This window comes from Shewanella pneumatophori, from assembly GCF_023283895.1.
GTDB classification, from domain to species: domain Bacteria; phylum Pseudomonadota; class Gammaproteobacteria; order Enterobacterales; family Shewanellaceae; genus Shewanella; species Shewanella pneumatophori.
Genome location: NZ_JAKILB010000003.1, coordinates 346,028 through 402,981 on the forward strand (window position 1 = coordinate 346,028; position 56,954 = coordinate 402,981).

Genomic DNA, 56,954 nt, shown 5'->3' on the forward strand with positions numbered 1-56,954 from the left:
AACACAGATCTTGCGGTTTATGAACGCAACGGGTGGTTAACTGTTGCTTGAACAGTTTCTTTTCGCTTGGCTTGTTGCGGTGGTTTCTGTTACCACAGTAGTTGACTGTTAGCTTGTGCTACATACACAAAACCCGACGTAACAGTCGGGTTTTATATAAATAGTTAATGAGTAGCTACATACTAAACTCGTTACAGTTTAATTTTTACTAGCTCTTTCCTTTTTTTGAGCGCCGTTATAAATGCACATTGCTGAGTTATAATCGTTATAAGCAATTGCATAATTAAAATCGCAAAAATAGGCCGGATGCTTAGTTGCCACTGCGTCACCTGCTTTACAAATATCCTGCATTCCCTCAACTAACGAATCATTGTTAGTACCAAGACATGCCATCCCTGAAGTCTTATCCCCACAACCAGATAAAACACTAAGAGTTGCAGCTAAAATCAGTACATTCTTAATTCTAAGTTTCATTTTGATTTCCTATCGTCTTAAAACAATGAGTTAAACTCGTTAACGGTGGCAAAATAATGCCCCATAAAAAGGCTGAAATCCATCAGATTTTCAAATATAAATTATGTACATCAATACATTATGTCAGGATATAAATTGGGTACTTAATTAGATATGTGTATTCAACACAACCCTATAGAGCACCATTTTAACCCAAATGGGGAAACGCAGATATTACGCTCTATGAATGCAACAGGCGGTTGAGTTAACTGGCGCTTGAACAGTTATTTGTCGCTTAGTTTGCTACGGTGGCTTCTGCAGCCACAGAGTTTGACTGTTAGCTTGTACTACATACATAAAACCCGACGCAAATGTCGGGTTTTGTTTTTACTCTTTAAGCAAATTTAGATATGACATAACGCTTAATATCATAGTGATATATTTTACTTCAATGAACTAGAGTCGATTAATTTTTGAAGCTGCACAGTTGCCAGTTTAGTTAGAGAACCCTGCGCAACTTTCCATACAGTTTCAATAGAGTTTTCTTTAAAATCTCCCTTTAAAGCATTCCAAATATCTTTTTGTTTTAAAGCTGATAAAAAGTCATAACCCTGCGATGTTAGCCTAACATGACAATCAAACCATGAAATAGCATCTGCATCATCCAAATCAGGTTCAAATGGTGAGCTACCGGTTCTAGTCAAATATTGAATGAAATTCTGATCTAAGAGTAATCCCATGTGAAAAGCAAATTCACTATTTATTGGAAAGTCATCACTTTCGAGCTGCGTGATAAGAGGGAAAGGCTTATCTATCACTTCAAATTGTTCAAGCAATTTTCTTAAATACTCAAAATTTACTTTCATACTCATCCATACCTAAAAAATATATCACAATCTAGTAAATTGCAGTTTGGATACGTTTACTATTCATACTGCTCTAGCTCTAGCTATATCAATTAATATTGATTAGCCCATCCCACCGAATATAAACCATTGTTTTAAATATTTATATTAAATGACCCATGAAATTTCATTCAAATTAAAGTGTATTAAAAAAAGCAATGAAAGCAGCTTAGCTATCAAAATTGATACCTCTCATACACTAGCTTCTCGCTGCTAACATCTTGTGCAACTAATTGCCTGCGGCAGGCGTATGTGCAGATACTTCTGAGGCTCGCTTGTCGTCATCCTTGACCGCTCAACGAAAACATCCATGTTTTCGACGGCCTCAGCCGCATCTACACTGGGTTTGAAAAGCACAACCTTTCAACTTCTGCGTTAGACCTATTAAAAGAAAAAGACAAAACAAAGACACAGCAAGACCAACAACGACTCAAAGGTTACAGAAAACACCAATTTCCCCATCGAAGTTGCCGAAATACGGAAATGAAAATGCTGTGGAACCATCATGGATGATGGTTCAGGCTCAGCGGGACATGGATGTCCCATCTGAGCCGTTAGGCGATTTTTATTGGAGTATGAGGATCAACAACTTCGTCGGGGGCGGCAGGGGTGATCCAAGAGGGGATTGCTGTTGATCCCCTCTTGGCCGGGTGTGGGATGGAATCCCACGACTTTAATTGTTAGACGAAGTCTAACTTAAAGGTCAAGCGCAGCTTGATTGCCTAAAGTCAGGCGTAGCCTGATTAGAACTAATTGTTAGACAACGTCTAACCCACCACCCCAAGCGGTAGCTTGAAACCAACCATTTGTGGTTAAACCAACTTGAAGATACACTTATAAAACAACCATCCACATAACAATTACCCAAACAATGGCACTCTCCCGCAAAAAGTGGAACAGCATCATAATCATGGCATCAGTACTGATGATCTCCGTGTTGACTGTAATTGAAAAAAACAGTCAACAAATACCACTGCAAACCCAAGCTCTATTTGATAAAGCCGCGCCATTATCACAACTGCAATACGGCGAGTTCTGGTTACAGAAACGCCAATCCGGTTGGCGTTGCAGCAGCGAAGTGCTCAACTGCTTAGAATGGGCTAACGCTTGGCAACAAGTGCATATTTCAGCACTCACTGAAAAACCTGAAACCGCCGAAGAAGCAATTGAACTGGTGATCCAAGTGGATGATCTCGATGATGCGCAGCTATGGGTGCTGTTTCAACAACAAGGCTTATTAAAATCCCCAGCAGGCAACTGGTATCAAGTGCCACCTAGCCTACGCGAAGCACTCAAGCCAATTATTCGAGCCCAAGTAAACTAATACCCAAATAAAAGCGTATTCGTTACTCTAGAACATCGCTGTTATGGGCAGCTGGTGCGACACATTATGCTAAACACGCAATAAGAAAAAGAGAGAGAATAAATGCCGGAACTCCCCGAAGTTGAAGTAACTCGCCAAGGTGTATCGCCTTTCCTTATTGATAACCAAGTCACCGACTTAATTGTGCGTAACCCGTCACTGCGCTGGCCGGTACCCGATATCGCCAAGCAGATTGTTGGCCAAACCATACGCAATGTACGTCGCCGTGCTAAGTACCTATTAATCGACACCGATGCTGGCACCACTATCGTGCATTTGGGCATGTCTGGCAGCTTACGGATTTTGCCGGCTTCCACCCCGGTTGAAAAACACGACCATATCGATTTAGTGCTCGCTAGCGGTAAAGCGCTGCGCTACAACGACCCAAGACGCTTTGGCGCTTGGCTATGGTGTGAACTGCCGGAACAAGCCCATCCATTATTAGCCAAATTAGGCCCTGAGCCGCTGACTGACGCGTTTAATGCCCCTTACCTATTAGAGAGCTTGGCCAATAAGAAAAAGGCCATCAAGCTATGCTTGATGGACAATCATATTGTGGTTGGCGTAGGCAATATTTACGCTAATGAAGCATTGTTTGCCGCTGGTATTCACCCACAAGCAGAAGCGGGTAAAGTCGATGCTGAGCGAATTGAGGTGTTAGTAGCTGAAGTGAAGCAGATCCTTGCTGGTGCAATCAAGCAAGGCGGCACCACCTTAAAAGATTTTACCAATGCAGATGGTAAGCCTGGTTATTTTGCGCAGAAGCTGCATGTATATGGTCGCGGCGGTGAAACTTGTACTCAATGTGGCCACCTGCTTAGTGAAATCAAACTTGGCCAGCGGGCAACGGTTTTCTGTAGTTTGTGCCAGCAAAAATAACTAGCCAGCACATATCAACAACACTGAGTAAGCGAGATTACTTTTCTTCAATGATCTCGCTGATCTGCTCTCTTAAGCGGGTTTTGTATAGGTAAAATGCGATGATTGAGGCGCAGACAAATAACCCGCCGCTAATCAGCAAACTAGTATTATCCGATAGCCCCAGCCCTGCTCCCGCAAAGCTAAACACCATCATTTGCGGAATAAAGCCAATACCACTGCCAATGAAAAAGCGCCAAGCACTAATATGAGTTGAACCCGCTGCCAGATTAGTCAAAAAGTTACTGCTTAGTGGCAAGATGCGGATCATAATCATCTTTAAAATCGTACGATGCACAATCAAGTTTTCTAGACTCGTGAGCTTAGATTGAAAGCGTTTTTTTAAGCTATCTCTAAACACAAATCGGGCAAAATAAAAGGTGATTACACAGCCTAGTAGTGCCGATAAGCTACCGATTAGCGCGCCTTTGATACCGCCGAGCGCAAAACCAAAGGCAAATGCCATAAACTGCCTTGGTCCACCAACACTGGTATACGCAGCGCCGACTAAAAACAGCACCAGCAAGCCTTTATTACCTTGTTCAGCTAAGTAATCTGCCAGCCAATTGGTATCAGTAAATGAGCTAAAGATACCCTGTTTGAACGCGTAGATAGCCAGCGACACCACGGTAATAATTAATAATATTTTGCCAAAACGCTGCATAGCCAATCCGCAATTATTGTTTAAATGCCTAAGCTGCTTGAGTCTTTATAGCAATCAGTAGCAGCAAAAAAGCCAACGTATTAACGTTGGCTTTTTTATAGTTAAAGCGAGTTAAAACTTATATTCGTACGTGCCAAATACCGTAGCATTGGTATCATTGTCTTGTACCTCAAACTCCGACTGAGATACGCTGCCACCAACGCTCATCATGCCGTACCAAATCGGCATCCGGTAGCTAAGCTCTAGCATCAACAAGTCCTCTTTTAGAGGTTGCGGTGCCCAGCCATGAGTAGGACTCTTACCATCTTTGTTCAACTGCGCATAACGCAGCAGTGAGGTAAAACCTTTGCTATTGGCGAACTGGCCAATTAAACCTAATACATACACATTAGCATCGCTGTCATAGGTGCTACCTAATGCACGACCATAGTAACGTGAACCGCTTCTATAAGTTGAGTGCTCGTAGAAGCAGTTGAACGCGTTTTCGTCTTCGCCACAAAATACCATGGTATCTGTATATTCGAGGAACAACTTATATTGCTGACCTTCTAAGTTGAAACGCGTGTCGGCACCAAATAACTTGCCGCAATCTGCGATATCCCAAGGTGCAGAGCCATTAGAATCTTCACAGGTTCTTTGGTAGTACACACCGAACGGTACATCGTACCAAGTGTCGCTAAAACGAATATCGTAACCAGCTATCTGATTACCGTAGTTAGTACAGCCCACTTCATCTGAATTGTCTGCACGGCAATCTTTTTGTCCAGTAATCGACTTGATTGCGCTATCCCAACTACATTCTTGGCCATCACCACAAAACTGCGTGGTCCAAGATACGCCCATTTCTAATTGTTCAAACGGACGAATTGAGCCGCGAAAGTTCCACAAAAGCGCATTGGGAGCATAACGCTCCTCTTCAAACATGCTTACCCCTGCGGTAAACGTCCACGGACCGAGCCAAGATAACCAAGGCGTTTCAAAGGCTGCAGCGTTATTACGGCTAAGCATTAATGATGGCATAGGTCGCGCGTTATTCGATTTATGCAGTGATGAGTCAAAGCTTGGCCCCCACCATTGCTCAATAGCGCCAAAAGTGAACATCCAATTACCTAGCGCCATTGCTAGATAAGAGTCATCAAAACGAAACTCTTCATCATCTTCAGGGTCGTAATTGGCCGATGCTGAAACTTTATAGGCAAAGCGCTCACCTAAGTATTCATACGATGCACTAGCTTCACCTTGTTCGCGGTAATCAGAACCAAAGTGTTGAAAACGTGCGGCATCACTACCAGCTGCGAGTTTGACGCTAACATTACCGCGATTATCGACCGCATTACGGTAGTAATAGTTCACACGTGAAAAGGCTTCAATCAAAGCTGGACTTAGCTGTGATGGCTCTGCTTTTGCTAAATCAGCGCCAATACCTGACCACATTAAAGGGTAAGTATTTACCGGTACCGTGATAACCCCAGCATCTGCTAACGCTTGGATATCCGCTCTTAGGTAAATATCAGAAGTATCAACCCAAGGCGCTGCAGTTGCTAGGCTTGAGCATGCTACTGAAAGGACAGATAAACACTTAAAAGTTTTGCTTTGAATACGCTTCAACATAGATAACTACTTAGCCTTAGTCGTTAATGCATTGGCCACTTCAATGTGGACAAACTGAGTCACATCGCCGCCATGCAGCGCAACCTCTTTCACTAAGGTTGAGGAGATAAATGAATTTTCTTCAGCTGGCGTTAGAAATACGCTTTCAAGATCTGGGCTTAATCGGCGGTTCATATTGGCGAGTTGGAACTCGTATTCGAAATCAGATACCGCGCGCAGCCCGCGCACTAACACACTGGCATTTTGCTGTTTTGCAAAGTCCACCAACAAACCACTAAAACCAACTACCTCGACATTATCAAGGTGAGCAGTAACGGTTTTGAGTAGTTCGACGCGCTTTTCTAAACTAAATCTTGGCTGCTTAGAAGGGTTAGCCGCAATACCAATAATCACCTGCTCAAATAAATTTGCCGCACGCTCAATGAGATCTGTATGACCATTGGTCACAGGATCGAATGTTCCAGGATATATTGCTCGCTTATGCACGGTATGATCTGCCCTTATGATTTAGTAATTAGCGATAACTAAACTCAGCGCCCTGTTACAGGGCTTTTTAAGGGCTATATCCTACTCGTTATAGGCAGATTTGTGAATGAAAAAGCAGATTTACAGTAGATATCGTCGCGAATATTAACTTCTGTATAGAGCTTGCAGAACATAGGTTAAACATTCTGTCTATCTGTGGTGAGTGGCTAACTTTTCTTAAGACTTGGCCAAGTTAGCGCATTGGGTTGGTGCCAAACGCCCAGTTGTGCAGCCACTTCAGGCAGTGCAAATACCTCACCTGAATTGGGTACCACTGTATAACTATAGCTTTGCTCTAAATAGTTAAAGTGCAAACTATAGGCGTGCAAATAACCTCTGTCAGCTGCTGCGCCGCCATACAAAGTATCGCCTAAAATCGGCGTGCCAATGCTAGCGAGAGCAACTCGCAATTGATGAGTCTTACCGCTGTGAGGCTTGAGTAAATATAAGCGTTCGCCTTTCCCAACCGAGTGCGAGAAGAACTGAGTTATCGCTGGGTTATCAGTAGTACGTAACAGCTTATGCATGCTACGGCGAGACTTGGCCATATCGCCAATCACCCAGCCTTGCTTCTTTTTAGGCTTGCCTTTAGCCAGCGCCAAATAATACTTCTGCACTAAGTGCGCTGCAAACATCCGCGTAAACTCGGCGGCGGCTTGGCTTGATTTAGCAAGAATAATTAACCCAGAGGTTAAAGTATCGAGTCTATGCACTGAATAAAGCTTAATGCCTAAGTCGGCTTCAGCCTGCGCCACCACACCAGCTGTGCCATCTTGGCTATGAAAGTGAACATCGGCGGCTTTATTTATCACGATAAAGTCGTGTTCATCGGCAATGACTTGGTACATTGAGATCCTAAATTAACGGGTTCGGCTTAACTGCTGATCTTGAGGCTAAAACGTGATGGTCACTCTTAGCCCGGGGTAACTACTGCTCAGGGCTATTTTAGCATTATGCCGCGACAGAATTGCTTTCACCATCGACAAACCTAAACCTGTGCCTTTATGGTGGCGGCTTGGATCGAGTCTAACCAAACGCTCGAACACTTTCTCCCGCGACGGCTCAGGGATCCCAGGGCCATTATCTTGAATTGAAATCACATTACGATTCTGCGAGATACGGATCTCTGCGCCCTCGCCTGAATATTTAATCGCATTATCGACTAAATTAAACAGTGCTTGGAATAACAGATACTTATCACCACTTACTTGGAACTCTTCACCCGTTGTAAGCGTTAATGATTGACCGTTAAATTCAGCCATCGCCTCAGCCATTTCAAACAGATCTTGGCTAATCGCCACCAGGCTAACATCTTGTAGCTCAAGGGTTTGCTGGCCCTCTTCAATACGAGTGAGCGACAACATCGCATCGAACGTCGCTAAGCAATGATCCAACTCTTCGGTAATAATCGCGCAGCTTTCGCTAAGCTCCTCTTTCGGCTTACTCGGCAATTGCTCTAGCCCTATGCGCAAATGCGATAGCGGCGTACGCAGGTCATGGGCAATATTGTCGGTAACACCGCGCACCGCTGCCAAATTTTGCTCAAGCGCATCCAGCACACCGTTAAACTGCTTGGCCAGCATATCAAACTCATCTTGGCGCCAACTGACTGGCAAACGAGTAGAGTATTGCCCTTGTTCGATTTTCTTACTTAAGCGGTTGTACTGTACTAGACGACGTAAAATCGCTTTAGAAAACAGATAACCCAGCGCCAGCGTTAACACCACGGTAAGCATTAATGCCGTAATCGCCGCATTGGTAAATTTATCGATTAAGGTACCGAGCTGATCGACTCGGGTTGCAATCAGCATTGGCCCGTAACGGGTCATCACCATGCCCCCGGTTAAGATATGTAGCTTTTCAGGCCCGCCAGTAAACACCGGAAACTCACGTTTTTCCGGTAGCATAGGCATATCTTTGGGGATCATGCTCAGTGAGCCGACTAAATCAAGGGAGTTACGCCAAACAATTAACGCCACCTTAGGGTCGGCACTTTTCACCTGAGTCGCAAAGCTGCGTCTATCAAGGGTCAGCGCCATCTGTTGGTAGCGGGTCATTTCAGCGTCTAGATGCAAGTCCAGCTGATACTCTTGTTCGTTGATCAGCTGGCGGTACATCCCCAGTAACAAGGTGCCAATAATGACAGTTACTAGGGCTGAGAAAATGATGGTAATGCGCCAGGCACTACTCTGATAGGGCTTAATGCCCTTGGCGTAACCGATATCCAGCACCTCGTACAGTTTCGATTAATTCACCATGGCCAAGCTCTTCAAACTTACGTCTAAGCTTAGCTATGTGTACGTCAATAACATTGGTACGAGGATCGAAATGGTAATCCCACACTGCTTCAAACAGCAATGTACGACTAATCACTTGGTTAACGTGTTCCATTAGGTACTTAAGCAACTGAAACTCTTTTGGTTGCAATAAGATCTCTTGTCCATCTAGCGTGACTTTACGAGTCAGCAGCTCAATGGTCAACGGCCCAACATTAAGATCGGTAATCGTTGGTTGTGACTCACCACGCTGCATTAGCTTTTCAGCGCGTACAAGCAGCTCAGAGAAAGCAAATGGCTTAGTCATGTAGTCATCGCCACCCGCGCGCAAGCCTTTAACTCGCTCGTCTACATGGCTTAGCGCCGATAAAATCAATACCGGCGTTTGGCTACCTGTTGCTCGTAGCGCAGCAAGTAATTTCAGCCCATCGAGCTGTGGCAACATACGGTCCAATATGATCAAGTCGTATTTCATACTGGTCGCAAGCAATAGCCCTTGATGGCCATCGGTTGCCGTTTCAATATTGTGCCCTTGCTCAACAAATCCTTTTACGACGTATTCGATGGTAGTCGTGTCATCTTCAACCATGAGTATTTTCATGTTTTAATCCCATTTGAGCAGTGGTAGTAATTGTTTGTTTTCGATATCAAAAGCCAGCTTACGCTTGCCATCAATATCAAGGATCTCTAGTTCTATATAGCTGATCCCTAAGTCGTTGTCGACTTCCGCTTTGACGATATAACCGTCGCTTTCTTGGCTAACTAAGGTCAACATATCTGACAGCGATAAACCATTTTGTTGCAGCATTAATACGCCAGCTAGTTCGTCATTGTCGTCTTTTTTAAGACGACCGACTTCACGTTCGATTAAGCTGCCATCTATCGCTCGATATTCATATTCGGTAATGGTTTTTGCTTGTGGATCGATCATTTTGAATTCATAGACTAATTCGCCATTTTCGATTTCCGCTTCAAATTCAGAGATCACGCCTTCGTGCGCAGATTCAAGCTGTAACATGGTTGTCGTTGGTAATGGATAGTTACCAGCTGAAATCATTGAATACAAGCCTTGTCCGGCAAACGAGCTACCAGAAACTAACAATAAACCAATTAGCCAGCGAGCCATGGCTCCTCCGAAAATAAAACGCTAAACCACTTTAAATAAAGGATTATTCAGAAATTAGACGTATGCTGTCAATTTCTATTTCAATCCCTTGCCACTCATCGTCTACTTCACCAACAAGTGTGACTTTTGAATCGCTTGAAACTTCAATATTGCGCCATAACGCATTGTCAATTTCAACTTCAACATCACCGCTGTCATCGCGGAAAAGATACTTTTCATCGCCCAAGCTTTGGACTAAATAACCAGTTAGCTCAACTGGGGTATCGTCTTGTGCTTTTGCCGCTTCTGCTGCAGTTTTCACATGACTTGCTGGGCCTGGACCATTATATGCAGCCATTGCAGGTAGCGTTAATACCGCAGACAACATAATTAAACCGCTTAATTTCTTAGACATAAAATAAAACTCCTCACTAATGTAGGAGTACATAGTATGACATTCTATGTAATATCTAGATGGAGCAAAGATTAAACTTTGATCATACGAAAGGGTAAGCGAATTAAGCTAACCTCATTCGCTTATTTATACTGCTCACTATAGAAGTTAGCTCAAGCTTCTGCGCTGCTAATCTAAAATATGGATCAATTCAGATTTCAGCGCCACTGTGGTCTCTGTTCCTACTGCTAATTCTAGCTGCTGCGCTAGATGCAGTGGCACTTCAGCATGGATCTTATGCTCAACCCCAACTACGCTGGCTAATACTCTTACGCTCTCACCCATCACCAACATCGAATCAATGGTGATATCGAGCTTGTTAAAGCTGCGGCACAATCTACCCTTTTTAATCGAATTAAAGCGCACCCCTTGGTTTGGAATAACCCAGCGCACTTTAGTGCCGATATCTAGACTGTCAAAATAGGTGCTGGCAATAAGGTGCTCACCAAACTTAAGCCAAGTGATCTGGCGCTCTTCTTCCTGCGCAATCACTTCAGCATCAAAAATATTACGTAGCCCCATCTGTTTAGCTACGGCTTCATCACGTGGACGCGTTAGCACTTCACGCGGACGTCCTTGCTGTAGCATCTTGCCTTGGCTAATTAAAATCATGCTATCAGCCAGCAATAAAGCCTCATTCAAGTCATGAGTCACCATAATAACCGGAATGGCTAACTGCTCTTTTAGTCTCGCAAGCTCGAGATATAAACGCTCACGGGTTTCTCTATCCACCGCAGAAAACGGTTCATCAAGCAGTAAGACTGAAGGCTCGCGAGCAAGCGCCCGCGCTAATGCCACTCGCTGTCGCTGTCCACCAGATAATTGCGCAGGCAGTCTATCTGGCAAGCCATGTAAATTAACCCGCTCAAGCCAATCTTTGGCGCGCGCTTCGCGCTCAGCTTTAGGAATATGATCTAGCGCGGCAACCACGTTTTCCAGCGCGGTTAGATTCGGGAATAGACCAAAATGCTGCGGCACATAACCTAAGTGACGTTGCTGTGGTGACAGCTGAACTTTATCGTCAGCGTTAAACCAAGGCTTGTCACCATAGCGGATCTCACCACTTTCAGGCTGAGATAAACCGGCAATCATCCTTAATAGGGTTGATTTACCACCGCCAGATGGGCCGACAACCGCTAAGACTTCACCGGCTTTACAAACAAATTCAGCATCAAGTTTAATCGGTTTGGCTTGCTGAATACGGCAATATAGATCAGCGACGGTTTGCGACATGCTGGCCTCCAACACGGCGAGACAAGCTAGTCGTCAAGGCAAGCACAGTAACTGCAAACAGTAATAACACCAGTGACATATTACCTGCACTAGCAAAGTCGAATGCCTGCACGCTATCATAAATAGAGATGGCGATGGTTTTAGTTTCTCCAGCGATATTACCCCCCATCATGAGGACCACACCAAACTCACCAAGTACATGGGAGAAACACAGCACCATAGCCGTCAGTACACCCGGCCACACCATAGGCAGCTCGATTTTAAATAGCACTTTTAAGCGACTCATGCCGCAACAAGCGGCTGCATCACGCACGTCTTCAGGCACAGCTTCAAAAGCGCGTTGGATAGGCTGAATAGCAAAAGGAATATTAACTAAGATTGACGCGACCACCAGCCCAGAGAAATGAAACACCAATTGGTGACCAAGCAGTTGCTCTAGCGTACGCCCAAGCCAAGACTCACTGCCCAAACCCACCAGCAAATAGTAACCAATAACGGTAGGTGGCAGCACTAATGGCACCATAACTAGGGCTTCAACCCACGACTTACCGGGAAAATGACGGTAAGCTAAAAAACGTCCGGCAATAATTGCCAAGGGGATCAAGATAAGCACTGTAACTGTGCTGAGTTTTATTGATAGCAGTAAGGCTTGCCAATCCATTAATTAGTCGCTCTCGCAAAGCCGTAATCGGCAAACACAGACTGAGCAGTGTCAGACTGCAAATAGCTATAAAACAGTTTAGCGGTTTCGCCCGCTTTTAAGGTCAATACCATACGCTGATCCAGCGGCGTATAATACTCTTGTGGGATCAGCACGTAATTCGCGCGCGCTTTGAAAGGCTTCGCAACCGCTAAAGATAACGCCACTAAACCACCTTGCGTGGCACCACTTACCGCAAACTGCGCCGCTTGCGAGACGTTTTCACCAAACACCAAATTCGGCTGAATATCTTGCCAAAGCCCTACTTTTTGCAGCACTTCTTTGGCGCGCTCACCGTACGGCGCATGATCTGGGTTAGCAATGGCAAAACGCTTTAATTGCTGGGATTGCAGTAGTTGTTTAACTCCAGCTAAATCGCCATCTAAAGGTAAAGGTGACGACTTAGGTGCCGCTATGGCTAGCTGGCCAACTGCATAAATAACGCCGTCATCCGGGGTTTCTTTAGCTTGGCTTAATTGCTGGGTATAACGTTCGTCAGCAGACAGAAACAACTCAAATGGCGCACCGTTTCTAATTTGCGCCACAAAGTTGCCAGAAGAGCCGTAGGAGATCCGCACTTTACGCCCGGTCTCTTGGGTAAATTGCTTAGCAATATCATCAAGTGCAAACTTAATGCTCGATGCCGCAGCAATAGCTGGAACATCTTGCGCCGCGAACACACCTTTACTGAGAACCAGTAACGGCAACAACAGCGCTAACATCACTACCCTAAACTTCATTAAGCTCTTCTCCTAGCAATACAAGGCTAATTTAAGCTTTGTTATCCCACATCTTGGCTGCTTGCTCATCGGCGTCGCGGGCTTCAACCCAGTTTGCGCCCTTATCACCGGCTTCTAGTTTCCAAAACGGTGCTTTGGTCTTTAGAAAATCGATTAAGAACTCACAGGCAGCAAATGCTGCTTTTCGATGTGCGCTGGTAACACCAATAAATACAATCTGCTCGCCTAACGCCATGGCGCCAACACGGTGAATAATGGTGACGTTATTTAATGGCCAGCGCTCACGCGCCTCGGCTTCAATCTGATTCAGTACCGCTTCGGTCATGCCAGGGTAATGCTCTAGTGTCAGATCGGTAACCGCACTACCATCATTAAAGTCACGCACTTTACCCACAAAAGTCACGACTGCGCCGTCACTGTTATCTTGGCTAATTAGCTGATATTCATCAGGTACGCTGAAATCTGCAGTTTGTACACGGATCATCTTAACCTCCAGTTACTGGTGGGAAAAATGCCACTTCATCACCATCAACAATTGGGGTATCCCACTGGCTGATCGTTTGGTTTACCGCAACTAATAGCTTGTCAGATGTAAGCACTTTAGCCCATTTGTCATCAGTTGCCGCTAAGGTTGCACGTAAGCCTTCAGCTGTTTGGGTGTTTTCGCCTGCTTCAACTTTTACGCCTGCAGTGCCTAGAAGCTCTCTAACTTGTGCAAAAAATAATACGTTAATCATAATCTTCTCTATACCTTAAAGTGCCCAGACTTACCGCCACGTTTCTCAGTTAAGCGAACTTGAGAAATCACCATATCTTTTTGCACGGCTTTACACATATCGTAAATGGTCAATGCGGCTGTAGATGCCGCCGTTAACGCTTCCATTTCAACACCCGTTTTACCAGAAAGCTTACATAAACTGCGGATCCACACGCGGTTATGTTCAGGTTGTGCTTCAAGCTCAACTTCAACTTTGGTAAGCATTAACGGGTGACAAAGTGGGATTAAATCAGAAGTCTTTTTAGCTGCTTGAATACCTGCGATACGCGCGGTAGCAAATACATCACCTTTATGGTGGCTGCCGCTCATAATCATTTCTAGGGTTTCGCTCGCCATCTCAATGTAAGCTTCTGCACGCGCTTCACGCTCAGTTACAGACTTATCGGTCACATCTACCATGTGAGCATTGCCATCTGCATTAATATGGGTAAAAGCATTGGTCATTAGAGTTACGCCTTTTTCTAAAAATATGGTCAAAGTACCGCAATATAGAGCTCTTACGAGATCTATTCGGTGATTTTTTTCACGTGCATCACAAAGTTACAAGGGCGATGTGTTGCATCAAGTTGTTCTTTAATCAGCTTATTCCAACCGGTTTTACACGCGCCGGTTGAGCCTGGTAAGCAGAAAATTGCCGTTTTATTGGCAAAACCACCAAGTGCGCGAGACTGCACTGTTGAAGTGCCAAGCTCGGTATAAGTGATATGCCTAAACAGCTCACCAAAGCCTTCAATCTCACGATCAAATAACGGCTTAACCGCTTCAGGGGTGTTGTCTCTGTCGGTAAAACCTGTACCACCTGTGGTAATAATTACCTGCACATCATCGGATGCAATCCACTGAGAAAGCACTGAGCGAATTTGATACTTATCGTCTTTAATGATCTGTCGATCAGCAAGCGTATGCCCAGCCTCAAGTAATGCTGTGGCGAGGAAAGCACCTGAAGTATCAGAAGTAAAATCTCGGGTGTCAGATAAGGTTAAAACAGCAATATTAAGCGCCGTAAACTGGCTTTGAGTGCAGTGTCCCATTATGGTCTCTTATTTATCCGAATCATTGCTTACTGAGTGTTTGTGACAATTATACCCAGCTTCTGACGCAACTAAGTTGCGTCAGATCAGAATTTAATTAGCCGCCAATTGAGGCTAAGTGCTGTGTCACACCCGTAATGCCATCATGTAGGAAGTGGGTTTCTTTTTTCTGTGCTAACTGGCCGTGCAAGCGTTCTATTAATTCCGCTTGTTGATCAGTCGACTGCAGCAAATCACGCAGATCGACGCCATTTTCAGTGAATAAGCAAAGGTGTAACTTACCTTTGGCCGATACACGAAGACGGTTACAGCTGGCACAGAAATTTTTAGCGTATGGCATGATAAGGCCAATACGACCTTGATAGTCTTCATGGCTGAAGTTTTGCGCTGGGCCGTCATCCGGCGCTGGCGTATCAAATTGCCAACCCGCTTGCTCTAGCTGCAGCTTAATATCATTACCCGCTAAATGGTGAGCTTTGAAGTAGTCGTGGCCTAAACCGGTTTCCATTAATTCGATAAAGCGCAGATCTATCGGCGTGCTCTTAATCCAATGTAAAAAACGCGGTAGGTCTTTGTCGTTAAGACCTTTTAGCAGTACGGCATTGATTTTAACTCGCTCAAAGCCTGCCTCTAATGCCGCATCAACCCCACGCATGACTTCATCAAACTTATTCTCACCAGTGATCTGGTAGAACATCTTAGGATCTAAACTATCAACCGAGATATTGATGCGTCTTAGCCCTGCGTCATACCACTCTTGAGCATGCTTAGCTAAACGATAACCGTTAGTTGTCGTGGCAATGGTGTTGATTTTATCGTTGTCGTTAACGATGCGAATAATGTCGGTAAAGTCTTTACGCAGCGAGGGCTCACCGCCAGTAATGCGGATTTTTTGCGTGCCCACTTGCGAGAAAGCCGAAACCAAGTTCTCAATTTCATTGAGATCGAGAAACTTAGGCTTACCGTCTGGGCGGTAGCCATCAGGGAGGCAATACGTGCATTTAAAGTTACATACATCAGTCACTGACATACGTAAATAATGAAACCGTCGACCAAAATTGTCTTGTAGTTGGGACATGATCACCTTTCCAAGTAAGGGGAGGTGAGATCATTTCTTTTCCCACCCCGGTGGCGTTATTGCCACGGCTAAAAACCCGTATCTGTCTCGACGTAGGGTAAGAAGCTCGGAGAACCGTCAACCTTGATTATAGGCGTATTTCTGTGACAAACCATACCCTAGAGGCCACATTTGCCGTCAAAAAGCTGCACATATAAAGTTTTTGTGACAGTAATCACGCCACAAATCGATTAAAATATCTGCATCACAAGTGTGGAAACGCTGTGACCTTAAGCGATTTTCAGGTAAGGTGAAGCAAACATTAAAACACCCGTTTATAGTGTGGTTGATTCAATTTGCACTATTGTCAGCGGGGGAATAAGAAGGAAAGGTGATCTGATGGAACGCGAATCGATGGAATTCGATGTAGTAATCGTGGGTGCAGGCCCCTCTGGGTTAGCCGCTGCATGTCGTTTAATGCAAATATCTAAAGACAGTGGCCAAGAGCTAACTGTTTGCGTGGTAGAAAAAGGCTCCGAAGTGGGTGCGCACATTTTATCTGGCGCAGTGTTCGAGCCAAAAGTGCTTGATGAACTTTTTGATGATTGGCGTGATAAAGGCGCCCCGCTCAATACTGCGGTCACTCATGATGAAATCCATATGCTCAGCTCTGCAACTGACGCCAGAGCCATGCCTAATGCCCTTGTCCCTAAAACTATGCATAACCACGGCAACTACATTATCAGTGTCGGCAATTTATGCCGCTGGTTAGCTGAACGCGCCGAAGAGTTAGGTGTAGAGGTATTCCCCGGTTTCCCTGCAAGTGAATTGCTATTCAACGAAGATGGTAGTGTTAAAGGCATTCAAATTGGCGACATGGGCGTTGGCGAAGATGGCCAACCTAAAGACGGTTATGAGCCTGGCATGGAGCTACACGCTAAGTACACAGTATTTGGCGAAGGTTGCCGCGGTCATCTAGGCAAACAGCTTATCGAGAAGTTCCATCTTGATAATGGTAAAACCGCGCAACACTATGGTTTAGGTTTTAAAGAGATCTGGACGGTACCAAGCGAGCAACATGAACTGGGTAAAGTTGTACACACTGGTGGCTGGCCGTTAGTAGACGGTGCATCCGGCGGTGGTTTTATGTATCACCTTGAAGATAATCAAATCGCCGTGGGTTTAATTGTCGATCTTAACTACAAAAATCCACACCTTAGCCCGTTTGATGAGTTCCAACGTTTCAAAACTCACCCGGTTATTGCTAAAACTCTTACTGGTGGTGAACGTATTGCCTATGGCGCACGCGCAATCACTAAAGGCGGCCTAAACTCTTTACCTAAGCTGACTTTCCCTGGCGGTATGATTATTGGCTGTGATGCCGGCACCTTGAACTTTGCTAAAATCAAAGGCACTCATACTGCAATGAAGAGTGGCATTTTAGCCGCAGAAACTCTCGCGCAGGCTATGATGGCCGGTGTTGAGTCGGGTAAAGATCTTGATTGTCTACAAGATCGCTTTGATCAAAGTTGGCTGAAAGAGGAGCTTTACGCTTCACGTAACTTTGGCCCTGCGATGCATAAATTTGGTACTTACTTAGGTGGTGCGTTTAACTTTATCGACCAAAACTGGTTTGGCGGTAAGCTGCCTGTCACTTTACGCGATGATCAGCCTGATTATGCTCAGATGGCAGAAGCCAGTGCCTACAGTAAAATTGATTATCCAAAACCAGATGGCAAACTCAGCTTCGATAAGCTGTCGTCAGTTTACCTTTCAAATACTTATCATGAAGAAGATCAATTGTGTCATCTGCGCTTAAAAGACGCCCGTATTCCAATTGATGTCAACTTAGTTAAGTTTGATGAACCAGCACAGCGCTACTGCCCTGCTGGTGTTTATGAAGTCGTTGAAGAGGCTGGCGAGAAGAAGTTTGTTATCAATGGCCAAAACTGTATTCACTGTAAAACCTGCGACATTAAAGACCCAAGTCAAAATATTACTTGGGTGACCCCAGAAGGCGGCGGTGGCCCTAACTACCCAAATATGTAGTTAGCTATACAGTAATAATGTAAACGCACACCGAAAGGTGTGCGTTTTCAGTTGCGCCCAGCACAGAACATCGCCATAATCCGCAACCATAATAAAGCGTACAAATTTCAGACTGAAATTCAGATACCTACCTATATCCCCTACAAGCTACATCCTTATATATCATCTAGCAAAAAACCATTTTGCTGATGCTATATCGACTCTGCACTCCATTAATTCGGTCATCGTTTTGGCTGTATAGGCAATCTAATTTTTATGAAATTGAATATGCTCACCATCAAACAAAAAATTCTTCTCTGTGTCACCACCGCAGTATTGCTATCAACCGCTCTGGTAGGAATTCTTAGTCAACAAAGTGCTAAGCAAGTCGTTGAGCAGCGTATGCTTAGCTCTGAAATGCCAAATATGCTGGCGCAGATCCGCAATAAAATCGATCTGAATATTTCGACCTTGATGCATGCCGCTGAGCAGCTAGCCAGCAATCGAATGTTATTGCAGTGGCTTGAAGATGGTCGCCCTGCTAGCCATGAAGATCTGGTGGTTGATTTATTAGGTGACGTATCGCGCCAATACCAATTAGCTCAGGCGTCTTTTGCCGATAGAGACACTGGCGCTTATTACACTCAAGATGGATTTTTACGTCTGCTGTCGCCAACGCAAGACGCATGGTTTTTCGATTATAAAAACAGTGGCCAAGAGAAAATGCTCAACGTGTTCACCGAACAAAATGGTGACGTTAAGCTGTTTATCAATTATCAGCAGCCAAATGGCCGCGGGTTAGTTGGCCTAGCCAAATCTCTCGATGATATGGTGCAACTGTTGCGTTCGTTCAAAATCGAGCAATCAGGCTTTGTTTATTTAGTTGATAGCAAGGGACAGGTGCAATTGCACCAAGATCCGCAGCAAATGGGCCGCGCCAGCTTATCCAGTTTATACCGCGGCGTAGATACCTCAGGCTTAATGCAAACAAGCGATTTTAATTTGCTTAAAGCCGATGTCGACGGCCAAGCAATGCTGATTGCCAGTAGCTATATCCCGTCAATGGATTGGTACTTAGTTGCCCAAGTTCCTGAAAGTGAAATTTTCGCCTTATTAGAAGAATCTGCTTATAAAATCTTAATTTGGACCGCAGTCATTGCGACCATTTTTATTGCACTCGCTAGCCTAGTCGCTAGTTCAGTTAGCCGCCCTATTGCCCACGTTGCTGACATGCTGCAAAACATAGGTGAAGGCGAAGGCGATTTACGCCAGCGCTTGCCCGTTGAAGGCGATGATGAATTAGCCCAACTGGCTAAAGGTTTTAATAGCTTTATCAGCAAGATCCAAGCATCTGTTATTGAAGTCGGTGAAGCCAGTGCTCTACTAACTGCATCGGCAAATGATGTATTACATCAAGCACAGCGCACACTTGAAGATAGCCAATTGCAAAAAGACCAAACCATCATGGTTGTGGCAGCCATCAACGAAATGGGCGCTACTGTTAATGAGATTGCAAGTAACGCAGCTCAAGCCGCCGACACGGCAAGAGCCGCTGATACAGACTCAAGTAATGGACAAGTGGTAGTAACTCGCGCTCGCGAAACCATTAACCAGCTTTCTGACGATGTTGAGCAAGTCGGTGAAGTGGTTGAGTCATTGGCTATTCATACCAAATCTATTGAATCTATATTAGATGTGATCCGCGCAGTGTCAGAGCAAACCAATTTGCTAGCATTAAACGCAGCGATTGAAGCGGCTCGTGCTGGAGAAGCCGGACGTGGGTTTGCCGTTGTTGCCGATGAAGTGCGTAATCTTGCTTCTCGCACCGCCACCTCAACTAACGAAGTGCAGGTGATGATTGATAAGCTACAAGCTGAAGCGGCTCGCGCAGTAGAAGCTATGCAGCAAAGCCGCACGCGCTCGGTTGCCGGCGTTACTGCCGTTGATGAAGCTAGCTTGTCACTCACAGGTATTAGTGAGCGCATCGGTTCAATTAGCGATATGAATATTCAGGTTGCGGCGGCGACTGAAGAGCAATCAACCGTAGTTGAAGATATTAATCGTAACGTCAGCGACATTAATGATATTACCTTACGTACCGCTGATACTGCAGAAGATGCAGCCAAAGCCAGTCAAAGTCTGATCCAATTAGCCCACAGACTCGACTCACTGGTCGCCAGCTTTAAGGTTTAATCCTAATATCTAGCCTAGCGAATTTATCGCTAGGCTGGTTTTGCTGCTCTATTAAACTAAATCTGCTTCAGTTCTTGGCTTAATAAAGTTAATCGTCAGCGGATACTGATAACTTTTGCCTTCACTGGCCTTAATGGCTGCAATAATGGTAAACACGATATCGGCGATTGCCAGCAGTGCTAAAAGGATAAAGCCAATTCCGATAAACATTAAAATGGCGCTAATGCTCACGTAGATAAATAGGCTGATTTTAAAATTTAGGCAGTTACGCCCACAGCTATCTACAAACGGAAATTCATCACGCTTCATCAGCCAAACAATCAACGGCCCTAAAATACTACCAAAGGGAATTAGGTAACCAGAAAAGCTCGCTACCTGAACTATTATCCCCATGTTTTTTTCATCTTGGGTCATCACTTCTACTCCTTGAATGTGTAAACTCGCACGTTATTTTTGCGGTCCGTATAACCGCATTTGCCAATCTTCAATCGCCTGGTTTTCGATGCGGCGCTGTAAGCTTTTCACCCAAGATCCCGCTAGTCCTTCACAGTCTGCTAAACGTTGATATTGCTCGGCATCAAACTCAGGTAAAAAATAGATATGCATGGCTTCGGCAACACTAATATCTGTTATGCGCTTAACTAGCACTACCGAGTCCTTAGCTGAAATAGTGCCAGGGGTTAATACGCGATAAAACCAACCACAGCGGCCACTTTGCTGCATAGCTAAGGCAAACTCCTGGTGGCCAAATTGCAGATTCAATTTAAAACACGGCGAACGTGGTTGAGTAACTTGTAGCTCAACTTCACCAATTCTAATGATATCGCCGATATGCACTTGGGTTTCATCTAGGCCTACAGTGCTGATGTTCTCGCCCATTGCTGGGGCATCTTTCAAGCCGGTCATCATATCCCAGCGACGATATTGGCCATAATGTTCACGTGGAAAGTGATGTAATACGCGATCTACTCCGCCGTGATGCTTAGGATCTGCCTGTGCGTCCCCTACTACAGCTTGAGTACCAACCTGTAATGTGCTGGCAGCGCTTTTGTGATTAATACCTGAAGTCACCCCGCCTAACGCGACGATTGCTTCACCATGATATAAACCTGAGATCTGTTCAACGAGTACTTGCCCTGCCATCACTATATTCCTAGCTAAAAACTTAGCCTATCCTAACATTAGCTTGCAGCATAAAGGCAGTAACAAAAGCAACTTGTGTGAAAATTAGCGATAGTCAGGCTAGCATGATAGTGGCAAAAAAATGCCCTGCTAGAATGCAGGGCAAGAGTATGTATCTTGGAAGTATTACAGTCAGAGAATTGCTGCCGAACATACTAGATAGCTATGATGTCAGTTACATGACTTCGCGGTGACAAATCTAAGACAGCAATATTTATACACTTTTATCTGCCAAATACTGCTTAAGCGCCTTCCCCGGAATAGAACTATCACTTGCGACAGCAAATCCTGACCAAATAGCAGCTTCGCCCATGGCATCAAGAATTGACTGATGGTTCACAAGACCATGAATTAGTCCAGCAGCGTAAGCATCGCCCGCGCCGGTAGTATCAACAACAGTGCTTGGTACCACAGCAACATGCCGTGTTTCTGAGCCGCTATATAAGGTCGCGCCATTCTCGCCGTCCGTTACAATAAAGTACTTCAGTCCATCGCCAGCAATAGATTTAGCAAACTGCCACTTATCTTCACTGCAGCGACCTTGCATATCACATAGTGAGGCTATCAGCACATGGCAAGGACGTGCGCGTTGATCTTTAGCCAGTTGTGCCACCACCCAGCAATGACTCATTGCAGTTTTTGCCCAACTCGCTGCGCCCTCTGTAGAGGAGTTGATGTAAAGCGCATCGACATCTTGCCAGTTAGGTGGCAGAGGTAATTCAAACTTAGGTCGTTCAGGACGAATAATGGTGCGCTCACCATCTGGCGTCATCATCAATAACATCTCACAGGTGTTACCCGGACGTCGTTGAATCAAGCTACAGTTAATCCCTTGGGTACTGGCTTCAGCCAATAACCAATCACCAACATCATCACGGCCAACCTGACTCACCAATGATACTTGATGCCCGGCCCACACTAAGCCAATACCTGTGTTTGCCCCACCGCCGCCAAGGCGATGACCACCGTCTTGATAATGAAAACGTCCACCCGCTTTGAGGGTTTGATTGAGATTAAAAATACGATCGCAATTGAGGTTTGCTACCAGCAATATATTCGCCATGAAAGCTCGATATGAAGAACGATTGCTTCGATAGTAAGAGATTTTCTAGCTTGTTCCAAGTGACCTGAGTTAGATCCATTTGTTTGCTACCCATTTAAACTGCCAGCATGTAAGCATTCTCTCAAGCTAATGTGAGCCCATCACTGCAGCCGTTTTCGCTAGACTTATACTGTTTAATGGTAAGTTATTGAAAATAATCTCGAGTAAGCAGAGCAATTCGCTAAACATCTACTATCCTTAGCTTTAACAAGCTAATACAGCGCTACGCAAATTTAAATTTGCGAATATGATATTGGCAATATCACTAGAAGCAGTAGTGAGACAGCAAGAGGAATAGTTGAATGGACTCAATTATTGGTATGCATGAACAAATGGAATTTGGCTCAACTCCTGAGGGGCAACTTGCACGCTATCGCGCATGTTTAAAGGCATTTGAGCAAATGCAGTACACAGACAATTATGTGTTACAGATAAAAGAAGATATTAAAAAGCTTGAGCTATTGATAGCGTCAAACAGCGAGTCTGCTACTGTAGACAGTTAACTTACACCGCTGAACAACAAGGCTACTGCCTGATAGCAGTAGCCCAGCTTTGGATTACATATCGCAAGCTTTTAATGGCTTACGCAATTGAGCGCGAACGTTGTCCATGCCAGAGTAAAACTCTTTCATCATCAACAATCCCATCATCTTACCGTTATCGGTAATAATCAGGTTATCAGGATCAGTTGGATCGTTCTTAATCGCACCAATCGCTTTCATCGAAGTCATCTCTTTAAACAGCGCAGTGTCTAAGTTAACGCCAAAAGTTTCACGGAAGTATTTACGTGATAAACGACCAGAGAACATGCCCAGTAAGAAACGATACTGCATCACTTCTTTACGGCCGTATTGCTTCTGTTGATCGACACCCATTAGACCATTGGCGATACGCTCTTGGTACTTACGTAGTGAGAAGGTATTCACGTACAGCGTGTCATCTAGGAAGCTAAATGAACCTGAACCAACACCTAAGTACTCATCAAAGTCGATAACGTATTCGTCAAAACCTTCGTCATTAGCTTTACCAAAAGCCCATGCCGATAGCTGGTTATATTGACCATTTAAGCTATTCAAAATTTGACGATATTGGCGCGCCATATCCCCTTGAGGAGCCGCTAGCTTACCTTTAACACTCTTACGAGTCTGGTGGGTAATCATCAACGGATAAGTGGTGATCTGGCGAGGATCAAGCTTAGATGCCATATCTAAGTCATGTTGAATAACTTCGTCAGTTTGACCACGGAAACCGAAAATCAAATCAACGTTAATAATTGGGAATAGCTCTTTAGCTGCCATGATCTTGTCGAAAGTTTGCTGGCCATTACCAAACTTTTCAATACGATCTGTCATTGCCAAAATGTCATCATTGAAGCTTTGTACGCCAATCGACATACGATCAACTAAGCCCTCAAGCTGCTTAAAGCCTGGGCTATCAAGATGCTGTGGATCTGACTCACATGAGACTTCTTTAATGCTTGGGAACAGCTTTTTAGCATGCTCAATAGTTCGAGCTAGTTCATCTTCCAATACCGTTGTAGTACCGCCACCAATGTACATAGACTCAAAGTCGTAACCTAAAGCTTTAACCATCTCCATCTCTTTACGCAAAGAGATGAAGTAAGCACGAGCTTTATCTTCTTTAAATAGGAAGCGATGGAAGGTACAGTAGGAACACAAGGTATGACAAAAAGGCACATGCGCGTACAACATGTACTTCTTACCTTCGACTGGGTTTGGCATCATCTCTGCCGAAACCGTATCGAGTCGTAAGTTACGATCCACATAAAACTGCATGACTTTTTCCATACCGCTAATCATCCAGTCAGGTGTGGTGATATTAGCGTTATAAGGTTGAGCAGTATCAGGCAGAATAATTGACGACATATAAGTTCCTATAAAATAATGCTAATCACAAAAGAATCGGAAACATTGGAATGCAATAGCAGTGTGCAAAATTAGCACTTTAAATAAGCATAAAACGTGATTAGGTTATAACTTAGCGTTTCCTATCAAAGAAATGTATGCTTTTTTGTTAAGTAAGTCATACTTTAGCTATTGCTCATAAAACATACAATTTATCAGTATTGTGTTCTTCTCATGTAGGCCATCCCCTTGCCCCACAAAAGCCAGATAAAAAAACACCCCAGCTACGAATAGCTGAGGTGCTTAGGCATTAAGCGAAAAGAGGCTTACTCTTTGTACTTAAGGGTACCGTTAGCTTTGATTTCATCGAACCAAAGGTTGTGGTGCTGGCTAGCCCATGTTTCATCACAGTAACCAGAAACCATACACTCCATACCACCTTCAGACATAACCGTTGCCATGAAGATATGCACGATTGAGAAAGCAGTAATAATGATGGCACTTACTGAGTGAAGTACTAGTGCGATTAAGCTAAGTGTGCGGCTAGGCTCGAACAAGTTCGGGAATAGCAACAACATACCAGATGCAGAGATTACTAGACCAAAGGCAGCGAATGCCCAGAACCATAATTTCTCACCGGCGTTAGCGAAACCTGCGTCAGGGTGCTTACCTTTGAATGGACCGAAGTTGATGTAACCACCAACAACCATCATCCACTTAAGGTCATACATCTTAGGCATTTGGTTCTTAGCCCATAACGTTACCATCAGCGCCCAGCCCAACATGAACGGAATCGCCATGATGTCGTGGATCTGCTTAGAAGCGTTAACTAGACTAGCCCATAGGCCTTCACCGATATATGGCTGAACGAAGTAACGACCAGCAATTAGCATTAAGCCTGTTAAGATCAACAACAGACAAGGAATAGCACCTAGCCAGTGAATTGATACATCAAACTTAGACCAACGGTAAACCAGCTTGCCTGAGTAACCACCGTGAAGCTTAGAAATGCCATTCACTTTGATAAACAGAACAAAAATAATGATCATCCCGAAAAGGGCAGCCATTAATGCTGGAGCAAGAATATCACTACGCAATTCAAGTACACGTAGGTCATACGTGTTGATTGCTTGCGTGTGGAATTCACTTGTTGAAGTTGTACGACCTTCTTCGCCAGCTTTTAGCTGAGCCCAGATTTGGCCGTTGTTCACTTCAATGGTGTCACCCACTTTGTCAGTCGCATTAGCGAAAACAGACACACTGAAAAACAGTGCGATTGCAACGCCTATGTGTTTTAACCATTTGTTCATAATACGTCCTCTTTTACCACTGGACGGCTCACGTTAATGAGCCATTCAGGGTACGCTGGAAATTAGTCAACCTAAGTTGATTAACCCCAAGCTGCGTTTTTAGAACCACGGTATGCAACACGCTCACGGAAGATTGAAGAAACAATCTCAGCATCACCCGCTAATAGCGCTTTAGTTGCACACAGCTCAGCACACATAGGTAGCTTGCCTTCAGCGATACGGTTTGCACCGTACTTCTGATGCTCTGCCTCAGAGAAGTTCTCTTCTGGGCCACCCGCACAGAAAGTACACTTGTCCATCTTACCGCGAGCACCGAAAGCACCTGATTTAGGGAACTGTGGCGCGCCAAATGGGCAAGCGTATAGGCAGTAGCCACAACCGATACAAGTATCTTTGTCGTGAAGTACGATGCCATCTTCTGTCTTGTAGAAACAGTTTGCCGGGCAAACCGCCATACAAGGTGCATCATCACAGTGCATACAAGCAACAGAGATAGAGGCTTCGCCTTTCTCACCGTCATTGATAGTCACAACGCGACGACGTTGAATACCCCACTCTAGAGCAGAGTCGTTTTCGTTCTTACATGCAGTGACACAACCGTTACACTCGATGCAGCGCTTGGTATCACATAAAAATTTCATTGTAGCCATTCTGGCAATTCTCCTAGCTAATACTGCAATTAAGCTTTAGCAATCTGACAAAGTGTGGCTTTAGTTTCTTGCATCTGAGTCACAGGGTCATAACCGTAAGTCATTACCGTGTTACAAGATTCACCAACTACGTAAGGTTTAGTGCTAATTCCACCAGATTCTGGATATTGCAGATCTTCACCGTGCATTACACCCGCGAAGTGATAAGGCATCCAAGTTACACCAGCGCCAACACGTGGAGTTACCATCGCCTTGATCTTGATGCGTCCGCCTTCAGCACCTTCAACCCAAACGTCATCACCGTCACGAATGCCGCGATCTGCCGCATCAGCTGGGTTAATTTCGATGAACATTTCTTGTTGAAGTTCAGCCAACCATGGGCAAGAACGAGACTCTTCACCACCACCTTCGTACTCAACCAAACGGCCAGAAGTAGAAATTAGTGGGTACTTCTTATCTAGATCATCGCTAATAACCTTGTCTTGTAACGTCTTGTACAAGGTTGGTAGACGGTGAACTTGCATGTCGTTATGAGTTGGGTATTTCTCAATTAGATCACGACGTGCAGTGTAGATTGGCTCACGGTGTACAGGCACTTCGTCTGGGAAAGTCCAAACGCGACAACGTGCTTTAGCATTACCGTATGGCACCATGTTGTGTGCTAGCGCAACACGTACGATACCGCCACCTAAGTCAGTCGCCCAAGTACGGTTTTCAGCTAGTGCTTTCTCTTCAGCAGTTAGCTCATCCCACCAGCCAAGTTGCTTCAGCATCTTGTCATCAAATTGTGGGTAACCGTCTTGAATGTCAGCATCAACAGAAGCTGAATCTTCAGCTAGGATGCTCACGCCTTCGTGTTCAACACCAAAACGAGCACGGAAGTTACCACCACCTTGGTTCACGTTCATACCTGTGCGGTATAGAATCTGTGTACCTGGGTGCTTCTGCTCTGGAGTACCCCAACATGGCCAAGGTAGACCGTAAGTCTCGCCCTTGTTTACGCCACCTGCAGCTTCTAGCGTTTCAGAAGAGAAATCGCCCCAGTTCATAGTGTGAGCACGGATACGCTCTGGGCTCCAACCTGTGTAACCCACTGAACGCATACCTTTAGCGTATTCGCGCATGATGTCATCAGAGTCAGGCATGTTGCCATTAACCTTGATGTGCTTAGTCCATGCGTCAGCAATGCCTACATGCTTAGCGATACGGTACATGATCTCTAGGTCATTCTTAGAGTCGAATAACGGCTCAACAACCTGTTGACGCCACTGTGCACTACGACCAGAGTTGTTTACTGAACCTTCACACTCGTACTGAGTTGCTGCAGGTAGTAAGTAAACGCCATCTTTACGACGGTGCATAACACCCGCCATTGTTGGGTACGGATCCACAACAACAACAGTTTCTAGCTTGTCCAATGCGTCACGTACTTCCATCTGACGCGTTTCAGTGTTAACTGATTGACCCCAGAAGAATGCTAGACGTAGGTTATCTTTTTGAGCAAGTTTGTCTTTAGCTTCTAACACACCATCTTGCCAGCGAGAACATGGCATACCTGGAGTAGTCATTGGGCTACGACCTAAGTAAGGCTTTTGGTCGAAACGTGCTTTAACTGATTCGAATGGTAGATCCCATACGCGAGACCAGTGGTGCCATGCGCCTTCACCAACGCCGTAGTAGCCTGGTAAGTTGTCGAATAGCAGACCCATGTCCGTTGCGCCCTGAACGTTGTCGTGACCACGGAAAATGTTAGTACCACCACCAGACACACCCATGTTACCTAGCACTAGCTGCAGGATAGAGTACATACGCGTGTTAGCGTTACCAACGTGATGCTGAGTACCACCCATACACCAAATTACAGTACCTGGACGGTTAGTCGCCATTTGTTTAGCAGCAGCATAAACAGCTTCGCGAGATACGCCAGTTACGTTTTCAACTTCTTCAGGAGTCCAACGCGCAGCTTCTTCACGGATCTTGTCCATGCCGTAAGCACGTGTGCGGATAAACTCTTTATCTTCCCAACCATTTTCAAAAATGTGCCACATTAGACCGTAAACCAAAGGAATATCGGTACCTGGACGTAATGGTAGGTGGATATCAGAATGCGCCATAGTGCGAGAGAAACGTGGGTCAGCAACAGTCATTGTCGCGCCGCGCTCTTTGGCGATTAAAATGTGCTGCATCGCTACTGGATGCGCCTCTGCTGGGTTTGCCCCAATCAGGAAGATATTTTTTGCGTTACGAATATCGTTGAAAGAGTTGGTTTGTGCACCGTAACCCCAAGTGTTCGCAACACCGGCAACTGTCGTTGAGTGACAAATACGCGCTGAATGGTCAACGTTGTTTGTCCCCCACATTGCCGCTAACTTACGGTACATGTATGCACCTTCGTTAGAGAATTTCGCACTACCCATGAAGTAAACTGAGTCAGGGCCTGATGTTTGATTGATCTCAAGCATCTTATCGCCGATTTCAGATACAGCTTGTTCCCATGAAAGCTTCTTCCACTTACCGCCTTCAAGCTTCATTGGGTACTTAACACGCTTATTTGAATGCGTGTGGTAACGTAAGCTCGCGCCTTTAGCACAGTGGCCGCCAGAGTTGAATGGGTGGTCAAACGCAGGCTCTTGACCTGTCCACACACCATTTTGAACTTCTGCGTATAGACCACAACCTACCGCACAAGCACTACATACAGTACGCTTGATTTCAGTTGGTGCGTCATGAGCAACAGTTTGCACTTTAGCTTCTGCTTTACGCATCATGCCTGTGCCTAATAAAGAAGCGGCTGCGATACCACCAGATGTGATACCTGCTTGCTTCATAAACTGACGACGGCTAATACCTAGAGTCTTTTTCTCTACAGTAGGTGCCGCGTTGGATTGGCGAGTTAACTTCATCGCTGTACTTCTCCTAGACTAGCCGCGTAAGCTATTGTAATAACTGCGAATGTGCGCAGTTTCATGATAGCCATCTACATTTTTGGTGCTGACTTTCGTTTCACTTGCTTGAGCAACACTTACGCCAGTTGCGGCGATAGCAACACTTGCAGTGCCGCCGATAGTTAGTGCTTTCAGCAAAGATCTGCGGTTCAGATCAGGCTGTTGCTTTTTCATTTTCACTCCTAGTAGGAAGGAATAGTTTTGTTTATAAACACTTAAGATAGAACCAATAACGCTACAACTTGCAACACAGGTTAACTGCATGTTAATTAAGCACTTAACATTGTAAAAAGTGTATATTCATTAGAGCTATCCCCAATATAGCCGGCGTAATATAAAGAATTTCAATCCTCTAAAAGTTGATCTAAATCCGATTAAAGTTCCGATTTTGGCGCAATTCAAATAAAAGTGTTAACTAGCGCATGTTTTACAAACCAAACTAACGCACAACACCAAATAACTGCACTGCAAACCCAAAAAGTGAAAAACAAAATAAACGTATACTCAGTAACTTATACAACTTTAGATCAATAACACCAACATTTAACACATGTACCAACCAAGCCCCCCATTATTGACCAACAACAGCCAATATAGACACTTTATGGTGTAAGTTTGTTGTTTTTTAGTGACAAATAAACGGGTGAATTTGTAGAGGACATTTGAGCTAAGCATACTCTTAACAGCATTTAACGTTAGCGCACAGAAGACGCTTGCCGAGCAGCTGAAACCTAGCATTGAAGGCTATTATCCAAGGGGATTTAACTGAACTATTACATATATAGAGTGACGGCTATTGAATAGCGCCTAGGTGAACACGGCTTTTAGCTGTTATGCAGCGTAATTAGTGGCGCAGAAGGCTTAACGAGTTTGCGCTATCGCGAGCAAGAATACCTATGACTCACGCTTTGATGATTGCAAGTGGCATAGATCGTATGCGAATAGATTTTAAACGGCATAAATAAATTACAGCTCAGTAGCACCATAACAGCGCAAAGCAGCATTAGAGAGGCTTTGAGAGCCATACAAACTAAATCGACTTATCTCGCCGTCATAGAGCGCTCTGAGCTCCCTAGAGCTTGAATAGCTCTGCGGGCAAATAGCTGAAAGAATGGTGGCTTATGAAGTTTTTTAGCCCAGAATTGGACAAGCAAAAACGCTGCTAAATGGCGAGTTTTAGCTAAAAAAATGCCCCGACATAGTCGAGGCATTTCAAATCAGTTAGCAAACATTACTCTTTGTATTTAAGGGTACCGTTTGCTTTGATTTCATCAAACCAAAGGTTATGGTGCTGACTGGCCCATGTTTCGTCACAGTAACCAGAAACCATACACTCCATACCACCTTCAGACATAACCGTTGCCATGAAGATATGCACGATTGAGAAAGCAGTAATAATGATGGCACTTACTGAGTGAAGTACTAGTGCGATTAAGCTAAGTGTGCGGCTAGGCTCGAACAAGTTCGGGAATAGTAGCAACATGCCAGAAGCAGAAATTAATAGGCCAAAAGCAGCGAATGCCCAGAACCATAATTTCTCACCCGCGTTAGCAAAACCAGCGTCAGGGTGTTTACCTTTGAATGGACCGAAGTTGATGTAACCACCAACAACCATCATCCACTTAAGGTCATACATCTTAGGCATTTGGTTCTTAGCCCATAACGTCACCATTAACGCCCAACCTAACATGAACGGAATTGCCATGATGTCGTGAACCTGCTTAGCACCGTTCACCATTGCCGCCCATACACCTTCACCTATGTATGGCTGGAAGAAGAAACGTCCAGCAAGCAGGGTTAAGCCAGTTAAGATCAACAACAGACAAGGAATAGCACCTAGCCAGTGAATTGATACATCAAACTTAGACCAACGATAAACCAGCTTGCCCGAGTATCCACCGTGCAGCTTAGAAATGCCGTTCACTTTGATAAACAGTACAAAAATAATGATCATCCCGAAAAGGGCTGCCATTAATGCTGGCGCAAGAATATCACTACGCAATTCAAGTACACGTAAGTCATACGTGTTAATTGCTTGACCGTGGAATTCACTCTTTGAAGTAGTATAGCCTTCTTCACCCGCTTTTAGCTGGGCCCAGATTTGACCATTTACTTCGTTAGTGTCACCCACTTTCGGGGCATCGTGGGCAAATACCGACACACTAAATAACAGTGCAATTGCCACGCCTATGTGTTTGAACCATTTGTTCATGTCACCTCCTGAATGCTGCAAGCTAACTTATTAAGACAGCTTGCAGCGATTATGGACTAACTCAATATTTAAGGCTTAGCCCCAAACATTTTTGTTAGAACCACGGTATGCAACACGCTCACGGAAGATGGCAGAAACAACTTCTGCGTCACCCGCTAATAGCGCCTTAGTTGCACACAACTCAGCACACATAGGTAGCTTGCCTTCAGCGATACGGTTTGCACCGTACTTCTGACGCTCTGCATCAGAGAAGTTCTCTTCTGGGCCGCCGGCACAGAAAGTACACTTGTCCATCTTACCGCGAGCACCGAAAGCACCTGATTTAGGGAACTGTGGCGCGCCAAATGGGCAAGCGTATAGGCAGTAACCACAACCGATACAAGTATCTTTGTCGTGCAGTACGATGCCGTCTTCTGTCTTGTAGAAACAGTTTGCAGGACAAACCGCCATACAAGGTGCATCGCTACAGTGCATACATGCTACTGAGATAGATGCTTCGCCTTTAACACCGTCATTGATAGTAACAACACGACGGCGTTGGATACCCCACTCTAAAGCAGAGTCGTTTTCGTTCTTACATGCAGTGACACAACCGTTACACTCGATGCAGCGCTTGGTATCACATAAAAATTTCATTGTAGCCATTCTGGCAATTCTCCTAGCTAATTCTGCACTTAGGCTTTAGTGATCTGACAAAGCGATGCTTTGGTTTCCTGCATCTGAGTCACAGGGTCATAACCGTAAGTCAATGCAGTGTTAGCTGATTCACCAATAACGTAAGGAACCGTACCTTCTGGGTAGTTAGGTGCTAAGCTTTCGCCATGCATCTCACCCGCAAAGTGATAAGGCATCCAAGTAACACCGGGCTTAACGCGTGGAGTAACCATTGCCTTAATCTTAATACGACCACCTTCAGCACCTTCTAGCCATACTGTATCGCCGTCACGAATGCTGCGATCAGCCGCATCAGCTGGGTTGATTTCAACAAACATCTCTTGTTGAAGTTCTGCCAACCATGGGTTTGAACGCGACTCTTCACCACCACCTTCGTACTCAACTAAACGACCAGAAGTAAGACCTAGCGGGTACTTAGCTGCTGAGTCTATATCTTGAATAGTCTTGTACAGTGTTGGTAGACGGTGCACTTGCATATCAGCGTATGTCGGGTACTTAGACACTAAATCACGACGTGGCGTGTATAGCGGCTCACGATGCACAGGTACTTCGTCTGGGAATGTCCAAACAATACAACGTGCTTTAGCGTTACCGAATGGAATACAACCGTGCTTCATAGCCACACGTTGGATACCACCAGAAATATCTGTCTTCCAGTTCTTACCTTCAGCTTCAGCTTTTTCAGCCGCAGTTAGGTCGTCCCACCAGCCAAGTTGCTTCAGCATGTCAGCAGTGAACTCTGGGTAACCGTCTTGGATTTCAGCGCCTTTAGAGTAGCTACCTTCAGCAAGTAGGTTCTTACCTTTATACTCAACACCGTAACGAGCACGGAAATTACCGCCGCCCTCAAGTACGTGTTTGTTTGTGTTATAAAGGATTTGAGTACCTGGATGCTTCTGCTCTGGCGTTCCCCAACATGGCCAAGGTAGACCATAAGTTTCACCTTTAGCAGGACCACCTGCAGCTTCAAGTGTCTTGTTGCTAAATGTACCCCAGTTTTGAGTATGTAGCTTCAAACGCTCAGGGCTTTGGCCAGACATACCAATGGTCCACATACCGCGGTTAATTTCGCGAGTAATGTCTTCAATTACTAGAACGTCATTGGCGTCTTTAGCAATACGCTTAGTGTACTCATCAGCAAAACCAAGCTTTTGCGATAGACGGTACATGATCTCAAGGTCAGTCTTAGATTCGAATAGAGGCTGAATCACCTGCTCACGCCATTGCTGTGAACGGCCAGAGTTAGACACAGAACCTTGAGTTTCGAACTGAGTCGCTGCAGGTAATAGGTAAACGCCATTCTTACGACGGTGCATTACGCCAGCCATTGTTGGGAATGGATCCACAACAACTACGGTATCCATTTGATCAAGTGCATCACGTACGTCACGCTGACGAGTTTCAGTGTTAACTGATTGACCCCAGAAGAACGCCATACGAACACGATCTTTCTGCGCTAGTTTTTCAGGTGTTTCTAACACACCATCATGCCAACGAGAACAAGGGATACCTGGGGTGTTCATTGGAATGCGGCCTAGGTAAGAGTTCTGGTCGAAACGATCTTTAACCCAACCGTAATCTAGGTCCCAAACGTTACACCAGTGCTTCCAAGAACCCGTCTTCAGACCGTAGTAACCTGGTAGCGTATCGAACAATAGACCTAAGTCAGTTGCACCCTGTACGTTATCGTGACCACGGAAGATGTTAGTACCGCCACCAGACACACCCATGTTACCTAGGGCTAGCTGCAGGATACAGTAAGCACGAGTGTTAGCATTACCTACGTGATGCTGAGTACCACCCATACACCAAACAACTGTACCTGGACGATTGTCGGCCATTAACTTAGCAGCTTGGTAAACTTCTTCTTCGGTGCAACCAGTGATGTTCTCAACTTCTTTAGGTGGGAACTTCTTCACTTCTTCACGGATAGTATCCATTTCGAATACACGTTGTTCGATAAATGTCTTATCTTCCCAACCGTTTTCGAAGATGTGCCAAAGCATACCGTAGATGAATGGAATATCCGTACCAGGACGCAGACCACAGTGCAGATCTGCGTGAGCAGCTGTGCGTGAGAAGCGTGGGTCAACCACGATTAATTTAGCGTTGTTCTTCTCTTTAGCGATCAAGATATGCTGCATTGCAACTGGATGCGCTTCAGCAGGGTTTGCCCCGATGAAGAAGATTGCATTAGCATTTTGAATGTCGTTAAAAGAGTTAGTTTGCGCACCGTAACCCCAAGTGTTAGCAACACCGGCTACAGTGGTAGAGTGACAAATACGAGCTGAGTGGTCGACGTTGTTGGTGCCCCACATTGCTGCAAATTTACGATACATGTAGCAGCCTTCGTTCGAGAACTTAGCACTACCCATGAAGTAAACAGAGTCAGGACCAGATTCTTTACGAATAGTCTGCATTTGGTCGCCAACTTCATTGAAAGCTTGCTCCCAAGATAGTTTTTTCCACTTGCCATCAACAAGTTTCATTGGGTACTTAAGACGCTTTTCACCGTGACCATGTTCACGCAATGCAGCACCTTTAGCACAGTGACCACCAGCGTTGAATGGGTGATCGAAAGCTGGCTCTTGACCAGTCCACACGCCATTTTGTACTTCAGCATAAAGACCACAACCTACCGCACATGCACTACATACGGTACGCTTAATTTCAGTTGGTGCATCATGTGGGATATCTTTGGCTTCAGCACGACGCATCATGCCAGTACCTAAGAAAGAAGCGGCTGCAATACCACCAGATGTGATACCTGCTTGCTTCATAAATTGACGACGGCTAAGACCTAGAGTTTTTTTCTCTACGGTTGGAGCCGCGTTGGATTTGCGAGTTAACTTCATCGCTTAAATTCTCCTAAACTATCCGCGTAAGCTGTTGTAATAACTGCGAATATGCGCAGTTTCATGATAGCCATTGTCATTCTTTGAACTGACTTTAGTTTCACTTGCTTGAGCAACACTCACGCCAGTTGCGGCGATAGCAACACTTGCGGTGCCGCCAATGGTTAGTGCTTTCAGCAAAGATCTGCGGTTCAGATCAGGCTGTTGCTTGTTCATTTTTACTCCTGGAAGAAAGGAATACTCTAATTACAGAAAAATAAGATAAGTCTAATAATGCGGTTATTTACAGTGCCGAGCACCAGTTGTTAAACCAATGATCCACAATGTAAAAATTGTTTACTTATTAGAGGTATCCAACAAAATTACCCGGCTAATATAAAGAAATTTACTTTAGGAAAAATTGATCTGAGATAGGTTAGATTTCGACTTTTAGGGGAGGATCCGCCAAAGTGTTAACTGGCGCATATTTAAAAGCCAAAAAACTGTGTAGTAAATCAAAATAGCACAGGTGATTAGACGGTTGAACCTCATTTAAAATTTAACAAATACAAAACATTAAAGGGTTTGCTTATATAAATGCTAATTATTAACATTTGCCATTGCCTAGGAATATTTCTTATACAAAATCCTATTTAAAGCCAGTATCGCAACTCATATAAGCGGACCTAACTAACACAGATTTATCACCAAAAAACAACAAACCAAAAGGCTCCCAATATAAGCACTAAGATCCTAATGGAGACCTACCTAATGTAAGCCACTGATAATAAAGTTTTTTATCAAATAAGACTAAAAATGAAAGGTGAATGGATAACAATCTTCGCTTATAAGCTAAAAACAAAAATGCCCCGACTATGTCGAGGCATTTCAATTATGAGCTTAAGCAAAGATTAGTCTTTATAAACTATGCTGTTGCTATCTCTCATTTCATCGTACCAAACGTTGTGGTGCTGGACAGCCCAATTTTCATCGCAATATCCAGATACCATACACTCCATACCACCTTCACTTAGCACTGTCGCCATCCAAATATGTACGATAGTAAATGCGATAATAATTACCGCGCTAATTGAGTGAATGAGTAGTGCAGCCATTGATGCTTCACGTGGTAGATCTAATCCCGGCAATACAAGCATGAGTCCTGATGCGGCAATAAACAAACCGAACAGGGTTAAGCTCCAAAACCATAATTTTTCACCAGCGTTAGCAAATCCGCTATCAGGATGCTGACCCTTGAATGGACCGAAGTTGACGTAACCACCAACCACTAAGAACCACTTTAAGTCATACATCTTGAACGTCTGCATTGGCATCCACTTAACCACACATAACAGCCAAGACACGATAAAGATCGGTCCAACCCAGTCATGTATAGTTTTACTGCCATAAATCAGTGCAGCCCAAAGGCCCTCTCCAATATACGGTTGCAGTACGTGCTTACCTAGCATGATGTTAAGACCCGTGAATATTAGCGCCAAACATGAAGTCGCCATTACCCAATGGATCCATAGATCTGCTTTTGACCAGCGTAGGACCATTTTGCCTGAAAAGCCTTTGCTCAATTTTGAGGGGCCATTCACCAGATAAAAGAATAAGAATGCCGCAAATACGCCGACAACAGTAATCCCCATCACTGGAGTTAAATACTGGTTCCTTACAATTTCACCTTCGTTACCTACGACGTTAATTAAAACACCCGTCTCAACACCTTTTGCAACAGTGTAGCCAGATTCGCCTGCTTTAACCGCGCGCCAAAGATCGGCATCGCTGGTTTGTACAGCTTGCTGCTGACTCGATTGATCATCCGCCGCCATTGCTGAAGCGCTTAGTCCCAACCCCATTGATAACACCAATGGAATAACTAGCATTACAAACAGGCTGCGCAGTGACTTGATAAACATATTCACTCCTTTATTGGGCTGAAACCAAGGTTTCAGCCCTACTCAGCCTGACTAACCAGTTGTTGGGGTGTAACCCCAAATGGTACCCGGCGCGCCTCTTGCAGCTGTACGTTCGCGGTAGATATCAGATACCACACCCGCATCACCCGCTAGCAGTGCTTTAGTTGCACAAAGCTCAGCACACATAGGTAGCTTGCCTTCCGCAATACGGTTTGCACCATAAAGCTTACGCTCTGCTTCTGAGAAGTCTGGCTCCGGACCACCTGCACAGAAAGTACATTTGTCCATTTTACCGCGACTACCAAAAGCATCCTTCTGCGGAAACTGAGGTGCACCGAATGGACAAGCATAGAAACAGTAACCACAACCGATACAAGTTTCTTTGTTGTGCAGTACGATGCCATCTTCAGTACGATAGAAGCAATCTGCAGGGCAAACAGCCATACAAGGTGCGTCAGTACAGTGCATACATGCCACTGAAATTGACGCTTCACCTGGCTCACCATCATGTAGAGTAACTACACGACGACGTTGGATCCCCCAGCCAATGGCTGAGGCGTTTTCGTTTTTACATGCTGTGACGCAACCGTTACACTCGATGCAGCGCTTGGTGTCACATAAGAATTTCATGACTGCCATAATGGCTTATCTCCTCATCAAGTTAATTAGGCTTTGCTGACCTGACACAAGCTCACTTTCGTCTCTTGCATCTGGGTCACAACATCATAACCATAGGTCATTACGGTATTGGCAGCTTCACCAATCACGTAAGGAACTGTTCCTTCTGGGTAGTTCTTCTCTAGGCTCTTGCCTTCGAATACACCCGCGAAGTGATATGGCATGAAACATTCGCCTGGTACAACTCGTGGAATGACCATAGCCTTAACGGTGATCTTGGCACCTTCTGGACTATGAACGAACACGTCGTCACCATCACGAATACCGCGATCAGCAGCATCAGCTGGATTGATCTCGATAAACATCTCTTGCTGTAGCTCAGCAAGCCATGGATTTGAACGCGTTTCCTCACCACCACCTTCGTACTCAACCAAACGGCCAGTAGTAATAATTAATGGGAAGCCTTTACTGAAATCCTGATCCTGAATTGATTTATACAGGGTAGGAAGACGAGCAACCATACGGTCTTCATAAGTTGGGTACTTAGCAACCAAGTCACGACGAGGCGTATAAAGTGGCTCACGGTGTAATGGGATATCATCTGGGAAGTTCCATACGATACAACGCGCTTTTGCGTTACCGTAAGGAATACAACCATGATCAATCGCCACACGCTGAATACCACCAGAAATATCGGTTTTCCAGTTTTTACCTTCAGCTGCCGCTTTCTCTTCAGCAGTTAGATCATCCCACCAGCCAAGCTGCTTAAGCATCTTGTCGGTAAACTCAGGATAACCGTCTTTAATTTCACTGCCTTTCGAGTAAGAACCTTCGGCCAAGATATTGTTGCCGTTGTGCTCAACACCATAACGTGCACGGAAGTTACCACCACCGTACTTAACTTCACGACCAGTGCGGTATAGGATCTGTGTGCCCGGGTGCTTCATTTCTGGAGTACCCCAACATGGCCAAGGTAGACCATAAGTCTCACCTTTCGCTGGGCCGCCCGGCGCCTCTAGCGATTGAATATCGAATGTACCCCAGTTTTCTTGGTGCATCTTCAAACGCTCTGGGCTTTGGCCCGTGTAACCAATGGTCCACATACCTTTGTTGTACTCGCGAGTCATATCTTCAATCAACGGCTCGTCACCATTAACTTGAATATGCTTACAGAACTCTTTCTCGACGCCCCATTTCTTCGCTAGCTTGTACATGATCACATGGTCAGGCTTAGACTCGAATAATGGCTCAATAACTTGCGAGCGCCATTGTAGAGAACGGTTTGAAGCTGAAACCGAACCATAAGTTTCAAACTGAGTTGCAGCAGGTAGCAAGTAAACGCCATCGGTACGTTCATGCATGACACCCGCCATAGTTGGGAACGGATCCACAACTACCACAGTTTTCATCTTGTTAAGTGCTTCACGCACTTCACGGCCACGGGTTTCAGTATTAACTGATTGACCCCAGAAAAACGCCATATGAATATTGTCTTTCTGAGCGATCTTAGATTTGTCTTCTAGTACACCATCATGCCAGCGTGAACATGGGATACCTGTTGAAGTCATTGGATCTTGGCCTAAACGCTGCTCTTGGTCGAAACGGCTCTTAACCCATTCATAATCCAAGTCCCAAACGTTACACCAATGCTTCCAAGAACCCGTCTTAAGACCGTAGTAACCCGGTAGCGTATCGAACAATAAACCGAAGTCGGTTGCGCCCTGTACGTTATCGTGACCACGGAAAATGTTAGTACCGCCACCAGACACGCCCATGTTACCTAGCGCTAGCTGCAAGATACAGTAAGCACGAGTGTTGGCATTACCTACGTGATGCTGAGTACCACCCATACACCAAACAACGGTGCCAGGCTTAGTTTCAGCCAGTAGCTTCGCTACGCGGAACATTTGCTCTTCAGTTGCGCCAACAATGTTAGCTACTTCAGCAGGCGGATACTTCTTCACCTCTTCACGGATACGTTCCATACCGTATACACGTTGGTCGATAAAGGTTTGATCTTCCCAACCATTTTCGAAGATGTGCCATAGCAAGCCATAAATGAAAGGAATATCCGTACCAGGACGAATATGCACGAACTCGTCAGACTTAGCTGCAGTTCGGGTGAAACGAGGGTCGACAACGATAATTTTCGCGCCGCGCTCTTTACCTTCCAAGATATGTTGCATTGCAACAGGGTGAGCTTCACAAGGGTTTGAGCCGATAAACATCATCGCTTTCGCGTTACGGATATCGTTGAAAGAGTTGGTTTGCGCACCATAGCCCCAAGTGTTAGCAACACCGGCCACAGTGGTAGAGTGACAAATACGGGCTGAGTGGTCGACATTGTTAGTGCCCCACATCGCCGCAAATTTGCGGTACATATATGCTTGTTCGTTTGAGAACTTGGCACTACCCATGAAGAATACCGAGTCTGGACCCGATTCTTTACGAATATCTAGTGCTTGTTGACCCACTTCTTCAATTGCTTGATCCCATGAAAGACGCTTCCACTTACCGCCTTCTAACTTCATTGGATACTTAAGACGCTTTTCACCATGACCATGCTCGCGTAAAGCAGCACCTTTTGCACAGTGGCCACCCGCATTAAATGGGTGATCGAATGCTGGCTCCTGACCTGTCCATACGCCATTTTGAACTTCGGCATAAACACCACAGCCTACAGAGCAGTGAGAACAGATGGTACGTTTAGTTTCGGTGGGGGTGTCGTGGGGAATATCTTTTGCTTCAGCTTTGCGCATCATTCCTGCGCCTAGCATTGATGCCGCTGCAATACCGCCTGTCGCGAGGCTCGCGGACTTGAGGAATTGGCGACGGTTTAAACCTAAAACTGCTTTGTTGCTTGCTGCAGCTTGGTCTGTTTTGCGGGTTAATCGCATCACACTCTCCTTTAATTATTTACTGCGCAGTGTGTCGTAATAACTACGAACATGGTCAGACTCTTGGTAGCCGCTACCTTTTTTCGCAACAGGTGCGACTTCAGGTTCTGCAGCAAGAGCTTGTCCACTTGCAGTTGCAACTGCGCCAGCCGCACCACCGATGGCCAATGCTTTTAGCAATTGACGACGGCTCATGTCGGAAGCTTGCTTCTTCATAGTGTCTCCTTAGATTTACTGAAATTAAGATAAAAAGTGATAATTCGGCTCTCTATCCAGTTCTTGTTAGGCTCCAATTGAAAGGACTCCTAGATTTGTCTACATCAGCTCAGGCTTTATGCCATTAAGGCTTAAGCACTGAGCTGACATATATTCAAACCAATACCGACAGCGATTAAGACGCTAATTCGTTGGTAGATGGTTCAATTTTTTCGACATTCTCAGCTTCGCTGCCTGGGCAATTAACTGGAATATCTAAACTTAGCTGTTCAAACTCTTTGGCTTCGATAACAAAGAACTCTTTCGCCAACTGGGCAACCGTTGCATAAAACGCGGCACTTGGTGCTTTAGCTAGGTTGTCGCAGAAACGAGCAATCCAGCTACCAATATGACGCTGGTAGAACGCTAGTTGACGGTAGCCAGGTGCTTCTAAAATCAAAATACCCATTACTTCACATAAAGCTGCAACGTGATCTTCTGGCTCTTTAACTTCTTCTTCGCGCTCAAAGCCTAATTGCATTAGGTCGTTACGCAGCAGCGCTAACGGCTTGTCCATTAAAGACCCCGTCATAAACCAACTACCGTAAGGTAGAATTTCACCACTACCTACACCAAGGAATACATTGAAGTACTCATCTTCAAGCTGTTCTTCGCTAAATTGCTGAGCAGCCAACTTTAGGCTCACCCATGCTTTAGTCATCGCGCTGTCGTCATCGGCATCAATTTCCAAGCCTGAAAGAAACGCAAGTAGCTCTGGGCTTGGCTGACGACGCAGTAATGCAGCTAGCAACTGATAAATATCGGCTCTAAGCTGATCGTTTTCTGAAACTTCTCTTACTAATTCGGTCATGGTTAAACTCTTATCGCAATTGCTTTTCAGGATCTTGAAGAATGTCTTCAAACATGTCTTTCACTCGACAGTCACCACACATTTTTAAACGATCTGTGTTGGCACTGAAGGCGCTGTGGGTTCCTACCACATCTAACATCCGCTTCACCATGGATTGCGTTGCGAACGGTGTGCCGCAAGTAATACATTCGAACGGGGCTTCCTCATGCAGGGTTTGACGCGCCTGACGCGCAGCTTTATCGAAATTGACCTGAGGCGTTAAGCTGATGACTTTCTCAGGACAGGCAGCTTCACATAAACCACACTGCACACAATCTTGCTCTACAAAGTGCAACGCAGGGCGATCGCCGCCATCGGTTAATGCCCATGTAGGACAAGTCGCCACACATGACATACACAAGGTACAGTTATCTGTGTTTACGCTAACTTGGCCGTAAGGAATATTGCTTTGCGACAAGCATGTATCTACTGATGCAGCTTGTTCATTAAGATGATCGATGGCGTTGTAAATCGTTTCACGCTTGTTGGTTGCAGCAAACTCAGCAGGCACAATCACTGGCCAGCTAGCACTGGTAATCAACAGCTCTGAAAGCTCTTGCGCACCGGCTTCTGTTAAATGAGCTTCAGTGATCAAACTAATGCGTTGTGGTTGGCCCATCTCGTCTAAAATCGAGTTGGCTAATGACAATTCACCTTTCAACATTTGCGTCAACGTAGGCGCTGTTGCATCAGTTTGTAGCACTAGAATTTGGCGTGCACCCCAAGCTAGAGCAGACATCCAGTGATCCATGCTAGCAACGGTGATTTCTTCCAATTCAATAGGAATGATTTCGCCAGCTAACGCCTCAGTCACTAGATCTGCACCTTTACCCATATCATGGAATAAAATCACAGGTGCTGTTTGCGCTTGCGAGCGGAAGCTAGTAACTAACTTTTGCAAGTAAGTGTGCATCGCTTGTGGCGTTGGTAAATCGTAGCTAATCGCACCTGTTGGGCAAGCATTGGTACAGCTACCTGCGCCATGACAAAGGTAAGGATCGATTTCAATTTTCTTTTGCACGCTAGCAATCGCATCTGCTGGGCAGAAGTTCAAACAACGTGTACAGCCTTCGTTACCGTTACGGTTGTGAGCACATAAATCGCTGTTTACTTTAACGTAGCGTGGCTTATCGAATGAACCAATAAGATCAGGTAACTGCTCAAGCGCGTCATCTAGCTTAGCTTGGTCTTGACCAACGTAGAAGTAGCCTGGCGGCAACATCTCTAGGTTGATACAAGGGCTCATGCTTAAATCAAGGATAAGGTCGAAGTGAGCTTTACGAATCGCAACAGTACTTAGCTCAGCGCTGCCATTCTCATGTTCAACTTTAACTTGGAACTGGCCTAAGAAACCTTTGATTTCAATTAACTTGTTGTAATAACTTTCTACGTCTTCTGCAGCAGTCATTACTTTTTCAAGGTGCTCTTCATCCTGGCTAGTAATTGGTTCGTTAGCTAAAATTGCACACTTGCCCATATTAGACAATTTGTCTGCAGCCAAACGCGCCAAGTCTTCCGGACCGATAACCAGTACGTTACCCTCGGTGGTGTAGCTTACGGTCGGTGGGATCAGGTTTTGGATCACCTGAGTTCCAGCAAGGACCTTTTGACGAACCTCTTTGAGTCCGACTTGTGTTTCACTATTGCTCACATTGCGTTCCTGAACAGTTCTTTGGCTGCTTCTGTATACGAGTATCGCTGTTCTCATCATGCCTATACTGGCATCAGCTTTTTATTACCCACTAATACAGCAATTCACATACCAAATTTATGGAATTAAAAACACTCTATAGTGACGTTAAACAACTTTGCCAGTAGAGCCATCGCTATTTTCTGGTTCATTTTGGGACAAGGCGTTTTGATGACCGTCCAAAATGTCCGATACCGGTTCTGCATCATTAACAGCTTCATTTTGAGCAGATTTTTCAGCCGCAATCATCTCATCTGATGGGGCTAACTCGTCTTGTTCTGGTGTTTCTTCGTCGTTATCTTTAACCATGTGACGGAAGACTTTTTTGGCAATCTCTGCCGACACATCAGGCGTTAATAGCGGCTGATTACTGTAATCTAGTGCGTATTCAAGTAAGCCATCTATTTCACTGTAATGCGGTTGTTTCCAGAGCGCTTTTAACGCTGCAGATTTAGCTGCTGGATCGACGTTGGCTCCCATGAAGCTAGCAAAACTACCGCCAACCTCAATTTTCTCTGGATCAGGTAAGTCTTCGGCAGTTAAGATTTTTTCTGCTGGAGCTTCAACTTGGGTTTGCTCTGTTGCTTGCGGCTCTTGCTCAACTGATTGCGATGCTTCAGCTTGCTTTTGTGCAGCAAGTGCTTCCGCTTCTTTTTGCGCCGCAGCTTCAGCCGCAGCAACCTCAGCTTCGCCTTTCTCTTCTACTTGCTGCTTACGCAAGTTCCAGCGAGATAAAAAGCCGCTCATAGTCGGTCTGCCGTATGGTCGGTGCTTGGACCTTGGTTTTTGCGACGGTTAACGTGCTTACGACGATGGGCGCAAATTTCCACTTCGCCGTGACGAGTGATAAAAGCCTCAATCCAGCAAGCAATTGCCTTTGGCATTGGGATATTCAGTACTGGCGTATCAGCCTCTAAGCAACCTGCAGCAACATTTTGGTCTGCAGAAATAGCAACAGGCTTCCACTCACCGTCTTCAGTTTCGTCACAGACGATGTAAAGCATGGCGTTATCCATATCAATGTTGATACGGTAGCTACCGCGCTCATCTTTATGCAGTTCAAGTAGAATTAAGTGGGCACCTGCAGGTGCGGCGTGGGTAGCAGGAAGCATTTGGTCGACTTCCCACTGTACTGAGGTCCATCTTCCGACTAGTTTCTCACTCTTCTTAAGAGAAACGTACATTGGCCATTGGCTTTCGGTATGTTGCATTCAGTCTCCGTCTTGCCTGAGGTGGTTGCTGCTATAGCAGACCAGTTAATTAAATACTCTCCCCAATTGAAGCAATATGTGTGCCATTAGCTAAAGCCAAAATAGTTTGAACTGGATCAAACATTCCATCCAAAGACTAGGACATTTTGTCTAAATAGCAATTAGCAATAGGACATAAATGGACGACTCTAGCAAGCAAACTGTGATCTATAACAAACTTTAACTCCCTATTCATTTAGGTATAGATATTGCTTAGGACTGAAGGCAACGCTTTCTTTTAACAGATGATGAGACCTATGACTGCATACAAAAGCAATCCAAAGTTGATAAAAACCAATACCGACGTTCCGCTTACTATTGCGGTCACAGCGATCAATGAGAATGGCGAAAAAGTAGATAAATTTATTGCATGTGAACGCCCGCTAACGGTTTATCTAAACTGGCAACCTATTGTTACCTTGATGACTTTAGGGGCACGTGCTGAGGCACTTTCTCTTGGATACCTTAAAAACCAAGGATTTATCTCTGACATCACTAAACTCGAATCTGTCATTGTTGACTGGGATGTTAATTCGGCAGCCATTCTGACAGCAGAGGAAATTGAAAATTTAGATGATAAGTTGTCGGAAAAAACAGTTACTACAGGCTGTGGTCAAGGTACTGTTTACGGCGACTTTATGACAGGTCTGGATGATATCAACCTGCCAAAACCAGAATTAAAACAGAGCATGATTTATAGCCTGTTGAAAAACATCAGCGCTTACAATGAAACCTATAAAAATGCCGGCGCAGTACACGGCTGCGGCCTTTGTCATCAAGATCAAATAGTTGGTTTTGTTGAAGATGTTGGCCGTCACAATGCGGTAGATACTCTGGCCGGTGAAATGTGGTTAAACCAAGATAACGGCAACGATAAGCTGTTTTATACCACTGGCCGCCTCACCTCTGAAATGGTAATTAAAGTCGCTAAGATGGGCATTCCTGTGGTGTTGTCTCGCAGTGGTGCAACACAGATGGGCTTAGAGCTAGCACAGAAGCTAGGGATCACCATGATTGCTCGCGCCAAAGGCCGCCATTTCTTAATTTACAATGGCGCAGAGAACATAGAATTTGATGCACTTTCTTAATCAAATAGCCTTAATTACAAGTATGACATGCGCAACAAGGAATAATAATGACTGAGCCAACTGACCTGATCTACATGAGTGCCAAGCAGGTCTCTGAGTATCTAGATCTTAATGAGAAAAAAGTCTACTCAATGGCCAATGATCGCATTCTTCCAGCGACAAAAATCACTGGTAAATGGTTGTTTCCAAAAATCCTAATCGACAGATGGGTAATGGACTCTTGTCATAGCGGCATGTTGTCTGATCGTATGCATATTACTGGTAGCGATGACCCGCTACTGTCTATGCTGGTTGCACGTATGATGTCGCAAGTAGGTAAAAGTGAACTGATCAGTTACAGCTCTACTGGCTCTCGCCTAGGTCTAGACTTACTTTCACGCGGCTACGCCGACGTATGTACTTTGCATTGGGGCAGTGTTGAAGAACGTAGCGTGCGTCACCCAGCGCTATTACAAGGTTACGCTAACCATCAACAATGGGTGATGGTGCATGGATATACCCGTAAACAAGGCTTAATGATGCGCCCTGATATGCATCATCGCTGCCAAGAGTTGGACAAAGTGTCGCAGCAATCTTGGCGCTGGGTAGCTCGCCAAGCAGGTGCGGGTAGTCAACAACACCTTGAACAATGGTTGATGAAGCAAGGCGCTTCTTTTGAAGAGCTAAACTCAAACATCGTTGCGCAAAGTGAACGTGAACTTGCTGGTTATATTGCGCGTAACAACGCTGATATTGGCTTTGGTTGTCAGTCAGTAGCGCTTGAAAGTGGTTTAAGCTTTGTGCCGCTAGTGACTGAGTCTTTTGACTTCGTTATGCCACAAGGCATTTACTTTAGACGTCAGTTACAGCGGTTATTTAACTTACTGGCAGAGCCGCAAACTCAGCAATTAGCTGCAACACTTGGCGGTTATGACTTAACGGATTGTGGCAAGCTGTTATGGAATGGCAACTAAGCTGCAATTAAAAAGGTTTGCATGGCGTACCTTGGTGAAACACGATTTGCCAAAGTTCTCGATGCTTGCGCCAGATTGAACTGCGAATAGAAAAGCTGGTGACGTTGTCATCAGCTTTTTTTAATTTCGCCCGGTAAGTCACTTGGCAGACACCTTCAATTAGTTCGCGAACGGCAAACTGACTGGTCTCAATAGTGGGTGAACGTTCATCAGGCAGCCTTGCTAGCACTTCATCTTTACCAAAACTGCAACCTGTAGCCGCAAACTCAATAAAGTCGTCGCTAATTAAGCGCTCTAACTCGGTATAGGAGCTACGCACCTCAGGCTTTTGCAAGTACAACTCTAATTCAACTAGCAAGTTTTCCAGTTTAAAATTCACAATAGTGCCCAATATAGAAAAGTAACACTCTTTTAGTCTAGAAGAGGATTAGGCATTTTTGAAATGAGTTAAAAAGTTATTTAATTGATGAACTTGCTTAGCAATGCGCATCTCGATATTGCTGCCAAAGTTCTCTTTGCTGTGCGCTCATAAAAGTCCAGGCTAATATGCGGGTGATCTTGTTGCCTTGATGCATCTCGATTTCTTGCACTTCTAACGCTTTAACTTGGCTCAACAGCGCTTTAGCTGGTTTAAGGTTTTCTTTTTTAGACACTAAGGTAGTAAACCATAAACACTGAGCAGCAAATTGTTGGCTTTCATTAATCATGATACTTAGAAACGCTTGCTCGCCGCCATCGCACCATAACTCAGCCTTTTGACCACCAAAGTTAAGCACGCTATCAGCTGCTTTAGCATTTACTTTCGGATTTGATTTAACAGTACCTTTAGCGACTTTGTTGGCAGCAAGGTTTTGTAGCTTGCGCGTTGTGCCCGCGCTAGCCTCTGCCAGTGAAGCATGAAACGGCGGATTACACAGAGTAATATCAAACCGATCGCTATCTTTAATTATGCCGGCGAAAACATGTTTGGGATTGGCTTGCAAACGAGCTGTAAACTTGTCAGTTATTGTTGGATTAGCCGTAAAGATCCGCTCGGCATTTGCAATTGAAAGCGGATCGACATCGCTAGCAACAAAGTCCCAACCGTATGACTGGATCCCCAGCAATGGATAAATCGCATTAGCGCCGGTGCCGATATCTAACGCTTTAACTCGTGGGCCTTTTGGCACACGCTTTTTATTGGTTTTCTTTACTGCCAGTAGATCTGCAATGTAATGAATATAGTCTGCACGCCCTGGAATTGGCGGACACAAGAAGCCCTGCGGAATATCCCAATGCTCAACACCGTAATGCAGTTTTAATAAGGCGCTATTAAGCAGCTTTACCGCTTGCGGGTTAGCAAAATCTATCGACAGATTACCAAACGGATTTGGCTTAACGAACGGCTTTAATGCAGGTAAAGCAGCGACTAATGCGGGAAAATCATAACCATTATTATGTAAGTTTCTAGGATGCAAACTCTTACTTGGCTGCGCTTTTACAGATTTGTTGTTTACTGCTTTTTTGCTTTGACTATTTGTCGCGCGTTTAGGTGCCGAAGTCTTATTAGGCTTGCTTGCTGCAGATTTTGATTTATAAGTCATGAGTTAACGCGTCGGCACCTAAAGCAGATACCTTTAGTATCTGCGCTTTGTTTAATCGTATAAATATTTAGTAAAGAGTAAATTAACCACTAAAGGCTGGCCAGTTTCCTGCTCTAAAAGTTGATTTATCTTTTCATAGCATTCGCGGCGGATCTCTTCTTTACCCGTTAATGACTTCACCTTGTCTTCAGTCTGATTTCCCAAAATTTCGACAATGGCAGCCCTTAATAATGGATCGTGTCGCTCTAGGCTCACCAATTGCTCTGGCTTTTTCACCATCAACTCAACACTAATTCTGACGTAACCTAATTTCTTTCTGTTAGAAATATAGTTAGTCACTATTTCAGGCTCAAAACCATAGTAAGCGTATTCTGCCAGCTCTTGCTTATCGGCGGCAGTCACACTAAAGCTACTACATAACGCAATCAGTAATACGGCGATTATTCGATTCATCTTAAAACTGATCCCCTTGTTTATATTTGATGTACTTAATCCCTATGCTGCACTGTCTGCACTTTTTTCATCGCTGACAATAGCTACCTGCAGCGGCATGAGCGTGCTAGACTGCTTCGGTTTGCTGTATTGTACCGAGAATTAGATGACTGTGACTAGGTTAAGCTTTCCTTATGGTGAATCAATCGAATGGTTTTCACCAGAACAAATCACCAACTTGCCCCAGCAACCTTTTCAGGACTGGTTATTGAGCACATGCAGTTTAACTAAAAAACTTAAAAAGCAATGTACTCATTTTGAGGTCAAAGTCCTAGGCGAAGACACGCTAGCGCCGTTGGAGCAATCTTTTACTAGCCAGAAAATGTGGATCAGAGAAGTGTTGTTAATCTTAGACGGCACTCCATGGGTATTTGCTAGAACTTTAATCCCCGGCGACTTGCTGGAAAAGAAACAGCAAGAATTTCTTGGCCTTGGGGTAAGACCTTTAGGCGAGCTACTGTATTCTGCCGATGAATTTACCCCAGGTAAAATTGAAGTCGCCCATTTTGAGGCCTGCACAAAAATCGCCAAACTAGCAAAATCCCTCAATCAAGAGGTCGACAAGCCACTTTGGGGACGTCGGCGCTACTTCCAGTATGAAACCGAGCAACTAGTCGTAAGTGAAGTGTTTCTACCCGCCGCGCAGCAAGCGATTGAGCAGTTAGCTTAAGACTAAATAAAAACGCCCATTTTAATGGGCGTTTTTATTACTCTACTCTTTTAGTGAGTCATTCCTGTGTGGCTGATATAGTTCGCTATGCCGTCTAGGAACATCTGCACCGAGATCATCACTAATACCATGCCCATTAACCGCTCTACCGCAGTTAAGCCTTTCTCGCCCAACACTTTAGTAAACAGTTTGTAGAAGAGTAAGATCACCGCGCTTACACCCCAGGCAGACACGAGCGCAATAGTCCAATCAAACATCCGTGAGTTATCAGTGTGCGCCAGTAAAATTAACGCTGCTAAAACAGATGGACCGGCCATCAAAGGAATTGCCATTGGCACAATAAACGGCTCTTCACCGGCAGCGAGACCGACTACACCGCCAGGTTGTGGGAAGATCATTCGAATGGCAATTAAGAATAAGATAATGCCACCGGCAATACTGACAGACTCTGTACGCAGATTTAAAAAACTCAATATCGCTTCACCGGCAAACAGAAACAGCATCATAATAACCAGCGCGATGATTAATTCTCTAATCAACACCATACGCCGCTTCTTCGGCTCAATATGACGCAGTATAGAAGCGAAAATCGGTAGGTTCCCCAACGGGTCCATAATAAGAAATAACATGACTGCCGCTGAAAAAGTGTCCATCGTAATTCCCATCTATCTGCCATAAACACATTATTCTATAGTGTTTTACAGCTAAACTAACAAATGGACACCAAATTGCACCCTAAAAGTTCACAATATTGTTCAATTAGCTAAGACTGAATATCAATGTAAATTCAACATTGCACTCTGCTAATTAGCAACAACACTGGTATACTATGGCGTTTTTTACGCGCTGCCAGTTTAATTTGGAATTCAATGCTGTATCTCTTAGCTAGTTGTATCGCACTATTATTAGGTCCGCTGTTTTACCGATTTTTCTCGGAAGGCAACGGTCTACAAAAAGGCCTAGACGGATTTATATTCGTGTCACTGGGTGGATTAGTGCTACTCCATATTCTGCCGGAATTACTGGAGCACGGTGGCTTTTTGGCGATCGTATTCGTCATTATCGGTATTTGGGGGCCGACACTCAGTGAACGCCTATTTCACCGTTATTCAGAGGTCACCCATAACCTAACTCTATTCTTAGGTATTGGTGGTTTACTACTGCATACCATCACTGATGGTGGCGCAATGGTTTTGGCGCAGCAAGAAGGCAACTCTCCGCTATTAGCGCTGGGCATCATATTACATCGACTCCCTGTGGGCGTAGCAATTTGGTGGTTGCTCAAGCCGCAATTAGGTAGTCGCTGGGCCATGGCCGTACTCGCCGCAATGATGGCGCTAACAGGCTTTGGTTACTTTGCCGGAGAGCAATTACTGTCGCACTTAAGCCTAGAAAATACAGTTTACTTACAAGCGTTTGTAACAGGCTCGATTTTACATGTGGTGCTACATCAGCCTCACGGCTCGCCTGATACTGACAAACAAGGCAAGTTTGAATATCAAGCTGGTATCGGCAGCATATTCGGCATTATCTTACTCGCCTTGCTGTTGATGATGGATTCTGGCGGCCACGATCACCACCATCATAGCCACTCAACCGAACACTTGCTTGATTGGATGCTAACGATTGCGCCAGTGTTGTTAATTGCTTATGCAGTGGCAAGCTTACGCTTTCATTTTGGTCTAACGCCGCATAACCAACAGCTTAGTCGCTTGTGGTTACAACGTTTACTTGGCCCTGAAGCCATTGTGATTACAGGTTTATTGCTCGGACCTATGTTTGCTCTATTGCAGGCAGTATCGGTTTTAGCTATTGGCTGGCAACTAACGCGATGCCGTGTAGAACCCACAGATCCTCATGAATATTTACCAGATTCTGCATGGCGATTTGGGTTTGCCCATTTAGTTGATCGCAGTGCACCTTGGATTCTATTGAGCTTAGTGTTAGCAAATTTAATTGGTCACCCAGCGGTACCGTTATCTAGCCCACTAGTGCAAGTTATAGTGCTGTTATTGGTATTTTTACCAATGCGTTTTTGTAATTTAGGCGCAGCGGTATTGTCTTTGTCACTGGCTTACAGCGGCTGGACAACCACGGCGGTCATGCTGCCACTAATTGCCGCACCAATTTTCAATTTAGCCCAGTTAAAACTGATGAATTGGAGCCAAAAGGCGAGTTTGTTTGCACTGCTAATTGCGCTGCTTGGTGCCATCGAGATGTTGCATCCGAAATGGCAGGCTTTAGTGCATTTACCAGCCAGCGTAAACAATTTCTGCTTAATTCTTGTAGCAATCTTATTTGCTACCAGCTTGCTACGCCTTGGGCCGCGCAAGTTCTTAAGCCGCTTAATGTTAGTAAAAGCAAAGCCACACCATCATGATCATGACCACGATCACGGCCAACATAAACATGATGAGCATAAGCACCATCATTAGCCATTACTCCCGCTAGCTTTTCCAAGTCATGGGCATTAATCTATATCCATGACTTGGTTTGGAGTGGCGCTTATGTGCATCCTTTTTGTAGCCTTACAAACACACCCGCAATTTCCACTTATTATCTGCGCTAATCGCGACGAATTTCATCACCGCCCTACTGAACCCGCTCATTTTTGGCCTGGTCCAAGTCCAATACTCGCTGGCAAAGATCTGCAAGCCGGCGGTACTTGGTTAGGGGTAAATCAGCAGGGCAAGTTTGCAGGGCTAACCAATATTCGCGACCCAGAATTAAACCAAATTGATATGCAGAGCCGCGGCGAATTAGTGTTAAAAGCACTAACCGAAGAAAGCACTAATGAAGATTGGTTACAGCGCTACAGTCAGTTCTATAATCCGTTTAACTTACTCTTTGGTGATGAGCATCAGCTGCAGTGCTTTGATAGCCGTAATAAGCTACTGACGCCGTTATCTGCCGGCTTTCATGCAATTAGTAATGGTGCGCTTGATGAAATATGGCCGAAAATGGCTCGCGGCACCCAAGCTATCGAGCAGCACATCAATAGCCACTCCACACCTGATATCGATGCCTTGCTATCGATTATGACCGATAACACCCAAGCCCCAGATAGCGAGTTACCAACTACAGGTGTAAGTTTAGAGTGGGAGCGCCACCTATCATCGATTTATATCCAACATGAAGAATACGGCACTCGCTCAACCAGCATTATTTTAAAAGATCGACAAGGAAAGATGCATTTCACAGAAGTGAGATATGACGGCAAAGGTCGGAATTTAGGCCGAGATGAGTTTGTTATCGAATCACAACAATTGCAGAGTTAGTCAAACTGTGACCACAAACAAAAGCTTTAAATCATTAGTTTAAGCGGCTGTTTTACAAGAAGTTCTAGCAGCTTACTTAGTATCTTCACTCTTTTCAGGCTGACTAAATTCAGCATGCTTAACCAGATACAATATACCTACAACTAAAACAGCAGCGGGAATAAGAAAAGCCATGTTATTTCCTTAAGGAATACATAATATAAGTTTATATTATCAGGGAGCGAAAATCATGCAGCTTAAGCGCAAACTAATGAAATAATCCTAAGCTATATCGCGCTAGTCTGACGTATGGTCATGGGTGATAACCCAGCGGTCATCAATCTTTTCGACCAATAAGGTAAACACGCCATTTGGATTATCTTTAGCGCGCTCTAGCGACCAGCGACCAACGACTATCGCAGCATAGTTACTGAGCATTTTGGTTTCTTTAATGGTGAATGTCAGCGTGCCTAGGGTTGCCTTATCTGGATAATGCTTCTTATAAGCGGCTAAGGTTTCAACCCAGCCATAACGAAATTTGCCATTAGATACGAAGCGCATTTTTTCGTTATTCCAGTAGCCTTTCATATAGCCATCTATGTCGCCACGGTTCCATGCAGCTTCTTGTTCAGCCAAGATATTCGCAATTTCATCTGTTGGTACAGCATTTACATTAAAAGCTAAGCACAACAATAGGACACTGATTGCTTTTTTAAACATTGCCACTCTCCAGTCTGGCTTTATTGCGTGTACTATACCGCAATTATTCATATGTCGTCTTGTCAGTTATCAAAGCTAGCAATTGGCTAAAGCGACGGAAAACAGCAATACTCACAGAAAAGGCCGGAAGGTTTTCACTATATGTTTCAATTATTTTGCAAGGGGCTATTTAAGCTCATGGGCTGGAAGATCGCTGGCGAATTGCCTAAAGATAGCCAATTCATCGCCATTGTTGCGCCTCATACCAGTAACTGGGATTTTGTTATTGGCGTTATTGCCCGCGGTGTATTAGGCGTAAAAATTAACTTCTTAGGTAAGCATCAGCTATTTATTCCACCTTGGGGTTGGTTCTTTAAAGCCATAGGTGGCACCCCAGTGGATAGACGCAAAAGCAATAACCTTGTCGATGCCGTGGCAGAAATGTTTAAAACCAATCCTAGTTTCAACTTAGCTTTAGCGCCTGAGGGTACTCGCAGCCCGGTCACTCGCTGGAAAACTGGCTTTTACCATATTGCTAATAAAGCCCAAGTGCCAATTGTTGCGGTAGGCTTAGATTTTGGCAAAAAAACCATCGTCATAGACAAAGGCATCACCCCGAGCGGCGATATTGTGCAAGATATGCAGCCACTAGTTGAGTTTTACCGTTCCGTTGAAGGCCGCCACCCTAAAGTCATTCCTGACTTTACCCTTTAGTAATCTCCTGCGGCGATTGCCTAAATAATGACTGGCAGCTATAGTGCTGCCACTCTTTTAAAATTGTATAAAATCTTATGAGCTTCGATACCTGGCTGCTATACCTTTTTGCCATCTTATTAATTGCCGTATCACCGGGCACTATGGCTGTTTTGTCCATGGGCCACGGCATTCATTACGGTAAAAGCCGCAGTGTTGCTACCGCTTTTGGCAGTGTCACTTCCGCACTAATACTGATGATGGCATCCGCAGCGGGCTTAGGAGCATTACTCAGTGCCACGGAATATGGCTTCACTATTTTAAAATGGTGTGGCGCAGCTTACCTGCTATTTTTAGGGGTTAAACTCTTACTGACTAAGGGTGATGGTAAAGGCTTAGAGCTAAAAAACATTGAAGGGAAAGGTACGCCTAAACAACTATTTAAACAGGCTTTTTTTGTCGGAATTAGTAACCCCAAAGATCTACTCTTTTTTGCCGCGCTGTTTCCGCAATTTATTGATATCAGCGCACCGCAAGGGCCACAACTGGCGATTTTAGCTGCCACTTGGGCAGTAGTCGATTTTAGCTTTGTGATGATTTACGCCAGCATGGCTAACATACTCGGGCCTACGCTAAAATCGAGTAATAAACTGCATTGGTTTGACCGCACCAGCGGTGGTGTATTTGTGGCGTTGGCGGCAATTTTAGTTTCTCGCGAAAGCTAATCATCCTTACCTCTTTGCACTAATAAAAAGCCAGCTTAAAGCTGGCTTTTTATTTAGCATGATTCGCCACTAGCGTCGCAAACTACGAATATCTGCGCCTGTTGGACCTTGATAAACTCGTAAATCGAACTCAGGCAAGATGGCAAAAATATGATCAAAAATATCTGCCTGAATCCCTTCATAAAATTCCCAGCGAGTATCGTTAGTAAAGATGTATAGCTCAATTGGTACACCCAATTCTGTTGGTGCTAACTGACGCACCATTAGCGTCATATCTTTATGGATCTTGTCATGCTGAGTTAAATACTCTTGGATATAAGCCCTAAAGGTACCCAAGTTAGTCAAATGGCGACTATTTACATACATGTCTGCATCTTCAACTTGCGCATTATAGGTAATGATTTCTGCAGACTTCGCCGAGAAATAATCCTTTAGATAATTGATTTTACTCAAGCTACGCATATCATGCTCTGTTAAAAAGCGTACCGACTGAATATCAATCTGCACCGCGCGCTTGATTCTACGACCACCAGATTCTGACATACCGCGCCAGTTTCTAAATGAGCCTGACACTAGCGAGTAGGCTGGCAACATAGTTAGAGTTTGGTCAAAGTTACGCACTTTAACTGTGGTTAGTGACACCTCTTCAACTGTACCGTTTGCGCCGTAATTATCCATTTCAATCCAGTCACCTGGGCTCACCATGCGGTTAGCAGCCAACTGAATACCTGCGACAAAACCCAAAATGGTGTCTCTAAACACCAACATCACCAAACCGGTCGCGACACCTAAACCACTTAAGAAATATACCGGCGACTGGTCAGCTAATACTGATATCGAAATGATAATCGCGACAAAGAACATAAACAGTTTTGCCAACTGCACAAAGCTCTTAATTGGTAAACGACGACTGACTAAGTTGTAATCCGCAATCTCATTGGCTGCATCTAACGAGCTATATATCGCCCGCACAAATAGCACAACTATCGTCACATCGAGTAAGCGATCACTTAAACTGCTAAGCACCTTATGGTCGTTCAGTGCCAACGGCATTAAAATATTCAAGATTAGAATCGGCACCATGACCGCCATCTTCTCTAATACTTGATGGCGCATAAAAATGTCGTCCCAGTGCGCTTTCGAACGCTGGATCACTAGGTTCATGGTGGTGACAACACCACGTTTAACAAAGAAATAAGCCGCAAAAGCAATTACTAGACACGCAATGACCATAATCGCACTAGATATACCGTCTGAAGGCTGAGTATCGATGCCGACTTTAGTTAACCAATGGGCAATCCCTGTTCGCAACTCCTGATCCAAAACCTTTCTCCTTTACGCATTTAATTGCGCAACATGCTATTTAAACCTTACTTACATCACGCTAAAAAGCTCAAAGCAAGGCAGTTACAAATATCTATTAATTCAGGCATTTTAGCACTGTTGGTTGACTGTAAACTAAAGATTCACAACAATCTATGACCATATCTTCGCCAAGCATAGAGTAAACCATGAACAAATTATTGATAGCTTGTTTAATAAGCCTTACCAGCTTAAGTGCTATGGCTAACGATTTCTCGCTTGAACCCGACACCAAGCCCACTCCGGTTATGGCTATAACTTTAGACTATATTCCAGCAGCAGAAGATATGTACGGCGTGACTTTCGCCCCTCGCCATTATGATAGAGACTACGCCGATTGGGGTTACTACATTGGCTATGCTCAGAGCAAAAAAGAAGATGTATATGTTGAGCCACCAGGAGAAGCCTACACTCAAGACTCACTGTGGCGCTTTGGTATTAGTTACAGTCTTACTCGCGAGCTAAGCCTTTATGGCGGCGCAACCGCCTATACCACCGAGTATTCTTCTACTACTAACATTGTGCCTTACGTAGTTGGTGCCGAGCCCGTATGGGAAACCGATAAAGACACCAAATGGGGAGCTGAACTCGGCTTAAGGTATGTCATTGGTAAGCATTTTGTTGTCGGTGCAGGTTATAACTCCGCTACAGAATCTGCCGTTATTAGCATTGGTTACTCGATGTAGCTAACAAGTCATCACCAGCCAATTCGCCCTTTATATTGCCTGTTAGCACAGGCATATAATCTCTGTTACCTGAATCAAGCTTTCGCTCTCCCCTCAACAAATAGTAAATAACTGCAAGCTAATTATTACTATTTGGTAAAAATAATTTTCAATTTAAGCTAATTATCATTTCAAATGGAAAGAGTAAACTCTGCTCCATCGATTGAGCACAGCCCATTACAGCAAGTGCTTTTAGTCAATTTTTTATTCTCAATCTATCCAGCTTTTTATTTAAAAATTTGATTTTAAACTTTAAAAATAAAGGAAATATTATGAGCAGCGTATTTTACATGCCTCCAATGACGCTTATGGGTCAAAACGCAATTCAATCTCTAGGCGCAGAGCTAGCAAACAAAGAGCTAAGCAAAGCACTTATCGTTACCGACAGCGTATTAGTTGAAATTGGCTTAGTTGAT

At 44.7% G+C, this 56,954-nt stretch carries 58 protein-coding genes and 1 riboswitch (1 of these 59 cut by a window edge); of the genes, 14 read left to right on the forward strand and 44 right to left on the reverse strand.

The genetic code is table 11. From position 1 onward, the window contains the following. A protein-coding gene (gene moaA / locus L2740_RS06855) for a GTP 3',8-cyclase MoaA (protein WP_248949346.1) crosses the window boundary here: on the forward strand, nt 1-40 show its end. It extends 947 nt beyond the left edge of the window; only the last 40 of its 987 coding nucleotides appear in the window; its start codon lies off the left edge, out of view; it ends in the stop codon at nt 38-40. A 158-nt stretch (nt 41-198) separates the two neighbouring features. Here moaA (L2740_RS06855) and L2740_RS06860 read toward each other — a convergent pair whose 3' ends face one another. Then, nucleotides 199-474, reverse strand: a complete 276-nt coding sequence (locus tag L2740_RS06860; protein ID WP_248949347.1) for a hypothetical protein — start codon at nt 472-474, stop codon at nt 199-201. A gap of 422 nt (nt 475-896) precedes the next feature. Beyond that, on the reverse strand, nt 897-1,319 hold the full coding sequence (locus L2740_RS06865; RefSeq protein ID WP_248949348.1) for a DUF2513 domain-containing protein: 423 nt from the start codon (nt 1,317-1,319) through the stop codon (nt 897-899). Nucleotides 1,320-2,229: 910 nt separating this feature from the next. On the opposite strand from L2740_RS06865, the gene L2740_RS06870 reads away from it, so the two are divergent. Together L2740_RS06870 and mutM are read left to right on the forward strand one after the other, a co-directional pair. Then, nucleotides 2,230-2,682: a hypothetical protein gene (locus tag L2740_RS06870; protein WP_248949349.1), complete on the forward strand. Its 453-nt coding sequence runs from the start codon at nt 2,230-2,232 to the stop codon at nt 2,680-2,682. Nucleotides 2,683-2,784: 102 nt separating this feature from the next. After that, complete coding sequence (gene mutM / locus L2740_RS06875) at nt 2,785-3,600, forward strand: bifunctional DNA-formamidopyrimidine glycosylase/DNA-(apurinic or apyrimidinic site) lyase (RefSeq protein WP_248949350.1); 816 nt, start codon at nt 2,785-2,787, stop codon at nt 3,598-3,600. A 37-nt stretch (nt 3,601-3,637) separates the two neighbouring features. On the opposite strand, the gene L2740_RS06880 is transcribed toward mutM, so the two are convergent. From L2740_RS06880 to moaA (L2740_RS06955), 16 genes are all read right to left on the reverse strand, one after another. Next, entirely contained in the window at nt 3,638-4,303 is a 666-nt protein-coding gene (locus L2740_RS06880; protein WP_248949351.1) for a TVP38/TMEM64 family protein, read from the reverse strand. A gap of 111 nt (nt 4,304-4,414) precedes the next feature. Next, nucleotides 4,415-5,914: a capsule assembly Wzi family protein gene (locus tag L2740_RS06885; RefSeq protein ID WP_248949352.1), complete on the reverse strand. Its 1,500-nt coding sequence runs from the start codon at nt 5,912-5,914 to the stop codon at nt 4,415-4,417. Between the two features lie 6 nt (nt 5,915-5,920). After that, nucleotides 5,921-6,400, reverse strand: a complete 480-nt coding sequence (coaD, locus tag L2740_RS06890) for a pantetheine-phosphate adenylyltransferase (RefSeq protein ID WP_248949353.1) — start codon at nt 6,398-6,400, stop codon at nt 5,921-5,923. Between the two features lie 206 nt (nt 6,401-6,606). Further along, nucleotides 6,607-7,287, reverse strand: coding sequence for a TIGR01621 family pseudouridine synthase (locus L2740_RS06895; protein WP_248949354.1), 681 nt, complete (start codon nt 7,285-7,287; stop codon nt 6,607-6,609). A gap of 45 nt (nt 7,288-7,332) precedes the next feature. Beyond that, nucleotides 7,333-8,556 (reverse strand): sensor histidine kinase, encoded by a 1,224-nt coding sequence (locus L2740_RS06900; protein WP_248949397.1) that lies wholly within the window; start codon nt 8,554-8,556, stop codon nt 7,333-7,335. A gap of 82 nt (nt 8,557-8,638) precedes the next feature. Next, complete coding sequence (locus tag L2740_RS06905; protein WP_248949355.1) at nt 8,639-9,316, reverse strand: response regulator transcription factor; 678 nt, start codon at nt 9,314-9,316, stop codon at nt 8,639-8,641. Between the two features lie 3 nt (nt 9,317-9,319). Further along, nucleotides 9,320-9,841, reverse strand: coding sequence for a PepSY domain-containing protein (locus L2740_RS06910; protein ID WP_248949356.1), 522 nt, complete (start codon nt 9,839-9,841; stop codon nt 9,320-9,322). Between the two features lie 43 nt (nt 9,842-9,884). Continuing rightward, a complete protein-coding gene (locus tag L2740_RS06915; RefSeq protein ID WP_248949357.1) occupies nt 9,885-10,235 on the reverse strand; it encodes a NirD/YgiW/YdeI family stress tolerance protein in 351 nt (116 codons plus the stop codon). 168 nt (nt 10,236-10,403) lie between these two features. Continuing rightward, nucleotides 10,404-11,507, reverse strand: coding sequence for an ABC transporter ATP-binding protein (locus tag L2740_RS06920; protein WP_248949358.1), 1,104 nt, complete (start codon nt 11,505-11,507; stop codon nt 10,404-10,406). Beyond that, nucleotides 11,488-12,168: a molybdate ABC transporter permease subunit gene (gene modB / locus L2740_RS06925; protein WP_248949359.1), complete on the reverse strand. Its 681-nt coding sequence runs from the start codon at nt 12,166-12,168 to the stop codon at nt 11,488-11,490. The genes L2740_RS06920 and modB overlap by 20 nt, the downstream gene beginning before the upstream one ends. Beyond that, entirely contained in the window at nt 12,168-12,947 is a 780-nt protein-coding gene (gene modA / locus L2740_RS06930) for a molybdate ABC transporter substrate-binding protein (protein WP_420833511.1), read from the reverse strand. Before modA ends, modB begins: the two co-directional genes overlap by 1 nt. A gap of 31 nt (nt 12,948-12,978) precedes the next feature. Then, complete coding sequence (gene moaE, locus L2740_RS06935) at nt 12,979-13,431, reverse strand: molybdopterin synthase catalytic subunit MoaE (RefSeq protein WP_248470358.1); 453 nt, start codon at nt 13,429-13,431, stop codon at nt 12,979-12,981. 1 nt (nt 13,432) lies between these two features. After that, nucleotides 13,433-13,684, reverse strand: a complete 252-nt coding sequence (gene moaD / locus L2740_RS06940) for a molybdopterin synthase sulfur carrier subunit (RefSeq protein WP_248949360.1) — start codon at nt 13,682-13,684, stop codon at nt 13,433-13,435. Between the two features lie 8 nt (nt 13,685-13,692). After that, entirely contained in the window at nt 13,693-14,169 is a 477-nt protein-coding gene (gene moaC, locus L2740_RS06945; RefSeq protein ID WP_041411171.1) for a cyclic pyranopterin monophosphate synthase MoaC, read from the reverse strand. Nucleotides 14,170-14,231: 62 nt separating this feature from the next. Next, nucleotides 14,232-14,756, reverse strand: coding sequence for a molybdenum cofactor biosynthesis protein B (gene moaB / locus L2740_RS06950; RefSeq protein WP_248470356.1), 525 nt, complete (start codon nt 14,754-14,756; stop codon nt 14,232-14,234). A 97-nt stretch (nt 14,757-14,853) separates the two neighbouring features. Further along, the gene (gene moaA / locus L2740_RS06955) at nt 14,854-15,834 is read right to left on the reverse strand and encodes a GTP 3',8-cyclase MoaA (protein ID WP_248949361.1); all 981 of its coding nucleotides are present in this window, start codon (nt 15,832-15,834) and stop codon (nt 14,854-14,856) included. Then, a riboswitch (molybdenum cofactor riboswitch) is annotated at nt 15,822-15,958 on the reverse strand. Its footprint overlaps the gene before it by 13 nt. Before the next feature lie 254 nt (nt 15,959-16,212). Here moaA (L2740_RS06955) and L2740_RS06960 point away from each other — a divergent pair. Next, nucleotides 16,213-17,862: an electron transfer flavoprotein-ubiquinone oxidoreductase gene (locus tag L2740_RS06960; RefSeq protein WP_248949362.1), complete on the forward strand. Its 1,650-nt coding sequence runs from the start codon at nt 16,213-16,215 to the stop codon at nt 17,860-17,862. Between the two features lie 255 nt (nt 17,863-18,117). After that, a complete protein-coding gene (locus tag L2740_RS06965; RefSeq protein WP_248949363.1) occupies nt 18,118-20,034 on the forward strand; it encodes a methyl-accepting chemotaxis protein in 1,917 nt (638 codons plus the stop codon). A 51-nt stretch (nt 20,035-20,085) separates the two neighbouring features. Here the strand turns inward: L2740_RS06965 and L2740_RS06970 are convergent, their stop codons facing one another. From L2740_RS06970 to L2740_RS06980, 3 genes are all read right to left on the reverse strand, one after another. Next, nucleotides 20,086-20,448, reverse strand: a complete 363-nt coding sequence (locus tag L2740_RS06970) for a DUF4870 domain-containing protein (protein WP_248949364.1) — start codon at nt 20,446-20,448, stop codon at nt 20,086-20,088. A gap of 33 nt (nt 20,449-20,481) precedes the next feature. Continuing rightward, a complete protein-coding gene (locus L2740_RS06975; protein ID WP_248949365.1) occupies nt 20,482-21,177 on the reverse strand; it encodes an MOSC domain-containing protein in 696 nt (231 codons plus the stop codon). A 253-nt stretch (nt 21,178-21,430) separates the two neighbouring features. Further along, nucleotides 21,431-22,279, reverse strand: coding sequence for a PfkB family carbohydrate kinase (locus L2740_RS06980; RefSeq protein ID WP_248949366.1), 849 nt, complete (start codon nt 22,277-22,279; stop codon nt 21,431-21,433). Nucleotides 22,280-22,620: 341 nt separating this feature from the next. Here L2740_RS06980 and L2740_RS06985 point away from each other — a divergent pair, with 341 nt between their 5' ends. Next, nucleotides 22,621-22,821: a hypothetical protein gene (locus L2740_RS06985; protein WP_248949367.1), complete on the forward strand. Its 201-nt coding sequence runs from the start codon at nt 22,621-22,623 to the stop codon at nt 22,819-22,821. Nucleotides 22,822-22,875: 54 nt separating this feature from the next. On the opposite strand, the gene L2740_RS06990 is transcribed toward L2740_RS06985, so the two are convergent. From L2740_RS06990 to L2740_RS07070, 17 genes are all read right to left on the reverse strand, one after another. Continuing rightward, a complete protein-coding gene (locus tag L2740_RS06990; protein WP_248470349.1) occupies nt 22,876-24,204 on the reverse strand; it encodes a coproporphyrinogen III oxidase family protein in 1,329 nt (442 codons plus the stop codon). Between the two features lie 305 nt (nt 24,205-24,509). Continuing rightward, nucleotides 24,510-25,493, reverse strand: coding sequence for a formate dehydrogenase subunit gamma (locus L2740_RS06995; protein ID WP_248949368.1), 984 nt, complete (start codon nt 25,491-25,493; stop codon nt 24,510-24,512). An 80-nt stretch (nt 25,494-25,573) separates the two neighbouring features. Further along, entirely contained in the window at nt 25,574-26,143 is a 570-nt protein-coding gene (gene fdh3B / locus L2740_RS07000) for a formate dehydrogenase FDH3 subunit beta (protein WP_248949369.1), read from the reverse strand. Nucleotides 26,144-26,172: 29 nt separating this feature from the next. After that, complete coding sequence (locus L2740_RS07005; RefSeq protein ID WP_248949370.1) at nt 26,173-29,046, reverse strand: formate dehydrogenase subunit alpha; 2,874 nt, start codon at nt 29,044-29,046, stop codon at nt 26,173-26,175. 18 nt (nt 29,047-29,064) lie between these two features. Further along, on the reverse strand, nt 29,065-29,262 hold the full coding sequence (locus L2740_RS07010; RefSeq protein ID WP_028766715.1) for a twin-arginine translocation signal domain-containing protein: 198 nt from the start codon (nt 29,260-29,262) through the stop codon (nt 29,065-29,067). A 1,057-nt stretch (nt 29,263-30,319) separates the two neighbouring features. Then, nucleotides 30,320-31,300: a formate dehydrogenase subunit gamma gene (locus L2740_RS07015; RefSeq protein ID WP_220779773.1), complete on the reverse strand. Its 981-nt coding sequence runs from the start codon at nt 31,298-31,300 to the stop codon at nt 30,320-30,322. Nucleotides 31,301-31,375: 75 nt separating this feature from the next. Continuing rightward, on the reverse strand, nt 31,376-31,945 hold the full coding sequence (gene fdh3B, locus L2740_RS07020) for a formate dehydrogenase FDH3 subunit beta (protein ID WP_248470344.1): 570 nt from the start codon (nt 31,943-31,945) through the stop codon (nt 31,376-31,378). Nucleotides 31,946-31,974: 29 nt separating this feature from the next. Further along, entirely contained in the window at nt 31,975-34,830 is a 2,856-nt protein-coding gene (locus tag L2740_RS07025) for a formate dehydrogenase subunit alpha (RefSeq protein WP_248949371.1), read from the reverse strand. Nucleotides 34,831-34,848: 18 nt separating this feature from the next. Further along, complete coding sequence (locus L2740_RS07030; protein WP_220762260.1) at nt 34,849-35,046, reverse strand: twin-arginine translocation signal domain-containing protein; 198 nt, start codon at nt 35,044-35,046, stop codon at nt 34,849-34,851. A gap of 674 nt (nt 35,047-35,720) precedes the next feature. Beyond that, nucleotides 35,721-36,731 carry a formate dehydrogenase subunit gamma gene (locus L2740_RS07035; RefSeq protein WP_248949372.1) on the reverse strand — a complete coding sequence of 337 codons (1,011 nt, stop codon included), beginning with the start codon at nt 36,729-36,731 and terminating at the stop codon, nt 35,721-35,723. Nucleotides 36,732-36,782: 51 nt separating this feature from the next. Then, nucleotides 36,783-37,370 carry a formate dehydrogenase FDH3 subunit beta gene (fdh3B, locus tag L2740_RS07040; RefSeq protein WP_248949373.1) on the reverse strand — a complete coding sequence of 196 codons (588 nt, stop codon included), beginning with the start codon at nt 37,368-37,370 and terminating at the stop codon, nt 36,783-36,785. A 26-nt stretch (nt 37,371-37,396) separates the two neighbouring features. After that, nucleotides 37,397-40,246 (reverse strand): formate dehydrogenase subunit alpha, encoded by a 2,850-nt coding sequence (locus tag L2740_RS07045; protein ID WP_248949374.1) that lies wholly within the window; start codon nt 40,244-40,246, stop codon nt 37,397-37,399. 15 nt (nt 40,247-40,261) lie between these two features. Beyond that, nucleotides 40,262-40,462 (reverse strand): twin-arginine translocation signal domain-containing protein, encoded by a 201-nt coding sequence (locus L2740_RS07050; RefSeq protein WP_248470338.1) that lies wholly within the window; start codon nt 40,460-40,462, stop codon nt 40,262-40,264. 175 nt (nt 40,463-40,637) lie between these two features. Continuing rightward, on the reverse strand, nt 40,638-41,312 hold the full coding sequence (locus L2740_RS07055; RefSeq protein ID WP_248949375.1) for a TorD/DmsD family molecular chaperone: 675 nt from the start codon (nt 41,310-41,312) through the stop codon (nt 40,638-40,640). A 10-nt stretch (nt 41,313-41,322) separates the two neighbouring features. Beyond that, nucleotides 41,323-43,002 carry a 4Fe-4S binding protein gene (locus L2740_RS07060; protein ID WP_248949376.1) on the reverse strand — a complete coding sequence of 560 codons (1,680 nt, stop codon included), beginning with the start codon at nt 43,000-43,002 and terminating at the stop codon, nt 41,323-41,325. Nucleotides 43,003-43,149: 147 nt separating this feature from the next. Then, nucleotides 43,150-43,788 (reverse strand): DUF3306 domain-containing protein, encoded by a 639-nt coding sequence (locus L2740_RS07065; RefSeq protein WP_248949377.1) that lies wholly within the window; start codon nt 43,786-43,788, stop codon nt 43,150-43,152. Continuing rightward, on the reverse strand, nt 43,785-44,252 hold the full coding sequence (locus tag L2740_RS07070) for a DUF3305 domain-containing protein (RefSeq protein WP_248949378.1): 468 nt from the start codon (nt 44,250-44,252) through the stop codon (nt 43,785-43,787). The genes L2740_RS07065 and L2740_RS07070 overlap by 4 nt, the downstream gene beginning before the upstream one ends. Nucleotides 44,253-44,536: 284 nt before the next feature. Between L2740_RS07070 and L2740_RS07075 the strand changes: the two genes are divergently transcribed. Then, entirely contained in the window at nt 44,537-45,379 is an 843-nt protein-coding gene (locus L2740_RS07075; RefSeq protein WP_420833512.1) for a formate dehydrogenase accessory sulfurtransferase FdhD, read from the forward strand. Nucleotides 45,380-45,426: 47 nt separating this feature from the next. Beyond that, nucleotides 45,427-46,332, forward strand: a complete 906-nt coding sequence (locus L2740_RS07080) for a helix-turn-helix transcriptional regulator (RefSeq protein WP_028766702.1) — start codon at nt 45,427-45,429, stop codon at nt 46,330-46,332. 7 nt (nt 46,333-46,339) lie between these two features. Here the strand turns inward: L2740_RS07080 and L2740_RS07085 are convergent, their stop codons facing one another. The 3 genes from L2740_RS07085 to L2740_RS07095 all read right to left on the reverse strand — a co-directional run bounded on the left by L2740_RS07085 (nt 46,340) and on the right by L2740_RS07095 (nt 48,368). After that, nucleotides 46,340-46,711: a nuclear transport factor 2 family protein gene (locus L2740_RS07085; RefSeq protein ID WP_248470331.1), complete on the reverse strand. Its 372-nt coding sequence runs from the start codon at nt 46,709-46,711 to the stop codon at nt 46,340-46,342. A gap of 97 nt (nt 46,712-46,808) precedes the next feature. Beyond that, a complete protein-coding gene (gene rlmF, locus L2740_RS07090) occupies nt 46,809-47,915 on the reverse strand; it encodes a 23S rRNA (adenine(1618)-N(6))-methyltransferase RlmF (RefSeq protein WP_248949380.1) in 1,107 nt (368 codons plus the stop codon). Between the two features lie 51 nt (nt 47,916-47,966). Next, nucleotides 47,967-48,368, reverse strand: coding sequence for a flagellar basal body-associated protein FliL (locus L2740_RS07095; RefSeq protein ID WP_248949381.1), 402 nt, complete (start codon nt 48,366-48,368; stop codon nt 47,967-47,969). A 145-nt stretch (nt 48,369-48,513) separates the two neighbouring features. Here L2740_RS07095 and L2740_RS07100 point away from each other — a divergent pair, with 145 nt between their 5' ends. Then, a complete protein-coding gene (locus L2740_RS07100) occupies nt 48,514-49,077 on the forward strand; it encodes a chorismate--pyruvate lyase family protein (RefSeq protein WP_248949382.1) in 564 nt (187 codons plus the stop codon). A 50-nt stretch (nt 49,078-49,127) separates the two neighbouring features. Here L2740_RS07100 and L2740_RS07105 read toward each other — a convergent pair whose 3' ends face one another. Beyond that, nucleotides 49,128-49,730, reverse strand: a complete 603-nt coding sequence (locus L2740_RS07105; RefSeq protein ID WP_248949383.1) for a YhgN family NAAT transporter — start codon at nt 49,728-49,730, stop codon at nt 49,128-49,130. 216 nt (nt 49,731-49,946) lie between these two features. On the opposite strand from L2740_RS07105, the gene L2740_RS07110 reads away from it, so the two are divergent. Together L2740_RS07110 and L2740_RS07115 are read left to right on the forward strand one after the other, a co-directional pair. After that, nucleotides 49,947-51,512, forward strand: a complete 1,566-nt coding sequence (locus L2740_RS07110; RefSeq protein ID WP_248949384.1) for a metal transporter — start codon at nt 49,947-49,949, stop codon at nt 51,510-51,512. Nucleotides 51,513-51,584: 72 nt separating this feature from the next. Continuing rightward, nucleotides 51,585-52,355 carry an NRDE family protein gene (locus L2740_RS07115; RefSeq protein WP_248949385.1) on the forward strand — a complete coding sequence of 257 codons (771 nt, stop codon included), beginning with the start codon at nt 51,585-51,587 and terminating at the stop codon, nt 52,353-52,355. A gap of 276 nt (nt 52,356-52,631) precedes the next feature. Here the strand turns inward: L2740_RS07115 and L2740_RS07120 are convergent, their stop codons facing one another. After that, nucleotides 52,632-53,054 (reverse strand): YybH family protein, encoded by a 423-nt coding sequence (locus tag L2740_RS07120; RefSeq protein WP_248949386.1) that lies wholly within the window; start codon nt 53,052-53,054, stop codon nt 52,632-52,634. A 141-nt stretch (nt 53,055-53,195) separates the two neighbouring features. Here L2740_RS07120 and L2740_RS07125 point away from each other — a divergent pair, with 141 nt between their 5' ends. Together L2740_RS07125 and L2740_RS07130 are read left to right on the forward strand one after the other, a co-directional pair. After that, nucleotides 53,196-53,747, forward strand: coding sequence for a lysophospholipid acyltransferase family protein (locus L2740_RS07125; RefSeq protein ID WP_248949387.1), 552 nt, complete (start codon nt 53,196-53,198; stop codon nt 53,745-53,747). 77 nt (nt 53,748-53,824) lie between these two features. Beyond that, nucleotides 53,825-54,451: a LysE family translocator gene (locus L2740_RS07130; RefSeq protein WP_248949388.1), complete on the forward strand. Its 627-nt coding sequence runs from the start codon at nt 53,825-53,827 to the stop codon at nt 54,449-54,451. A gap of 69 nt (nt 54,452-54,520) precedes the next feature. Here the strand turns inward: L2740_RS07130 and L2740_RS07135 are convergent, their stop codons facing one another. Then, nucleotides 54,521-55,774, reverse strand: coding sequence for a mechanosensitive ion channel family protein (locus tag L2740_RS07135; RefSeq protein WP_248949389.1), 1,254 nt, complete (start codon nt 55,772-55,774; stop codon nt 54,521-54,523). 188 nt (nt 55,775-55,962) lie between these two features. Here L2740_RS07135 and L2740_RS07140 point away from each other — a divergent pair, with 188 nt between their 5' ends. Beyond that, nucleotides 55,963-56,499, forward strand: coding sequence for a TonB-dependent receptor (locus tag L2740_RS07140; protein ID WP_248949390.1), 537 nt, complete (start codon nt 55,963-55,965; stop codon nt 56,497-56,499). The last annotated feature ends 455 nt before the right edge of the window (nt 56,500-56,954 follow it).

Bases quoted from the DNA above. Each gene is read 5' to 3' on its own strand.
- L2740_RS06860 (WP_248949347.1), bottom strand. From the start codon at position 474: ATGAAACTTAGAATTAAGAATGTACTGATTTTAGCTGCAACTCTTAGT.
- L2740_RS06865 (WP_248949348.1), bottom strand. From the start codon at position 1,319: ATGAAAGTAAATTTTGAGTATTTAAGAAAATTGCTTGAACAATTTGAA.
- L2740_RS06870 (WP_248949349.1), top strand. From the start codon at position 2,230: ATGGCACTCTCCCGCAAAAAGTGGAACAGCATCATAATCATGGCATCA.
- mutM (WP_248949350.1), top strand. From the start codon at position 2,785: ATGCCGGAACTCCCCGAAGTTGAAGTAACTCGCCAAGGTGTATCGCCT.
- L2740_RS06880 (WP_248949351.1), bottom strand. From the start codon at position 4,303: ATGCAGCGTTTTGGCAAAATATTATTAATTATTACCGTGGTGTCGCTG.
- L2740_RS06885 (WP_248949352.1), bottom strand. From the start codon at position 5,914: ATGTTGAAGCGTATTCAAAGCAAAACTTTTAAGTGTTTATCTGTCCTT.
- L2740_RS06895 (WP_248949354.1), bottom strand. From the start codon at position 7,287: ATGTACCAAGTCATTGCCGATGAACACGACTTTATCGTGATAAATAAA.
- L2740_RS06900 (WP_248949397.1), bottom strand. From the start codon at position 8,556: ATGTACCGCCAGCTGATCAACGAACAAGAGTATCAGCTGGACTTGCAT.
- L2740_RS06905 (WP_248949355.1), bottom strand. From the start codon at position 9,316: ATGAAAATACTCATGGTTGAAGATGACACGACTACCATCGAATACGTC.
- L2740_RS06910 (WP_248949356.1), bottom strand. From the start codon at position 9,841: ATGGCTCGCTGGCTAATTGGTTTATTGTTAGTTTCTGGTAGCTCGTTT.
- L2740_RS06915 (WP_248949357.1), bottom strand. From the start codon at position 10,235: ATGTCTAAGAAATTAAGCGGTTTAATTATGTTGTCTGCGGTATTAACG.
- L2740_RS06920 (WP_248949358.1), bottom strand. From the start codon at position 11,507: ATGTCGCAAACCGTCGCTGATCTATATTGCCGTATTCAGCAAGCCAAA.
- modB (WP_248949359.1), bottom strand. From the start codon at position 12,168: ATGGATTGGCAAGCCTTACTGCTATCAATAAAACTCAGCACAGTTACA.
- modA (WP_420833511.1), bottom strand. From the start codon at position 12,947: ATGAAGTTTAGGGTAGTGATGTTAGCGCTGTTGTTGCCGTTACTGGTT.
- moaE (WP_248470358.1), bottom strand. From the start codon at position 13,431: ATGATCCGTGTACAAACTGCAGATTTCAGCGTACCTGATGAATATCAG.
- moaD (WP_248949360.1), bottom strand. From the start codon at position 13,684: ATGATTAACGTATTATTTTTTGCACAAGTTAGAGAGCTTCTAGGCACT.
- moaC (WP_041411171.1), bottom strand. From the start codon at position 14,169: ATGACCAATGCTTTTACCCATATTAATGCAGATGGCAATGCTCACATG.
- moaB (WP_248470356.1), bottom strand. From the start codon at position 14,756: ATGGGACACTGCACTCAAAGCCAGTTTACGGCGCTTAATATTGCTGTT.
- moaA (WP_248949361.1), bottom strand. From the start codon at position 15,834: ATGTCCCAACTACAAGACAATTTTGGTCGACGGTTTCATTATTTACGT.
- L2740_RS06960 (WP_248949362.1), top strand. From the start codon at position 16,213: ATGGAACGCGAATCGATGGAATTCGATGTAGTAATCGTGGGTGCAGGC.
- L2740_RS06965 (WP_248949363.1), top strand. From the start codon at position 18,118: ATGAAATTGAATATGCTCACCATCAAACAAAAAATTCTTCTCTGTGTC.
- L2740_RS06970 (WP_248949364.1), bottom strand. From the start codon at position 20,448: ATGACCCAAGATGAAAAAAACATGGGGATAATAGTTCAGGTAGCGAGC.
- L2740_RS06975 (WP_248949365.1), bottom strand. From the start codon at position 21,177: ATGGCAGGGCAAGTACTCGTTGAACAGATCTCAGGTTTATATCATGGT.
- L2740_RS06980 (WP_248949366.1), bottom strand. From the start codon at position 22,279: ATGGCGAATATATTGCTGGTAGCAAACCTCAATTGCGATCGTATTTTT.
- L2740_RS06985 (WP_248949367.1), top strand. From the start codon at position 22,621: ATGGACTCAATTATTGGTATGCATGAACAAATGGAATTTGGCTCAACT.
- L2740_RS06990 (WP_248470349.1), bottom strand. From the start codon at position 24,204: ATGTCGTCAATTATTCTGCCTGATACTGCTCAACCTTATAACGCTAAT.
- L2740_RS06995 (WP_248949368.1), bottom strand. From the start codon at position 25,493: ATGAACAAATGGTTAAAACACATAGGCGTTGCAATCGCACTGTTTTTC.
- fdh3B (WP_248949369.1), bottom strand. From the start codon at position 26,143: ATGGCTACAATGAAATTTTTATGTGATACCAAGCGCTGCATCGAGTGT.
- L2740_RS07005 (WP_248949370.1), bottom strand. From the start codon at position 29,046: ATGAAGTTAACTCGCCAATCCAACGCGGCACCTACTGTAGAGAAAAAG.
- L2740_RS07010 (WP_028766715.1), bottom strand. From the start codon at position 29,262: ATGAAAAAGCAACAGCCTGATCTGAACCGCAGATCTTTGCTGAAAGCA.
- L2740_RS07015 (WP_220779773.1), bottom strand. From the start codon at position 31,300: ATGAACAAATGGTTCAAACACATAGGCGTGGCAATTGCACTGTTATTT.
- fdh3B (WP_248470344.1), bottom strand. From the start codon at position 31,945: ATGGCTACAATGAAATTTTTATGTGATACCAAGCGCTGCATCGAGTGT.
- L2740_RS07025 (WP_248949371.1), bottom strand. From the start codon at position 34,830: ATGAAGTTAACTCGCAAATCCAACGCGGCTCCAACCGTAGAGAAAAAA.
- L2740_RS07030 (WP_220762260.1), bottom strand. From the start codon at position 35,046: ATGAACAAGCAACAGCCTGATCTGAACCGCAGATCTTTGCTGAAAGCA.
- L2740_RS07035 (WP_248949372.1), bottom strand. From the start codon at position 36,731: ATGTTTATCAAGTCACTGCGCAGCCTGTTTGTAATGCTAGTTATTCCA.
- fdh3B (WP_248949373.1), bottom strand. From the start codon at position 37,370: ATGGCAGTCATGAAATTCTTATGTGACACCAAGCGCTGCATCGAGTGT.
- L2740_RS07045 (WP_248949374.1), bottom strand. From the start codon at position 40,246: ATGCGATTAACCCGCAAAACAGACCAAGCTGCAGCAAGCAACAAAGCA.
- L2740_RS07050 (WP_248470338.1), bottom strand. From the start codon at position 40,462: ATGAAGAAGCAAGCTTCCGACATGAGCCGTCGTCAATTGCTAAAAGCA.
- L2740_RS07055 (WP_248949375.1), bottom strand. From the start codon at position 41,312: ATGACCGAATTAGTAAGAGAAGTTTCAGAAAACGATCAGCTTAGAGCC.
- L2740_RS07065 (WP_248949377.1), bottom strand. From the start codon at position 43,788: ATGAGCGGCTTTTTATCTCGCTGGAACTTGCGTAAGCAGCAAGTAGAA.
- L2740_RS07070 (WP_248949378.1), bottom strand. From the start codon at position 44,252: ATGCAACATACCGAAAGCCAATGGCCAATGTACGTTTCTCTTAAGAAG.
- L2740_RS07075 (WP_420833512.1), top strand. From the start codon at position 44,537: ATGATGAGACCTATGACTGCATACAAAAGCAATCCAAAGTTGATAAAA.
- L2740_RS07080 (WP_028766702.1), top strand. From the start codon at position 45,427: ATGACTGAGCCAACTGACCTGATCTACATGAGTGCCAAGCAGGTCTCT.
- rlmF (WP_248949380.1), bottom strand. From the start codon at position 47,915: ATGACTTATAAATCAAAATCTGCAGCAAGCAAGCCTAATAAGACTTCG.
- L2740_RS07095 (WP_248949381.1), bottom strand. From the start codon at position 48,368: ATGAATCGAATAATCGCCGTATTACTGATTGCGTTATGTAGTAGCTTT.
- L2740_RS07100 (WP_248949382.1), top strand. From the start codon at position 48,514: ATGACTGTGACTAGGTTAAGCTTTCCTTATGGTGAATCAATCGAATGG.
- L2740_RS07105 (WP_248949383.1), bottom strand. From the start codon at position 49,730: ATGGACACTTTTTCAGCGGCAGTCATGTTATTTCTTATTATGGACCCG.
- L2740_RS07110 (WP_248949384.1), top strand. From the start codon at position 49,947: ATGCTGTATCTCTTAGCTAGTTGTATCGCACTATTATTAGGTCCGCTG.
- L2740_RS07115 (WP_248949385.1), top strand. From the start codon at position 51,585: ATGTGCATCCTTTTTGTAGCCTTACAAACACACCCGCAATTTCCACTT.
- L2740_RS07120 (WP_248949386.1), bottom strand. From the start codon at position 53,054: ATGTTTAAAAAAGCAATCAGTGTCCTATTGTTGTGCTTAGCTTTTAAT.
- L2740_RS07125 (WP_248949387.1), top strand. From the start codon at position 53,196: ATGTTTCAATTATTTTGCAAGGGGCTATTTAAGCTCATGGGCTGGAAG.
- L2740_RS07130 (WP_248949388.1), top strand. From the start codon at position 53,825: ATGAGCTTCGATACCTGGCTGCTATACCTTTTTGCCATCTTATTAATT.
- L2740_RS07140 (WP_248949390.1), top strand. From the start codon at position 55,963: ATGAACAAATTATTGATAGCTTGTTTAATAAGCCTTACCAGCTTAAGT.